55 protein-coding genes, 2 tRNA genes and 1 pseudogene (1 of these 58 cut by a window edge) are annotated in these 54,718 nt (G+C 67.9%); 22 read left to right on the top strand and 36 right to left on the bottom strand.

The window, feature by feature from the left end; genetic code table 11:
- Positions 1-91: 91 nt before the first annotated feature.
- Positions 92-1,378: a D-amino acid dehydrogenase gene (locus tag ACV229_RS19695; protein ID WP_448084782.1), complete on the bottom strand. Its 1,287-nt coding sequence runs from the start codon at positions 1,376-1,378 to the stop codon at positions 92-94.
- A 144-nt stretch (positions 1,379-1,522) separates the two neighbouring features.
- Here ACV229_RS19695 and ACV229_RS19700 point away from each other — a divergent pair, with 144 nt between their 5' ends.
- Both ACV229_RS19700 and ACV229_RS19705 read left to right on the top strand, forming a co-directional pair.
- Complete coding sequence (locus tag ACV229_RS19700) at positions 1,523-2,011, top strand: Lrp/AsnC ligand binding domain-containing protein (protein ID WP_205797105.1); 489 nt, start codon at positions 1,523-1,525, stop codon at positions 2,009-2,011.
- Positions 2,012-2,091: 80 nt separating this feature from the next.
- Entirely contained in the window at positions 2,092-3,348 is a 1,257-nt protein-coding gene (locus ACV229_RS19705; RefSeq protein ID WP_448084783.1) for a PA0069 family radical SAM protein, read from the top strand.
- 139 nt (positions 3,349-3,487) lie between these two features.
- On the opposite strand, the gene ACV229_RS19710 is transcribed toward ACV229_RS19705, so the two are convergent.
- Both ACV229_RS19710 and ACV229_RS19715 read right to left on the bottom strand, forming a co-directional pair.
- On the bottom strand, positions 3,488-3,958 hold the full coding sequence (locus ACV229_RS19710) for an NINE protein (RefSeq protein WP_448084959.1): 471 nt from the start codon (positions 3,956-3,958) through the stop codon (positions 3,488-3,490).
- Positions 3,959-4,068: 110 nt separating this feature from the next.
- Positions 4,069-5,217, bottom strand: a complete 1,149-nt coding sequence (locus ACV229_RS19715; RefSeq protein ID WP_448084784.1) for a PQQ-dependent sugar dehydrogenase — start codon at positions 5,215-5,217, stop codon at positions 4,069-4,071.
- Between the two features lie 154 nt (positions 5,218-5,371).
- On the opposite strand from ACV229_RS19715, the gene rpsP reads away from it, so the two are divergent.
- The 6 genes from rpsP to ACV229_RS19745 all read left to right on the top strand — a co-directional run bounded on the left by rpsP (position 5,372) and on the right by ACV229_RS19745 (position 9,498).
- The gene (gene rpsP, locus ACV229_RS19720; RefSeq protein ID WP_010091769.1) at positions 5,372-5,626 is read left to right on the top strand and encodes a 30S ribosomal protein S16; all 255 of its coding nucleotides are present in this window, start codon (positions 5,372-5,374) and stop codon (positions 5,624-5,626) included.
- Between the two features lie 42 nt (positions 5,627-5,668).
- Entirely contained in the window at positions 5,669-6,346 is a 678-nt protein-coding gene (rimM, locus tag ACV229_RS19725) for a ribosome maturation factor RimM (RefSeq protein WP_448084785.1), read from the top strand.
- A complete protein-coding gene (gene trmD / locus ACV229_RS19730) occupies positions 6,347-7,141 on the top strand; it encodes a tRNA (guanosine(37)-N1)-methyltransferase TrmD (RefSeq protein WP_448084786.1) in 795 nt (264 codons plus the stop codon).
- A 134-nt stretch (positions 7,142-7,275) separates the two neighbouring features.
- Positions 7,276-7,665, top strand: a complete 390-nt coding sequence (rplS, locus tag ACV229_RS19735; RefSeq protein ID WP_448084787.1) for a 50S ribosomal protein L19 — start codon at positions 7,276-7,278, stop codon at positions 7,663-7,665.
- Positions 7,666-7,753: 88 nt separating this feature from the next.
- Entirely contained in the window at positions 7,754-8,440 is a 687-nt protein-coding gene (locus ACV229_RS19740; protein WP_448084788.1) for a CoA pyrophosphatase, read from the top strand.
- Between the two features lie 119 nt (positions 8,441-8,559).
- Positions 8,560-9,498 (top strand): CobD/CbiB family protein, encoded by a 939-nt coding sequence (locus ACV229_RS19745; protein WP_448084789.1) that lies wholly within the window; start codon positions 8,560-8,562, stop codon positions 9,496-9,498.
- Positions 9,499-9,564: 66 nt separating this feature from the next.
- Here ACV229_RS19745 and ACV229_RS19750 read toward each other — a convergent pair whose 3' ends face one another.
- From ACV229_RS19750 to ACV229_RS19760, 3 genes are read right to left on the bottom strand one after another with little or no spacing between them, the layout of a single operon-like run.
- Positions 9,565-9,882 carry a putative signal transducing protein gene (locus tag ACV229_RS19750; protein ID WP_448084790.1) on the bottom strand — a complete coding sequence of 106 codons (318 nt, stop codon included), beginning with the start codon at positions 9,880-9,882 and terminating at the stop codon, positions 9,565-9,567.
- A 57-nt stretch (positions 9,883-9,939) separates the two neighbouring features.
- Entirely contained in the window at positions 9,940-10,884 is a 945-nt protein-coding gene (gene rsgA / locus ACV229_RS19755; RefSeq protein ID WP_448084791.1) for a ribosome small subunit-dependent GTPase A, read from the bottom strand.
- Positions 10,881-12,140 (bottom strand): M48 family metallopeptidase, encoded by a 1,260-nt coding sequence (locus ACV229_RS19760; protein WP_448084792.1) that lies wholly within the window; start codon positions 12,138-12,140, stop codon positions 10,881-10,883. Before ACV229_RS19760 ends, rsgA begins: the two co-directional genes overlap by 4 nt.
- 114 nt (positions 12,141-12,254) lie before the next feature.
- Between ACV229_RS19760 and orn the strand changes: the two genes are divergently transcribed.
- Positions 12,255-12,875 (top strand): oligoribonuclease, encoded by a 621-nt coding sequence (gene orn / locus ACV229_RS19765; protein WP_448084793.1) that lies wholly within the window; start codon positions 12,255-12,257, stop codon positions 12,873-12,875.
- 16 nt (positions 12,876-12,891) lie between these two features.
- On the opposite strand, the gene mog is transcribed toward orn, so the two are convergent.
- On the bottom strand, positions 12,892-13,509 hold the full coding sequence (gene mog / locus ACV229_RS19770; RefSeq protein ID WP_448084794.1) for a molybdopterin adenylyltransferase: 618 nt from the start codon (positions 13,507-13,509) through the stop codon (positions 12,892-12,894).
- Positions 13,493-14,113: a ribosome biogenesis factor YjgA gene (gene yjgA / locus ACV229_RS19775; protein ID WP_448084795.1), complete on the bottom strand. Its 621-nt coding sequence runs from the start codon at positions 14,111-14,113 to the stop codon at positions 13,493-13,495. The genes mog and yjgA overlap by 17 nt, the downstream gene beginning before the upstream one ends.
- Before the next feature lie 219 nt (positions 14,114-14,332).
- Here yjgA and pmbA point away from each other — a divergent pair, with 219 nt between their 5' ends.
- Positions 14,333-15,703, top strand: coding sequence for a metalloprotease PmbA (gene pmbA / locus ACV229_RS19780; protein ID WP_448084796.1), 1,371 nt, complete (start codon positions 14,333-14,335; stop codon positions 15,701-15,703).
- Between the two features lie 89 nt (positions 15,704-15,792).
- On the opposite strand, the gene ACV229_RS19785 is transcribed toward pmbA, so the two are convergent.
- The 9 genes and pseudogenes from ACV229_RS19785 to ACV229_RS19825 all read right to left on the bottom strand — a co-directional run bounded on the left by ACV229_RS19785 (position 15,793) and on the right by ACV229_RS19825 (position 23,975).
- On the bottom strand, positions 15,793-16,293 hold the full coding sequence (locus ACV229_RS19785) for a dihydrofolate reductase (RefSeq protein ID WP_448084797.1): 501 nt from the start codon (positions 16,291-16,293) through the stop codon (positions 15,793-15,795).
- A gap of 99 nt (positions 16,294-16,392) precedes the next feature.
- A pseudogene (locus tag ACV229_RS19790) lies at positions 16,393-17,868 on the bottom strand (sigma 54-interacting transcriptional regulator); the annotation flags it as partial.
- Between the two features lie 25 nt (positions 17,869-17,893).
- A complete protein-coding gene (locus ACV229_RS19795; RefSeq protein WP_448084798.1) occupies positions 17,894-19,267 on the bottom strand; it encodes a hypothetical protein in 1,374 nt (457 codons plus the stop codon).
- 116 nt (positions 19,268-19,383) lie between these two features.
- Positions 19,384-20,208, bottom strand: coding sequence for a peptidase C39 (locus ACV229_RS19800; RefSeq protein ID WP_448084799.1), 825 nt, complete (start codon positions 20,206-20,208; stop codon positions 19,384-19,386).
- Between the two features lie 6 nt (positions 20,209-20,214).
- A complete protein-coding gene (locus ACV229_RS19805) occupies positions 20,215-20,925 on the bottom strand; it encodes a C39 family peptidase (RefSeq protein WP_448084800.1) in 711 nt (236 codons plus the stop codon).
- A 70-nt stretch (positions 20,926-20,995) separates the two neighbouring features.
- Complete coding sequence (locus ACV229_RS19810; protein ID WP_448084801.1) at positions 20,996-22,441, bottom strand: cell wall anchor protein; 1,446 nt, start codon at positions 22,439-22,441, stop codon at positions 20,996-20,998.
- A 24-nt stretch (positions 22,442-22,465) separates the two neighbouring features.
- Positions 22,466-23,080 (bottom strand): hypothetical protein, encoded by a 615-nt coding sequence (locus ACV229_RS19815; protein WP_448084802.1) that lies wholly within the window; start codon positions 23,078-23,080, stop codon positions 22,466-22,468.
- Positions 23,077-23,559 carry a hypothetical protein gene (locus ACV229_RS19820; RefSeq protein ID WP_448084803.1) on the bottom strand — a complete coding sequence of 161 codons (483 nt, stop codon included), beginning with the start codon at positions 23,557-23,559 and terminating at the stop codon, positions 23,077-23,079. Before ACV229_RS19820 ends, ACV229_RS19815 begins: the two co-directional genes overlap by 4 nt.
- Before the next feature lie 56 nt (positions 23,560-23,615).
- Positions 23,616-23,975 carry a hypothetical protein gene (locus ACV229_RS19825; protein ID WP_448084804.1) on the bottom strand — a complete coding sequence of 120 codons (360 nt, stop codon included), beginning with the start codon at positions 23,973-23,975 and terminating at the stop codon, positions 23,616-23,618.
- Positions 23,976-24,012: 37 nt separating this feature from the next.
- Between ACV229_RS19825 and ACV229_RS19830 the strand changes: the two genes are divergently transcribed.
- The 3 genes from ACV229_RS19830 to ACV229_RS19840 all read left to right on the top strand — a co-directional run bounded on the left by ACV229_RS19830 (position 24,013) and on the right by ACV229_RS19840 (position 26,924).
- Positions 24,013-24,294, top strand: a complete 282-nt coding sequence (locus ACV229_RS19830; RefSeq protein ID WP_448084805.1) for a hypothetical protein — start codon at positions 24,013-24,015, stop codon at positions 24,292-24,294.
- A gap of 219 nt (positions 24,295-24,513) precedes the next feature.
- Entirely contained in the window at positions 24,514-25,911 is a 1,398-nt protein-coding gene (locus ACV229_RS19835) for a sigma 54-interacting transcriptional regulator (protein WP_448084806.1), read from the top strand.
- A gap of 41 nt (positions 25,912-25,952) precedes the next feature.
- Positions 25,953-26,924, top strand: a complete 972-nt coding sequence (locus ACV229_RS19840) for a thymidylate synthase (RefSeq protein ID WP_448084807.1) — start codon at positions 25,953-25,955, stop codon at positions 26,922-26,924.
- A 103-nt stretch (positions 26,925-27,027) separates the two neighbouring features.
- Here the strand turns inward: ACV229_RS19840 and ACV229_RS19845 are convergent, their stop codons facing one another.
- On the bottom strand, positions 27,028-29,658 hold the full coding sequence (locus ACV229_RS19845) for a DUF6600 domain-containing protein (RefSeq protein ID WP_448084808.1): 2,631 nt from the start codon (positions 29,656-29,658) through the stop codon (positions 27,028-27,030).
- A 173-nt stretch (positions 29,659-29,831) separates the two neighbouring features.
- Positions 29,832-30,539, bottom strand: coding sequence for an ArsR/SmtB family transcription factor (locus tag ACV229_RS19850; RefSeq protein WP_448084809.1), 708 nt, complete (start codon positions 30,537-30,539; stop codon positions 29,832-29,834).
- A gap of 186 nt (positions 30,540-30,725) precedes the next feature.
- Here ACV229_RS19850 and ACV229_RS19855 point away from each other — a divergent pair, with 186 nt between their 5' ends.
- Both ACV229_RS19855 and ACV229_RS19860 read left to right on the top strand, forming a co-directional pair.
- A complete protein-coding gene (locus ACV229_RS19855) occupies positions 30,726-30,869 on the top strand; it encodes a hypothetical protein (RefSeq protein WP_448075203.1) in 144 nt (47 codons plus the stop codon).
- Between the two features lie 154 nt (positions 30,870-31,023).
- Positions 31,024-31,536, top strand: coding sequence for an acyl-CoA thioesterase (locus tag ACV229_RS19860; protein ID WP_448084810.1), 513 nt, complete (start codon positions 31,024-31,026; stop codon positions 31,534-31,536).
- Between the two features lie 37 nt (positions 31,537-31,573).
- On the opposite strand, the gene fumC is transcribed toward ACV229_RS19860, so the two are convergent.
- From fumC to ACV229_RS19875, 3 genes are all read right to left on the bottom strand, one after another.
- Positions 31,574-32,968: a class II fumarate hydratase gene (gene fumC, locus ACV229_RS19865; protein WP_448084811.1), complete on the bottom strand. Its 1,395-nt coding sequence runs from the start codon at positions 32,966-32,968 to the stop codon at positions 31,574-31,576.
- Positions 32,969-33,103: 135 nt separating this feature from the next.
- Complete coding sequence (gene norM, locus ACV229_RS19870) at positions 33,104-34,492, bottom strand: multidrug efflux MATE transporter NorM (RefSeq protein ID WP_448084812.1); 1,389 nt, start codon at positions 34,490-34,492, stop codon at positions 33,104-33,106.
- A 184-nt stretch (positions 34,493-34,676) separates the two neighbouring features.
- Positions 34,677-34,895, bottom strand: a complete 219-nt coding sequence (locus ACV229_RS19875; RefSeq protein ID WP_059564720.1) for an RNA-binding S4 domain-containing protein — start codon at positions 34,893-34,895, stop codon at positions 34,677-34,679.
- Positions 34,896-35,235: 340 nt separating this feature from the next.
- Between ACV229_RS19875 and ACV229_RS19880 the strand changes: the two genes are divergently transcribed.
- A complete protein-coding gene (locus ACV229_RS19880; protein ID WP_448084813.1) occupies positions 35,236-35,667 on the top strand; it encodes a hypothetical protein in 432 nt (143 codons plus the stop codon).
- Between the two features lie 118 nt (positions 35,668-35,785).
- Here the strand turns inward: ACV229_RS19880 and ACV229_RS19885 are convergent, their stop codons facing one another.
- From ACV229_RS19885 to fdxA, 8 genes are all read right to left on the bottom strand, one after another.
- Positions 35,786-36,562: a DUF4088 family protein gene (locus ACV229_RS19885; protein ID WP_448084814.1), complete on the bottom strand. Its 777-nt coding sequence runs from the start codon at positions 36,560-36,562 to the stop codon at positions 35,786-35,788.
- A 239-nt stretch (positions 36,563-36,801) separates the two neighbouring features.
- Positions 36,802-37,143 (bottom strand): AzlD domain-containing protein, encoded by a 342-nt coding sequence (locus ACV229_RS19890; protein WP_448084815.1) that lies wholly within the window; start codon positions 37,141-37,143, stop codon positions 36,802-36,804.
- The gene (locus ACV229_RS19895; RefSeq protein WP_448084816.1) at positions 37,140-37,892 is read right to left on the bottom strand and encodes an AzlC family ABC transporter permease; all 753 of its coding nucleotides are present in this window, start codon (positions 37,890-37,892) and stop codon (positions 37,140-37,142) included. The genes ACV229_RS19890 and ACV229_RS19895 overlap by 4 nt, the downstream gene beginning before the upstream one ends.
- A gap of 239 nt (positions 37,893-38,131) precedes the next feature.
- Positions 38,132-39,034 (bottom strand): AraC family transcriptional regulator, encoded by a 903-nt coding sequence (locus tag ACV229_RS19900; RefSeq protein ID WP_448084817.1) that lies wholly within the window; start codon positions 39,032-39,034, stop codon positions 38,132-38,134.
- 56 nt (positions 39,035-39,090) lie between these two features.
- Positions 39,091-39,576 (bottom strand): CreA family protein, encoded by a 486-nt coding sequence (locus tag ACV229_RS19905; RefSeq protein ID WP_448084818.1) that lies wholly within the window; start codon positions 39,574-39,576, stop codon positions 39,091-39,093.
- 125 nt (positions 39,577-39,701) lie between these two features.
- Positions 39,702-39,777 (bottom strand) — tRNA-Asn (locus ACV229_RS19910).
- A gap of 71 nt (positions 39,778-39,848) precedes the next feature.
- Positions 39,849-39,924, bottom strand: a tRNA-Asn gene (locus ACV229_RS19915).
- A gap of 99 nt (positions 39,925-40,023) precedes the next feature.
- Positions 40,024-40,347 (bottom strand): ferredoxin FdxA, encoded by a 324-nt coding sequence (gene fdxA / locus ACV229_RS19920; protein WP_042583454.1) that lies wholly within the window; start codon positions 40,345-40,347, stop codon positions 40,024-40,026.
- A 294-nt stretch (positions 40,348-40,641) separates the two neighbouring features.
- Here fdxA and pncB point away from each other — a divergent pair, with 294 nt between their 5' ends.
- The 5 genes from pncB to rmuC all read left to right on the top strand — a co-directional run bounded on the left by pncB (position 40,642) and on the right by rmuC (position 46,621).
- Positions 40,642-41,841 carry a nicotinate phosphoribosyltransferase gene (gene pncB, locus ACV229_RS19925; protein WP_448084819.1) on the top strand — a complete coding sequence of 400 codons (1,200 nt, stop codon included), beginning with the start codon at positions 40,642-40,644 and terminating at the stop codon, positions 41,839-41,841.
- An 88-nt stretch (positions 41,842-41,929) separates the two neighbouring features.
- Positions 41,930-42,592, top strand: a complete 663-nt coding sequence (locus tag ACV229_RS19930) for a LutC/YkgG family protein (RefSeq protein ID WP_448084820.1) — start codon at positions 41,930-41,932, stop codon at positions 42,590-42,592.
- Between the two features lie 45 nt (positions 42,593-42,637).
- Entirely contained in the window at positions 42,638-44,068 is a 1,431-nt protein-coding gene (locus tag ACV229_RS19935; RefSeq protein ID WP_448084821.1) for a sodium:proton antiporter, read from the top strand.
- Between the two features lie 79 nt (positions 44,069-44,147).
- Positions 44,148-45,137 carry a 2-hydroxyacid dehydrogenase gene (locus ACV229_RS19940; RefSeq protein WP_448084822.1) on the top strand — a complete coding sequence of 330 codons (990 nt, stop codon included), beginning with the start codon at positions 44,148-44,150 and terminating at the stop codon, positions 45,135-45,137.
- On the top strand, positions 45,134-46,621 hold the full coding sequence (gene rmuC / locus ACV229_RS19945; RefSeq protein ID WP_448084823.1) for a DNA recombination protein RmuC: 1,488 nt from the start codon (positions 45,134-45,136) through the stop codon (positions 46,619-46,621). Before ACV229_RS19940 ends, rmuC begins: the two co-directional genes overlap by 4 nt.
- A 90-nt stretch (positions 46,622-46,711) precedes the next feature.
- Here rmuC and ACV229_RS19950 read toward each other — a convergent pair whose 3' ends face one another.
- From ACV229_RS19950 to ACV229_RS19975, 6 genes are all read right to left on the bottom strand, one after another.
- Entirely contained in the window at positions 46,712-47,203 is a 492-nt protein-coding gene (locus tag ACV229_RS19950) for an N-acetyltransferase family protein (RefSeq protein ID WP_448084824.1), read from the bottom strand.
- Positions 47,200-47,475 carry a hypothetical protein gene (locus ACV229_RS19955; protein ID WP_006476519.1) on the bottom strand — a complete coding sequence of 92 codons (276 nt, stop codon included), beginning with the start codon at positions 47,473-47,475 and terminating at the stop codon, positions 47,200-47,202. Before ACV229_RS19955 ends, ACV229_RS19950 begins: the two co-directional genes overlap by 4 nt.
- A 39-nt stretch (positions 47,476-47,514) precedes the next feature.
- Positions 47,515-48,813 carry a molybdopterin molybdotransferase MoeA gene (gene moeA / locus ACV229_RS19960; protein WP_448084825.1) on the bottom strand — a complete coding sequence of 433 codons (1,299 nt, stop codon included), beginning with the start codon at positions 48,811-48,813 and terminating at the stop codon, positions 47,515-47,517.
- A 124-nt stretch (positions 48,814-48,937) separates the two neighbouring features.
- Positions 48,938-49,555: a molybdenum cofactor guanylyltransferase MobA gene (mobA, locus tag ACV229_RS19965; protein WP_448084826.1), complete on the bottom strand. Its 618-nt coding sequence runs from the start codon at positions 49,553-49,555 to the stop codon at positions 48,938-48,940.
- A 12-nt stretch (positions 49,556-49,567) separates the two neighbouring features.
- Entirely contained in the window at positions 49,568-50,680 is a 1,113-nt protein-coding gene (moaA, locus tag ACV229_RS19970) for a GTP 3',8-cyclase MoaA (protein WP_448084827.1), read from the bottom strand.
- A 126-nt stretch (positions 50,681-50,806) separates the two neighbouring features.
- Positions 50,807-53,995 (bottom strand): Rne/Rng family ribonuclease, encoded by a 3,189-nt coding sequence (locus ACV229_RS19975; RefSeq protein ID WP_448084828.1) that lies wholly within the window; start codon positions 53,993-53,995, stop codon positions 50,807-50,809.
- A 722-nt stretch (positions 53,996-54,717) separates the two neighbouring features.
- Between ACV229_RS19975 and ACV229_RS19980 the strand changes: the two genes are divergently transcribed.
- Position 54,718, top strand: a 1-nt sliver of a protein-coding gene (locus ACV229_RS19980; RefSeq protein ID WP_448084829.1) for an RluA family pseudouridine synthase. 1,004 nt of this gene lie beyond the right edge of the window; just 1 of its 1,005 coding nucleotides falls inside the window; only part of the start codon is in view: it crosses the right edge, with 1 base visible at position 54,718; its stop codon lies off the right edge, out of view.

Consider the following 54,718-nt stretch of genomic DNA (forward strand, 5'->3'; position numbering starts at 1 on the left):
GACGCGTGCCTGCGATGCAATGCAAAAAGGCGCCATCTGGCGCCTTTTTGCTTGACCGCGACCGGCCCGCGTTGCGGCGGGCCGCATCGGCTTACGCGTAAGCGGGGCGCGGCTGGCCTGCCACGTCCTTCAGGTAGCGGTGCACCGACAGGTCGTCTGCCTGGATCGCCGGCTTCTTGCCCGAGATCAGGTCTGCGAGCAGCTGGCCGGAACCGCACGACATCGTCCAGCCGAGCGTGCCGTGGCCGGTGTTCAGGAACAGGTTCGACATCGGCGTGCGGCCGACGATCGGCGTGCCGTCCGGCGTCATCGGGCGCAGGCCCGTCCAGAACGTCGCCTTCGACGTGTCGCCGCCGCCCGGGAACAGGTCGTTCACGCACATTTCGAGCGTTTCGCGGCGCGCGTCGAGCAGGCGCTTGTCGAAGCCGACGATCTCCGCCATGCCGCCGACACGGATGCGCTGGTCGAAGCGCGTGATCGCGATCTTGTAGGTCTCGTCGAGCACCGTCGACACGGGCGCTGCCGCTTCGTTGACGATCGGCGCGGTGATCGAGTAGCCCTTGAGCGGATAGACGGGAATCTTCATCAGGTTCGCGATGAAGCGGGTCGAGTACGAGCCGAGCGCGACCACGTAGGCATCCGCGCGCACCGTCTCGCTGCCGCATTGCACGCCGGCAATCTTGCCGCCGGCGACCGCGAGCGCGTCGATCGGCGTGTTGTAGCGGAACTTCACGCCGAGCCCTTCCGCGAGTGCGGCGAGGCGCGTCGTGAACAGCTGGCAGTCGCCGGTTTCGTCGCCCGGCAGGCGCAGGCCGCCCGTCAGCTTGTGCGACACCGTGGCAAGCGCCGGTTCGGCGTTCTTCAGTTCGGCCGGCGACAGCAGTTCGAACGGCACGTTGGCTTCCTTCAGCACCGCGATATCCTTCGCCGCGCCGTCGAGCTGCTGCTGTGTACGGAACAGCTGCAGCGTGCCGCCCGTGCGGCCTTCGTACGCGATGCCGGTGTCGGCGCGCAATGCCTGGATGCAGTCGCGGCTGTATTCGGCGAGGCGGACCATGCGGCCCTTGTTGACCGCATAGCGCTCGGACGTGCAGTTGCGCAGCATCTGCCACATCCACTGGAGCTGGAAGCGGGTGCCGTCGAGGCGGATGGCGAGCGGCGCGTGCTTCTCGAACATCCACTTGACGGCCTTCAGCGGCACGCCGGGCGCGGCCCACGGCGCCGCGTAGCCGGGCGAGATCTGGCCTGCGTTCGCGAAGCTCGTCTCGAGCGCCGGGCCGGCCTCCCGGTCGATCACCGTAACTTCATGACCGGCACGTGCAAGGTAATACGCGCTCGCCACGCCCACTACACCGCTGCCCAAAACGACGACTCGCATAGCTGCTCCAGATTGAAGGACCAGATCGAGGCCGGTAGCACCCGCGGCTCCGTGTAACCTCTAGCTGATCTAGTTTTTTGCGCTATGGTATTGTCGAAGGTGTAGGTTTTGTTATCGTATTTTTCTGTTTTTCAGCAAAAAGCCATGAGAACTCAACGCCAGCCGGTACGCACGCTCGACAAGCTCGACCGGCGCATCCTGAAACTGCTCCAGCACGACGGCCGGATGGCGATGAAGGACCTCGCGGAACAGGTCGGCCTGACCGTGACGCCGTGCATCGAACGCGTACGGCGCATGGAGCGCGACGGGGTGATCACCGGCTATCACGCGCGGGTCGATCCGGCCCAACTCGGCGCCGCGTTGCTCGTGTTCGTCGAGATCACGCTCGGTCACAAGGGCGGCAACATGTTCGAGCAGTTCCGCCGCGAAGTGATGAAGATCGACGAGGTGCTCGAGTGCCACCTCGTGTCCGGTGATTTCGACTATCTGATCAAGGCACGCATCGGCGAAATGGCCGACTACCGCAAGCTGCTCGGCGACATCCTGCTGCAGTTGCCGGGCGCGGTGCAGTCGAAGAGCTATGTCGTGATGGAGGAAATCAAGGAGACGCTGACGATTTCGGTCGACGAATAGACCGCCGATTTCACCCTTGGCACGCTGCGCCCGATACTGTATAAATATCCAGTATTGGGCGCAGGTGACTGGGTGGCGAAATGGGTGATCGATCCGACAACGAATTTCCGGTTGCGCCGCCAATGCCCCGCAAGGGGCGCGGGGCGGTCGACAACCTGCAGGGGCGGTACGAGACGGCGCTGCGCGAGGCCGTCGACGACGGCTGGACGCACGAGGCGGACGATGCCGATCTGCCCGCGCCACTGCGTACGCAGGTGTTCGAGGAGCGCGCGAAGAGCATTCTGACGCGCAACCAGTCCCCCGACATTCCATTCAGCGTATCGCTCAATCCGTATCGCGGCTGCGAGCACGGCTGCATCTATTGCTTCGCGCGGCCGACGCACAGCTATCTCGGCCTGTCGCCCGGGCTCGATTTCGAGAGCCGCATCTATGCGAAGGTCAACGCAGCCGAACTGCTCGAGCGCGAGATCTCCAGAAAAAGCTACGTGCCCGAGCCGATCGCGCTCGGTGTCAACACCGATGCGTACCAGCCGGTCGAACGGGATCTGCGCATTACGCGCAGCGTGATTCAGGTGATGCACGATCGCGGACTGCCGTTTGCCGCGATCACGAAGTCGTCGCTGATCGAGCGCGATCTCGACCTGCTCGCGCCGATGGCCGCGCGGGGGCAGGTGATGGCGGCGGTCACGATCACGACGCTCGACGCGGATCTCGCGCGCACGCTGGAGCCGCGCGCGGCGACGCCGGCTCGCAGGCTGCGCACGATCCGCGCATTGCGTGAAGCCGGGGTGCCGGTCGGCGTAAGCATCGCGCCGGTGATTCCGTTCGTCACCGAGCCCGACATGGAGCGGGTGCTCGAAGCGTGTGCGGAGGCGGGGGCGACGCACGCGAGTTACATCATCCTGCGGCTTCCGTGGGAAGTTGCGCCGTTGTTCCGGAACTGGTTGACCGCGCATTTCCCGGATCGCGCGGAGCGCGTGATGAACCGCGTGCGCGACATGCGGGGCGGCAAGGACTACGACTCGGATTTCGGCAAGCGGATGAAGGGCGAGGGGATCTGGGCGGATCTGCTGAAGCAGCGTTTTCGTCAGGCGGTCAAGCGGCTCGGGCTGAACGAGCGCGCAAACGGCATCCTCGATCTGTCGCAGTTTCGGGGGGCAGGCCATCCTGGGGCCGGCCATCCGCGGGCAGGCGATCTGGACGGCGGCGCTCCGCGACAGACCGTTCGCGGAGCGACCGTCCGCGGGTCGGACGCCGAAAAGGCTGCCCTCAGGCGTTCGAACGCGCGGGCAGCCGGTTCGATGCCGCGCGACGACACGCAGTTGAGTCTCTTCTAGTTCGGGGGTGCTGCCGGGCGGGGCAACGTGGCCGGTTGCCCGAGCGCGGCCGGCCGGTGATTGCCGTGGCCCCGAATGTGTTCAGCGGCGTGCGGCCGGTGTCGCGGGCATCCCGTGAGTCGCCCTTGCGTCGAGCTGGTTATTGCGAGATTTGCTTGGCCGCTTCGACCTGCGATTCGAAATACGTCTGGAACGAGATGGCGAGCGCGGTCATCAGCAGGAACGCGCCGATCAGCAGCGAGAAGATCACGACGAAGATCACCGTCCAGCCGGAGCGGCTGTGCTTGCCAGTGCTGGCGTTGAATTGCGCATCCCATTTTTCGTCGGGGCGCAGGCCGTAGACGATCGCCGCGAGGAACGCTGCGAGCAGCGAGATCGCACCGGGCACGGCCAGCCACCAGCCGAGGCCTGCGGTGCGCTGGGTTGCGGCGAGCAGCAGGAAGCCGGGGATGCCGACGATCGTCGCGAGCAGGTGCGCCCAGCCATATACATCCCGGAAGCCATACAGATAGAAACGATGGGCGCCGATCGAGCCGAACAGGAAGGCGAGGGCGGCGGTCAGCGTCTTGGAGCGGAAACGGCGGATCGGGGTGGCGGTGCTGCTGGACATGGATCGCGGGCGTAATGTCGATGGAATAGGCCGCCAGAGACGCGGCGCGGGCGCGAAGCCCGGCACGCATTCTACGATGTCGGGGTGAAGGCGGTCACCTCCGGTCTGCGTCAAGGTGCCGCATAGGTGATGCGATAGATCGCGCCCGCGTAGTCGTCGCTGACGAGCAGCGAGCCGTCGGGCAGCGGCAGCACGTCGGCGGGGCGACCCCATACGGTGCCGTCGGGTCGCAGCCAGCCGGTCACGAATGGCGTTTGCCGCGCGTGGCTGCCGTCGGCGGATGCGACGACGCGCATCACGCGATAGCCGACCTTGGTGCTGCGGTTCCACGAGCCGTGTTCGGCGATGAAGATGTTGTTGCGAAAGGCGGCCGGAAACATCGCACCGGTATAGAAGCGCATGCCGAGCGACGCGACGTGCGCGCCGAGCTTCAGCACCGGGCCCGTATAGTGGCGGCAGACATCCTTGCTGCCGTATTCGGGATCGGGCGTGTCGCCGCCGTGGCAGTAGGGGAAACCGAAATCGAGGCCCGCGCGCGGCGCGCGGTTGAGCTTGTCGTCCGGCACGTCGTCACCCATCCAGTCGCGGCCGTTGTCGGTGAACCACAGCTCGCCCGTATCGGGATGCCACGCGAATCCGACCGTATTGCGCACGCCGCGTGCAACCACCTCCCGGTGACTGCCGTCCGCGTTCATCCGCGCGATGAGCGCGTAGCGGTTTCGGTCGGCGAGGCAGATGTTGCACGGCGCGCCGGTCGGCACGTACAGCTTGCCGTCCGGACCGAACGCGATGAATTTCCAGCCGTGATGATGCTCGGTCGGCAGCGCGTCGGTGACGACGACGGGCTTCGGCGGTGCGGCGAGCTGGTCGTCGATGCGGTCGAGGCGCACAATACGCGACACGGCCGACACGTACAATGCGCCGTCCCGATAAGCGACGCCGACCGGCATGTCGAGCCCGGATGCGATCACGTGGTGCTCGCTGATCTGCCCCTCTCGCATCACGAGTGCGTGCACACGGCCTTCGCGGCTGCCGACATACAGGATGCCACGTGGCGACCACGCCATTTCCCGTGCGGTCGGCACCGCGTCGGTCAGCACCGACACGTGAAAACCGGGCGGCACGGCGAGTTCGTCCACCGGCAGCCCGCCGGCGGCGTACGTCGTTGCGCAGGCAAGACAGAAGAGACAGGCGACACCGGCAAGCAGCCCCGCAACGCGGCGCCGTGCACGGCGCGCCGCGGCGCGAAGGGGCAGCATGGCGGCGGCGGGCGGTCCTGGACAGTACGATTGTATGCCTCGCGAACTGCGCATCCGCGGATTTTTTGCGCGTAAGTGTTTGTTGTGCCTCTGGTTTCCAGCTATAATCGCACGTTTCAGTAGTTTCGAACCCGGTTTTCCCGAAGGATTTCATATGGTTATCATCCGTCTGGCTCGCGGCGGCTCGAAGAAGCGCCCGTTCTACAACATCGTCGCTACCGATTCGCGCAACCGTCGTGACGGCCGCTTCATCGAGCGCGTCGGCTTCTACAACCCGGTTGCGACGAAGGGCGAATCGCTGCGTATCGCTCAGGACCGCCTGACGTACTGGCAAGGCGTTGGCGCGCAACTGTCGCCGACCGTCGAGCGTCTCGTGAAGCAAGCGCAGAAGGCGCAGCCGGCTGCCTAACATGGCGCGGTGTGCCGGTCGTGCCGGCTGTGAGGTGCATTGATGTCGGATCACGATACCGGTAATGCAAGGCGCGGGCGTGCGTCGTTTGGCGCATTCGTCCGCAAGCCGGTCGAACGCGGGTCTACCGCGGACGCCGGTGCGGCTGCCGGGCACGGCGGCCTCGAAGTGGTGCAAGCCTTGCCCGACGATGCTGTCGAGGTCGGGGCGGTAGTCGATGCCTACGGCCTCAAGGGCTGGGTCAAGGTGGCGGCGCATGCGGATGCCGGCCGCGGTGGCGATGCGCTGCTCAGCGCGCGCCAGTGGTGGCTGGAGCGGGGCGCCGAACGTCGTTCCGCTCGCATCACGCAGGCGAAGACGCATGGCGACACGGTTGTCGCCCAGCCTGCCGGTTGCGGCGATCGCGATACCGCGCTGGACTTGCGCGGCTTTCGCGTGTTCGTGCGTCGCGACGATTTTCCGGCGCTCGCGTCGGACGAATTTTATTGGGTCGACCTGATCGGCCTCGAGGTCGTCAACGAGCAATCGGTGGCGCTCGGGAAGGTGGTCGGGATGATCGACAACGGCGTGCATTCGATCATGCGCATCGAATGCCCGGCGACCGGGAAAGACGGTCGGCCGGCGGCTGCCGAACGGTTGATCCCGTTCGTCGGCGTGTACGTCAAAACGGTGGATCAGGCGGCGCGTCGCATCGTCGTCGACTGGGAAGCCGATTACTAAATGGACCAGGTCACGGAGAGCGCGGTGCAGTTCGATGTCGTCACGCTCTTTCCCGAGATGTTCCGTGCGCTGACCGACTGGGGGATTACCAGCCGGGCGGTCAAGCAGGGGCGGTTCGGGCTGCGCGCCTGGAATCCACGCGATTTCACGACGGACAACTACCGCACGGTCGACGATCGCCCGTACGGCGGCGGTCCGGGCATGGTGATGCTGGCGAAGCCGCTCGAAGCCGCGATCGGCGCCGCGAAGGCGGCGCAGGCGGAGCAGGGTATCGCGAGCACGCGCGTCGTGATGATGTCGCCGCAGGGCGCGCCCCTCACGCACGAACGTGTCGTGCGGATGGCGCAGGAGCCGGGCGTCATCGTGCTGTGCGGGCGCTATGAGGCGATCGACCAGCGTCTGCTGGACCGCTGCGTCGACGAAGAGATCAGCCTCGGCGATTTCGTGCTGTCCGGCGGCGAACTGCCTGCGATGGCGATGATGGATGCCGTCGTGCGTCTGCTGCCCGGCGTGCTGAACGATGCGCAGTCGGCCGTGCAGGACAGTTTCGTCGGCGGCCTGCTCGATTGTCCGCATTACACGCGCCCTGAAGAATACGACGGGATGCGCGTGCCGGACGTGCTGCTCGGCGGGCACCATGCCGAGATCGAGCGCTGGCGGCGCCAGCAGGCATTGAAGAATACGTGGTTGAAGCGTCCGGACCTGATCGTCCGGGCGCGTCGCGACAAGTTGCTGAGCCGTGCCGACGAGGCCTGGCTCGCGAACCTCGCACGCGAAGCGAAGGACGCCTCCTGAGGCGGTGCTTGCGGGCGGGAATTGGCGGTGCCGTACATGCGTGTATGGCGCCTGATGTGAATCCATCCTCTATCGGGGCCGAGCCTGGGAACGGGCGGGCGCAAACGCCGACAAGATGGTTTTAGGAGTCAGTGATGAATCTGATTGCAAAGCTTGAGCAGGAAGAAATCGAGCGCGCGCTCGCAGGCAAGACGATCCCCGAATTCGCCCCGGGCGACACGGTGATCGTGAACGTGAACGTGGTTGAAGGTAACCGCAAGCGCGTTCAGGCTTACGAAGGCGTCGTGATCGCGAAGCGCAACCGTGGCCTCAACTCGTCGTTCATCGTCCGCAAGATTTCGTCGGGCGAAGGCGTCGAGCGTACGTTCCAGACCTACTCGCCGCTGCTGGCGAGCATCGTCGTGAAGCGTCGCGGCGACGTGCGTCGCGCAAAGCTGTACTACCTGCGCGAGCGTTCGGGCAAGTCGGCTCGAATCAAGGAAAAGCTGGTGTCGAAGGATCGCGCCGCAGCTACCCAAGCGTAAGAGCTGTAAGGAAAAAGCACCCACCCGGGTGCTTTTTTCATTCTGGCGCGACAATACGCTCATATCGACTCGAATCAAGAGTGCCCCATTGACCCGCCGCCTCATCATCGATCCCGAAGTGATGCCTGTCGAAGGCACCGGCGCCGGCCTGCCGGCCATCGATCGCGAACGCATGACGCCGCGCGGCATGCGCGACCGCTTCGCGCGTTCGCTCGAATGGACCGCAGAACCGTTCGAGGCTCGCCTCCAGGAAGGTGTCGATCCACGCAGTGCCGCCGTGCTCGTGCCGCTCGTCGTCCGTGAAGCCGGTCTGACCGTGCTGCTGACGCAGCGCGCCGACCATCTGAACGATCACGCCGGCCAGATCAGCTTTCCCGGCGGCCGGCGCGAGCCGTTCGACCTCGATGCGACCGCGACCGCATTGCGCGAGTCGAACGAGGAGATCGGGCTCGACAGCGAGCGGGTCGAGATCCTCGGTGCATTGCCGGACTACCTGACGGGCACCGGCTTTTGCGTGACGCCCGTCGTCGGCCTTGTCCAGCCGCCGTTCACCGTGCAGGCGGATACGTTCGAAGTCGCCGAGATCTTCGAGGTGCCGCTCGCGTTCCTGATGAATCCGGCGAACCACGAAGTCCGCGTATTCCGCTGGGATGGCGGGGAGCGTCGTTTTTTTGCGATGCCTTATCCGCGAGGCGACGGGGGCGGGCATTACTTCATCTGGGGCGCAACTGCCGGCATGTTGCGCAATCTGTACCGCTTCTTGGCCGCCCGATGATCCGGTGCGCGGCCGCGCGCGCCCGGCCGGCCGCCGACGGTCGGCGCCGGCAGCCCGGCGTGGCTTACGCTGTGCTATCGTTATGCAAAAAATGACATAACCCGAAGACGGCGCCACGCATGACTTTCTTTTCGGTTCTCCTTGCCCTGATCATCGAACAGGTCCGCGCGTTGTCGCCGAGCAATCCGGTCTTCGCGATGTTCCAGTTTCATGCGGAAACCGTCGCGCATGGCCTCGACGCCGGCAAGCAAAAACACGGGATCCTCGCGTGGCTCGCGGTCGTGCTGCCGTGGGTGCTGGTCGTCGCGCTGATCTATTTCCTGCTGTACAAGGTGAGCTTCGTGCTCGCATTCCTGTGGAACGTCGTCGTCGTGTATTTCACGCTCGGCTTCCGCCAGTTCTCCCATTACTTCACCGACATCCACCTCGCGCTCAACAACGACGACGTGCCGCGCGCACGCGAAATCCTGCGCGAGTGGACGGGCATCGATACGGTCGACATGCCGGTCGGCGAGATCGTCCGCCACACGCTGATCCACGCGGTCGTCGCGTCGCATCGCCACGTGTTCGGCGTGTTCTTCTGGTATGTGCTGCCGATCGGGCCGGCCGGCGCGGTGCTGTATCGCATTTCCGAATATCTAGCGCGCAGCTGGTCGACACCGGCGGATGATCGTACCGCCGCGTTCTCGACGTTCGCCCAGCGCGCGTTCTTCGTGATCGACTGGGTGCCGGCACGCCTGACGGCGCTCGGCTTCGCGATCGTCGGCAACTTCGAGGATGCGATCTACGCATGGCGCAACCATACGCGCCAGTGGCCCGATCCGAACGACGGCGTGCTGCTGGCAGCGGGCAGCGGGGCGCTCGGTGCGCGCCTCGCCGGGCCACTCGCGGAGCCGTCGAGCCTCGACGCACTGGCGGTCGGCGACAGCGGTCCGTTGACGGTCGGCGACGATTGCACGCCGCGCACGCTGCAGTCGGCGGTCGGCCTCGTGTGGCGCGCGGTGATTCTGTGGATGATCCTGCTGCTGATGCTGACGCTTGCGGTCTGGGTGTCGTGACGCGGGCGCCGTGTCGCTCGGCGAACGAAACAACAAGGCCGGCTCGATGCCGGCCTTTTTGCTGGATCAGTCGTCGCGCGGGTCGCGTACCGCGCCGCAATGCCAGCACGCGGTGAACTGCGCTTCGAGCTCCTCGCCGCAGTGCCGGCACCGCCAAGGCGCCGCGCCGTCCGCCGGGCCGTGCGATGCAGCGTCGAGCAGGCGGCGCGCAAGCGTGTCGTCGCGCTCGTCGTCGAGCCAGACCTCGGGCGCACATGCATCGGCGGGAATGCCGCCGAGCGCGCCCGTCGCATAGCGATTGTGCAGTTCGCAGCCGATCCCGGCCGCTTCGAGGACGTTGGCCCAATGCTGCGCGGTCGCGAGATCGGGTGCCTTGAAACGCATCGCGGTTCCTGTCGGTGGTGGCCGGGGCGACCCGACCGCCGCGGCCGGATCAGCTCATCAACGCACGATCTGGCTCGCCTCGTGTACCAGTTGCGCGTACAACGCATGCCGCGACGGCGCAACGCGGCCGTCGGCGACAGCTTCCAGGATCGCGCAGCCCGGCTCGTGCAGATGATGACAATTATAGAAACGGCAATCCGCGAGCAACGGGCGGAACTCCGGGAACGCGCGCTCGAGCCGGCCTTCCGTCAGATGATAGAGACCGAATTCCTGGAAGCCCGGTGAATCGATCAGCGCGCCGTCGCTGCCTGGCAGCGGATAGAGGCGCGTGAACGTCGTCGTGTGCCGGCCGCTGTTGAGTGCGGCCGAGATTTCGCGGGTCGCGGCTTCCGCGTCGGGCACGAGCAGGTTCACGAGCGTGGATTTGCCCATCCCGGACTGGCCGAGCAGGATCGTCGAGTGTCCGTCGAGATGCGGCATCAATTGCGCCCGCGCGTCGTCGGGCGCGCCCTTCACGGACAGTTCGAGCACGTCGTAGCCGAGCGCGCGGTACGGCGCGAGCCGCTCGCGGGCGACCGGCAGTGCGGCCTCGACGTCGATCTTGTTCAGCACGACGAGCGGCTTCAGGTCGTTGGCCTCGGCGGCGATCAATGCGCGCCCGAGCAAGTCCTCGCTGAAATAGGGCTCGGTCGCAAGCACGATCAGCAACTGGTCGAGATTGGCCGCGAACAGCTTCGACTTGAACTGGTCGGAACGGTACAGCAGGTTGCGCCGCTCGCCGATCTCGACGACTACGCCCTGGTCGGCGGACGAGCGCTCGTACGTGACGCGGTCGCCGACCGCGATGTCGCTCTTCTTGCCGCGCGGGAAGCACTGCAGCATCGCGCCGCCGTCGTCGGGCGCGACGATGTAGTGGCGCCCGTGCGCCGCGATCACGCGGCCTTCGGCACGTTCCGCGCCCGACGCGCGCGGGGCCGGCTTGCGGGAGGTCGGCCGGCTCATGCTTGCTGCAGCAACCGGTCGATCCGCTGCGACGCGGGCGGGTGCGAGTAGTAGAACGCGGTATAGACGGGGTCGGGTGTCAGCGTCGATGCATTGTCCTCGTACAGCTTTACGAGCGCGCTGACGAGATCCTGCGCGTGCGTCTGGCTGGCGGCGAACGCGTCGGCCTCGAATTCGTGCTTGCGCGACGTCAGGCTGCCGACCGGCGTCGCGAAGAACAGGAATACGGGGATCGCGAGGAAGAACAGCACGAGCGCGGCGCCGGCGTTGCTGGAATCGAGCGACGGCGTGACGCCGAGCCCCGTGTAGAACCATGCGCGCTGCGCGAGCCAGCCGAGCAGCGCAAGCAGCACGAGGCTCAGCACGAACGACACGAGCATGCGCTTCATCACGTGGCGGCGCTTGAAATGGCCGAGCTCGTGCGCGAGCACGGCCTCGATTTCCTCGCCGGACAGGCGCGCGAGCAGCGTGTCGAAGAACACGATCCGCTTCGACGCGCCGAAGCCCGTGAAGTACGCGTTGCCGTGCGCGGACCGGCGGCTGCCGTCCATCACGAACAGGCCCTTCGCCGCGAAGCCACAGCGCTTCATCAGCGATTCGATGCGCGCACGCAGTGCGTCATCCTTGAGCGGCTCGAACTTGTTGAAGAGCGGGGCGATGAAGGTCGGGTAGATCAGCAGCACGAGCATCTGGAACGCGACCCAGACGATCCACGTCCACAGCCACCACAGGTTGCCCGCCTGGTTCATCAGCCACAGCACGACGAACAGCAGCGGCAGGCCGAGCGCGGCGCCGAGCAGTGCGTTCTTCAGCATGTCGGTGAAGAACAGGCGCTTCGGCATCCGGTTGAAGCCGAAGCGCTCCTCGATCCCGAACTGGCGGTAGTACTCGAACGGCACGTCGATCACGCTCATGATCGCGAACACCACGGCGACGAGCCCGACCTGCTGCCCGTAGCCGCGGCCCAGCCAGCCGGTCAGGAGCGCGTCGAGCGCGCCGACGCCGCCGAGCAGCGTGAGTCCGACGAGCACACCCGCGCTGACGACGATCTCGAGCATCGTCAGACGGGTGCGCTCGACCGTGTAGTCGGCCGCGCGCTGGTGCGCGGACAGCGGAATGGTTGCGCTGAACTGGGCAGGGACGCGATTGCGGTGCGCGGCGACGAAGCGGATCTGCCGTGACGCGAGCCACAGCTTGGTGACGACCATCGCGAGCACGGCGAGCGCGAACAGCAGGGTGAACGAAAAAGGTGACATCGAAGGCGCCAAAGGGTTCTATGCGAGAATTATATGTTCTTGCGGACCGGGCCCGCTGACGCGACGCCGGCCGCCGCGGCGCAGCACGCCGTCCGCCATTTTCCAGGATGACTCATGACCGATACCCCCGCTTCCTCCAGCCAGCCCGAACTCGTGCGCAACGAGCTGAATCTCGTCTGGCTCGACATGGAAATGACGGGCCTCGACCCGGATAACGACCGCATCATCGAAGTCGCGGTCGTCGTGACCAACTCGACGCTCGAGATCGCAGTCGAAGGGCCGGTGTTCGCGATCCACCAGAGCGACGCGACGCTCGCCAAGATGGACGACTGGAACAAGTCGACGCACGGCCGCTCGGGGCTGATCGACCGCGTGCGCGCATCGACGGTCACCGAAGCGGATGCCGCCGCGCAGCTCCAGGCGTTCCTTGGCCAGTACGTGCCGCCCGGCAAATCGCCGATGTGCGGCAATTCGATCTGCCAGGACCGCCGCTTCATGGCGCGCTGGATGCCGGATCTCGAGCGTTTCTTCCACTACCGCAACCTCGACGTCAGCACGCTGAAGGAGCTGTGCCGCCGCTGGCAGCCCGCGATCTACAAGGGTTTCCAGAAGCGCGCGATGCATACGGCGCTCGCCGACATCCACGAGTCGATCGACGAGCTGAAGTACTACCGCCAGCATTTCCTGATCCCCGCCACGCCGGCGCCGACCGGCGAATCCGCGCCGGCTGCCTGAGCGGGCCGGCGCTTGATCAGCGGGGCGCGCGCTGCGCGCTCTTCGGCCTGAACGCCGCGACCACCGCGGCGTTCGTCTCGATGTACGGCCCGCCGATCAGGTCGATGCAATAGGGCACCGCGGCGAAGATGCCGGGCACGGTGGTCTTGCCGTCCGCGCCGCGCAGTCCTTCGAGCGTTTCCTTGATCGATTTCGGCTGGCCCGGCAGGTTGATGATCAGCGCGGCATGATCGGCCGTCTCGCGGATCACCGCGACCTGCCGCGACAGGATCGCGGTCGGCACGAAATTCAGGCTGATCTGCCGCATCTGCTCGCCGAATCCCGGCATTTCCTTCGTCGCGACCGCGAGCGTCGCCTCGGGCGTCACGTCGCGGCGCGCGGGGCCGGTGCCGCCCGTCGTCAGCACGAGGTCGCAGCCGGCCGTGTCGACCAGCTCGACGAGCGTCGCGGAAATCGTCGCCGCGTCGTCCTGGATCAGCCGCGTCTCGGCGCGCCACGGCGAGCTCAGCGCGGCGGCGAGCCACTCCTGCAGGGCGGGAATGCCCTTGTCCTCGTAGACGCCGGTGCTCGCGCGATCGCTGATCGACACGAGGCCGACCACCAGCTCGTCCGGATGGTTACGCGTCGTCGTCATGATCGTCTCCCGCGGACTCGTCGTCCGCTTCGTCCGCTTCGTCCGCGTCATCCACGCCGGGCGCGCCGCTTGCCGTCTTGATCCACTGGAACAGCTCGCGGTAGTAGCGCGGCGGCTTGCCTTGCTGCGTCTCCCTGCGCGCGTTGCGGATCAGCGTGCGGCCTTCCTGCACGTCGGCGTCCGGGTGCTGGTGGATGAATTCGGTCAGCGCGGCGTCGTCCGCGAGCAGCTGTTCGCGGGTGCGCTCGATCCAGTGCAGGCGGGCCGTCGCGGCCTTGTTCACGCCGCGCTGCGCGTCGAGCGCGGTGCGCAGCGCGGCCGTCTCGTCGTCGGTCAGCGAGCGCATCACGCGGCCGACGTACTGGAGCTGGCGGCGCTTGCCCTCGTGATCGGTGATGCGGCGCGCTTCGCGCACTGCGTCCGCGAGGTCTTCGGGCATCGGCATGCGCTTGAGCGCGTCCTTCGGCAGGTCGACGAGCGCCTGGCCGAGTTCCTGCAGCGCGTGCATCTCGCGCTTCAACTGGGATTTGCTGGGGCGATCGTAGCCGTGGCCGGCGTCGTCGTCGGCGTGCTCGATCGGCTGAATACGGGTTTTGCGTGTCATGGGCGGCATTGTATCGCGCCGCGGCCGCCCCAAGCTTCTCCGCTCCGATCTCCCGGACCTGAAATGACACGGTCCCCGCGCTCGCTGCGTTCGCTGCCCCCCCCGAGGGGGGCGATCAGTGCGCTTGGGGCGGCCCGGCGCACACTGCACACTGATATGATCGCGGGATACGACATTTTGAACACGCGGGCCGCAAGCCTGCCACCGGATAAAACGAAGATGGCTGCCAATCTCGACACGCAAGCGCGCTATTTCCCGCATACGCAGGATCAGCTGAAAGAAATCGCCTCGGACATCCTCCGGCACGCGAAGGCGCTCGGTGCGTCGGATGCCGCGACCGAAATCTCCGAAGGCGACGGCCTGTCGGTGTCGGTGCGCCGCGGCGAAGTCGAGACGATCGAGCACAACCGCGACAAGATGGTCGGCGTGACCGTGTTCATCGGCAAGAAGCGCGGCAACGCGAGCACGTCGGACTTCTCGCCGGCCGCGATCAAGGACACCGTCGCCGCCGCCTACAACATCGCGCGCTTCACCGCCGAGGACGACGCGGCCGGGCTCGCCGAAGCCGAGCTGCTCGAAACCGATCCGCGCAACCTCGACCTCTATCACCCGTGGGACCTGTCCGCCGACGACGCGGTCGAGCTCGCCCGCCGTGCGGAAGACGCCGCGTTCGCGGTCAGCCCGCAGATCCGCAATTCGGAAGGCGCAAGCGTGTCCGCGCAGCATTCGCAGTTCGTGCTCGCGACGTCGCGCGGCTTCCTCGCCGGCTATCCGTACTCGCGCCACTACATCGCGTGCGCGCCGATCGCAGGCAGCGGCCGCCACATGCAGCGCGACGACTGGTATTCGTCGAAGCGCAGCGCGGCCGATCTCGCGGCGCCGGAAGCGGTCGGGCGCTATGCGGCCGAACGCGCGCTCGCGCGGATGGGCGCACGCCGCCTCGATACCCGCAAGGTGCCGGTGCTGTTCGAGGCGCCGCTCGCGGCAGGCCTGCTCGGCGCGTTCGTGCAGGCGGTGAGCGGTGGCGCGCTGTACCGCAAGACGTCGTTCCTCGTCGACAGCCTCGGCAAGCCGGTGTTCGCACCGCACGTCCAGGTCGTCGAGGATCCGCACGTGCCGCGCGCGATGGGCAGCGCGCCGTTCGACGAGGAAGGCGTGCGCACGCGCGCGCGCAGCGTCGTCAAGGATGGCGTCGTCGAGGGCTATTTCCTGTCGACCTACTCGGCACGCAAGCTCGGCACGCAGACGACCGGCAACGCGGGCGGCTCGCACAACCTCGCGCTGCGCAGCAGCAACACGCAGCCGGGCGACGATTTCGACGCGATGCTGAAGAAGCTCGGCACGGGTCTCCTGCTGACCGAACTGATGGGGCAGGGCGTGAACTACGTGACGGGCGACTATTCGCGCGGCGCGGCGGGCTTCTGGGTCGAGAACGGCGTGATCCAGTATCCGGTCGAGGAGATCACCGTCGCGAGCACGCTGCAGGAGATGTTCCGGCACATCGTCGCGATCGGCGCGGATTCGATCGTGCGCGGCACGAAGGAAACCGGCTCGGTGCTGATCGAGCAGATGACGATCGCCGGGCAGTAAGCGCCCGGCGCGCCGGCCTGGCCGGCGGCATTCATGAAGGAAGCCCGACCGGCCTGTCGCCGGTCGGGCTTTTTGTCATCGAGCGGGCGTCAGACGCGCTTGCGTGCGTAGACGACGAACGCGTAGCCGAACGTGTTCGGCGCGGCCGCTTGGTGCGCATCGCGCGACACTTCCTGCCAGTGCGCGGGATCCGGCGCCGGGAACGACGCGTCGCCGTCGAAGTCGGCGTCGATCTCGGTGACGACCAGCTTGTCGGCGAGCGCGAGGCCTTCCGCATAGAGCTGCGCGCCGCCGATCAGGAACGCTTCGGCCGCACCGTCCTGCGCGGCGAGCGCGAGCGCGTCGGCGAGCGACGTGACGGTATCGCAGCCGTCGAAGCGGCGCGACGCGTCGCGCGTAACGACGATGTTGCGGCGGCCCGGCAGCGGGCGGCCGATCGATTCGTGGGTCTTGCGGCCCATCACGATCGGCGCGCCCATCGTCGTGCGCTTGAAGAAGGCGAGATCCTCGGGAAGTTTCCAGGGCAACTGGTTGTCGCGGCCGATAATGCCATTGCGGGCGCGCGCGACGATCAGGGTCAGCGTCGTCATGAAGGTCGGAAAGAGGGAAAACCGGAATGGCGCCGATTCTACCGGAATGCCGGCGCGCGCCGGCACCATGCGCGGCGGCGCGCCGCCGCGCGTACGCGTTCACCTGCCGTGCTCGTCGTCGCCAGCCGCCGCGCGCTGCTCGGTGTCCGACAGGTCGCGCAACCCGTGCGCGCCCATCAGCCGGTACAGCGTGACGCGCGAGATGCCGAGTTCCGCAGCCGCTTCCGCAAGACGATGCCGGTGACGCAGCAGCGCGGCCTCGATCGCCCGCTTTTCCGCGCGCTCGCGCGCCTCGGCCAGCGTCGTCGACTGCTGCACCGTGTACTGCCCGAGATCGAGATCGGCCGCCGAGATCAGCCGGCTGTCCGCCATCACGATCGCGCGGCGGATCCGGTTGATCAGTTCGCGCACGTTGCCGGGCCACGGGTAGCTGTACAACGCCTCGATCGCGCACGGCGTGAAGCCGCGGATCTTGCGCGCGCCATCGCTGCGGAATTTCAGCAGCACGTGGTGCGCGAGCAGTTCGATGTCCTTGCCTCGCGCACGCAGCGGCGGCTCGTCGATACGCAGCACGCACAGCCGGTGGAACAGGTCCGTGCGAAAGCGTCCGTCGCGCATCGCCGCCTCGAGATCGACGTGCGTCGCCGAGATGATCCGCACGTCGACCACAATCGATTCGTGGCCGCCGAGCCGCTCGATCTTGCCCTCCTGCAGGAAGCGCAGCATGCTTGCCTGGCTTTCGAGCGGCATGTCGCCGATCTCGTCGAGGAACAGCGTGCCGCCGTGCGCGGCCTCGACGCGGCCGATCTTGCGCTGGTTCGCGCCGGTGAACGCACCGCGCTCGTAGCCGAACAGTTCGGACTGCAGCAGGTGATGTGGAATCGCGCCGCAGTTGATCGCGACGAACGGCGCCTTGCGGCGCGTGGAGCGCTCGTGGATCGCGAGCGCGGTCAGCTCCTTGCCGGTGCCCGATTCGCCGGAGATGAACACCGTGGCATCGGTGTTCGCGACCTTGCGGATCGTGCGGAACAGCTGCTGCATCGCTTCGCAGGTGCCAACCATTTCGTCGTCGCCGGTCGCCGCGACGTCGGTCGCGAGCTCGAGATCGCACAGCGTCACCATCCCGTACGCGTGGCCGACGAGGTAGTCGATCGTCGTATGCGTCGGCGGGCCCTTCACGTAATCGAAGCAGCACTGGCGGATCAGCTTGCGGATGTCGGGCTCGGCGAGGCGCACGGCGTCGGCGAGTGCGATCCAGCCGATCTGCTGATGGCGCAGGACGGGCTCGAGCGCGGGCAGGTCGCGCGCCGCGAAACCGTCGAGATCGACGATGCCCGCGTGCGCGACTTCCGGTTTCACGAGCCGCTGCACGTCGTGCGCGGACTTCGCGCTCAGCACGTCCCAGTGACGCTCTCGCAGGTGTGCGACGAGCGCCGCGTCGGGACGGCGCGACAGATACACGAGTGGCCGGACTGCAAGCAGGTGGCCGGTCCCGGCCCCGTCCGAGTGCGCGATCGTCAGTCGCGGCACGAAACCTGGAGGGGCGGCTGGTGAGACGGGGCGGGAGTCGTGCACGGTATCCTCGCTGCGGTGTTGCGCTTCAGAACGTATACGGGAAGCGCAGGCCGACGACGTAGTTCGGCGCATCGGGCGTGAGCCCGATCGCGACCGACGCATTCATCGTCAGGTGCTTGTTGAACACATGGTTGAGGCCGAAGCCCAGTGTCGACGCGGTCGTCTGGCTGCCCGGCACGCGCTGCCATTCGCCGCCGGGTGCCTGGGTGCGGGTCGACGGTTCGATCGCCAACGTGTAGGAGATGCTTGCCGAGTCGCGCTCGGAGAACGCGAGCGCGACGCCGCCGCCCAGCTGGACGATGTCGCCGAGCTTCACTTTCGCGGGCTGCGTCTGGCCGACCACCGACGAGATGTCCGCGAACGAGCGGGCCACGTTGTACGTATAGGACAAGCTGCCGAACAGCACGATCGGGTCGTAGGTCTTCAGCGCGGACAGCCCGGCCGTGATGCTCCAGAAGCCGGTGCCGGTCGGCAACTTGCTCGGCGCGACGAGGTTCGTGTTGTTCGCATCGGCCTGCAGCAGCTTGATGCCGAACGGCGACGTGCCTGTCGGTGACTTCACGCGCAGGCTGCCGACGATGTCCGGCACGCTGCCATGTTCCTTGATGAACTGGTAGTAGATGCCGAAGTTCACGTCGCCGAGCGCGTGCGAATTCACCGAGGTATCGGACAGCGTGTTCGCCGCGCCGCCTGCGCCGCCGTTGATGAAGGTCGACGTGCGGTACATGTACGGCACGTCGACGTCGACGCTGATGCGCTCGGTGAGGCCATAGCGGACGTCCGCGTCGGACATCAGCTGGTGCGACTTCGTCTGGCCGAGATTCAGGTTGCCGAGGAAGATCGCGTCGAGCGCGAGAAAGCCGGACAGCTGCAGTTGCCGCCGGTCGTAATAGGTATCGCTGATCCCCCAGTCGATCGTCAGCTTGCGGTCGAAGAGTGGCGCGTGCTCGCGCTGCACGACCGCGTCCTCGGCCGCGGTGCGGGTGGGCTCGGCCGCTTTCTGCGTGGTGCCGATGGCGCCCGGCGTACCGGTTTCGGCGCTGCCGGCGGGCGGCGGCGGATTCACCGGCACGCCGGTCGCGGTACCGGTGCCTTCCCCCGGAGCGGGCGTGACGGGCGTGTACTGCGATACCAGCGCGGCCGGTTCGGTGGCGCCGGGCGCGCCCGGTTCGCCGCGGCCACGGCGAGCCATCTCGAGATCCACGACCTGGCGCTCGAGCGCGTCGATCTTGCGCTGCTGCGCGTCGACGACCTTCATCAACGTATTGAGCCGCTCCTCGACCGACTGGTCGGCGAGCGCCTGCGCGTGTGCGCTTTGCATAAGCGTGAAGCAGAGAACCGCGGCCGGAATGGCGGCAAACCCAACGCGCGGCTGATTTGTTGACGACTTGTGAGACATGTCCTTCCCCCCGGATGGAGCGGTCGCGAAGGGAGCCAAGAGGTCCGGTCCGCGCCCGCCTGATGCGGCACACGTAAGCGGTTGCGTGTGCGATGCCGCGGCTCGCGCGCCGCCTGTCATCTCCTCAGGAGGGCGCTGTTTTGCAGCGCCTGCAGGACGCCCATCTGACGGAGCGTCGCCGATGACATCTGCTGCGTCTGCAGCAGGAGGTGCAGCTGGTTCGAGACGATCTGGCGATTGCCTGCGACCTGCAGCAGTTGTGCGATCGAGCCGGCCTGCTGGGCGGATGCCGGCGTGATCGACTGGGTGGCCAGCCCGGCGGGTGTCTGCAGCACGACGGAGACCCCATTGCCGGTGAACGAGACGCCGGCCTTCACCGTGCCGGCCGCATTGGTCGCGGATGCGCTGGTGTTCGACGTCGAGCCGGGCAGCGGGGCGGGCGCCGGGTTTTGCGCATTGAAATCGATGACGGCGGCGTTGGTGCCGGCGTTGTTGTTGCCCGCGACTTGCGTGATCTGCGAGATGCCGTTGACCGACACCGATTGCCCGCCGGTGGCGATCGCGTTCGGGTTGGCGCCGCTCGGCGCGTCGTTGCCGTCGACGACCTTCGCGAGCGTCGTGACGTTTGCGTTGAGCTGGTTCGCGGCATTCGTGGCAGCCGACAGCGTGCCTTGCGCAATCGCGAGGGCGCCGTTCGGCAACTGCCACTGGGACACCAGGTTCAGCACGAACCCGGAAATCATCGTTGCGTCGGCGTATTTGCCGGTCTGATGGGCGAGGACGTCATCGTCGACGAGCTGCACGGCCGGTGCCGGCACCTGATTGTCGAACGGACGCAAATTGAGCGCGCCGGGCGCGTTATCGGCTGCAACGGCGCCGCTCGCGTAGCCCGCCAAGGCAGCACACCATGCGAGGCAAAGCGGCGAGAGGGAGCGTTTCATGACGGGTCAGAACAGGTCTGCCTTGATCAAGCCGAATTCGACGAAAGGAATCGCGGCGGAGCCCGTGTTGAGCGCCTGGTCGCGCAGTTTGAGCGCCAGCGATTCGTTGTTCTGCAAAAGGGGAGAGTCCTCCTTGAACGGTTTGCCCAGCACGGCGAAAACGAGGCCGTTCCAGGTCTTGACGAAGTCCTGCTCGAGCACGATGCGATTGCCGAGCGCGGGGTCGGCGAGGAAGATCCGGCCGTTTTCCGCATGCTTGACGATCACGAAGTGCTCGTATCCGTCGAGGTTCATCAGCACGAGCACGGGAATCTGCAGGTGGTACAGCGCGTCGATGCCGACCCGGAAGCCGCGACCGCGCAGGCCGAGCGTCTCGACGAACTTCTTCATGTCGAGCATCGAGAAGCCGTTCTTGACCACGACGTCGGGCGTCGAGAACGCCATCATCCGCCGGATCATTTCGGTTTCCGGAATATCGATGTCGTAGCCGTACTTGAGCAGCGTCGCGAGCGCGGCCGAGCCGCAACTGAAATCGAATTGCTGGTTGACGATGTCGCGATAGCGCAGGTCGCGCATCGATTGCAGATGCTTCGTGAGCGGCACGCCTGCGAATGTGGACGTGTCGATGCTCGATTGCGCGGCGACTGCCGCGCATCCGGTGCCGCATGCGATGGCGATGGCGACGCGCAGCGGCCACAGGCGATGTTCCCCGGACATGCTGATCTCCTGCTACGCGCGCCGCGCTGCAAGCTGTGCGGCACGGCGCGCGTTCCCCCGGTTGTAACGGTCAATGACCGTTGTTGAGCGCGGCAATTGCGAGACCGTTGTGCTGAAGGTTGCCGACACCGCCAGCAATGTTCACGCCGATGTTGCCGGTCGAGCCGTGCAGCGTGTTCGCGCCGAGCGTCGCATTGCCTTCGAAGCGTCCGCTGACCCCCGCCGCCGCGGTTTGCGTGTTGTCGTCGGTCGCGACCATCGCGACCGTCTGGGCTTGCGTCGCATTGACGGTCGTCACGGCGCCGGCCAGGCTGTTGTTCTGCACGTTGCCGATGCCCGACGCGACGTTCACGCCGACGTTGCCTGACACGTTCGACAGCGAGCCGTCGCCGACCGTCGCGTTCAGCTTGAAGTTGTTGACACTGGCGTAGCCCGCCGACGACTGCTTGCTGAAGATCTGCGCGTTGCCGAACACGTTGCCGATGTCGACCGACGCAAGCGACACGTCGTTGCTTTGCGCGTTGTCGATGCCTTCCGCGACGTTCACGCCGAGGTTGCCGGTCACGCCCGATGCGGCGTTGCTGCCGGTGCCTGCGTTCAGCACGCCGGCGTGGCGGGTGTCGACGTAGTGCGTGACGCTGCCCGTCGTGGTCACGTCAGTCTTGTCGAGGTCGAGGTTGTAGCTCCACGACTTGCTCTTCGAGAACGTCTCGGACGCGCTCTTCTCGGACGACTTGCTCGACGATTCGGTCGATGCCGACTGGTCGTGATGCACGCGCGCCTTGTAGCCGTCTTCACTTTCCGACGAGCTTGAGCTCTTCGAAGAACTCGACATGTCGTTGTGCGTCGTGCTCTTCGACGACGCACCGTCCCATGCGACACCGGCCGCGCCTGCCACATAGAGGCTGCCGTCGAAGTTCTTGCTCTCGCTGCTGCCGCCGTTGCGACGATTGCCGGTGTGGGTATGCGTTTCGCTTGCGTTCGCAGACGCGGCGACCGTGACCGTCAGGACGCCCGCGACGGCCTGGTGACCGCTGCTGGCGCTCGTGTCCGTCGACGAGGACGAGTGCTGTGAGTTTCTGCTCGACTGCGACGTTTCGTTTTCGGCCGACGCCCATGCCGTCACGCTGCTCGAATCGTGCGACGACGCGTGCGTTTTGCTCGACTTCGACGACGACATCTTCATGAACGATTCGCTCGACGAGAACGACGAGCTGCCGTTCACCGAGACGTTCTTGTCTTCGTTGTTGAAGGTCGTCGTGACCGCACCCAGCGTGTAGCTGTGATAGTTCGGGTCGAGCGACGTCCCTTCGGGGAGCATCACGGTCTGGTTGTTGTTGATGACAGCGCCCGCGGTGCTCGTCACGGTCACGCATCCGAAGATCCGGACCCAGCCGCGAATGCCGACCGTTTCGGTTACGCCGGTCGTATTGAACAGATATACCTTCGGCGGCGCGGCATAGACGGAACCTGCCGCTGTCAAGAGGACCGCCGCTGCAATGAGTGTGCGCTTCATAGTACGCTCCGTTACGGTGATGGCTTAATTAAAAAGAGTGCCCGCCGGGGGACGGAGCACAAAACTGTTCGCCGTTGCATTACCGGCGCCGGAGGTCTGGTTGACTTGTACGATGCCGCTGATATGCTTGAAAGCGTCGCCGCTAATCGACGCCTCGGGCATAACCCGCCCGCCCACCGGGAGTCCCGGTCCTCCGTGTCCCGGGGCTGTCTCGGATAGTTCGGTATCCGAGACAGCCCTTGCTTCCGCGCCCAGCGTGCCGAGCACGGTGCTGTTGCGCTGAAGATTTCCCGCCCCTGCGCTCTGGTTCACCAGCAGTGCGCCCGAGACATTCGAAAATGCCGAGCCCTCGATGCGCGTCGTCGTGTCGCCCACGTGTGCGTGCGCGATCGCCGACTGCGTGACGCCGACGTATCCGCCGCCTGGGGTACCCATTCCCAACGCGAGCTGATTGCTCTGCGCGTTGTCGAGGCCGGCCGTTTCGTTGACCGCGATTGCGCCGGTTACACCGCTGCCTGCGTCGGTCGCAATCGTTGCGTTACCGCTGACGACCGGTTCGCTCTGTGCGAACACGCCCGGTGCAGCGAACGCGGCAACGAGTGCGATCGCGAGCGGCGCGCGAAGCGTGCGCGTGTTCACTTGATGGCTCCCAGTGCACTCGTGAGCGGGGCGATCGCACCCGTCACCGAGTTCGCGATCGTGCCGCCGATGCCGCCCGTCGTGGGTGCACCGCCGATCGCGCCGCGCACGATCGCGCTGCTGCCCGCGTCACCGGCGAGGACGCGCGTGACGGCCTGCATGCCGCTGCCGCCGAGGATCCCGCCGGGCGCGACGCCATTCGAGCCGTGCGCGTTGGTCAGGTCCGTGTCGGAGACCATCGTGGCCATCATCGGATCGAAGCTGTTCGCCGGAAACGTCGTCGCGCGCACGAGCACGGGGTCCTGGGCTTTCGGCACAGTGTCGTACGCGACGCGCGGCGTGATGTCGCGCGCGACGATGACGTCGCCGGGGTTCGCGGGCTGTTCCTGCGCGAATGCCGTGCCGCAGACGATGCCGGCGAGCGTCGCGCACAGCGCGGCGAGAGCCGGGCGGCGAAGCGAAGACAGCGGAACGTTCATGTCGGGCCTCTCGGACGGCGCATCGATCGACGAGCGCCGGTGCGGTTCGGTGTCGGTTACTTGCGCGTGTAGCTCGCGTTGTTGCCTTGCATCGCGCGTTGCGCGTCGACCGGTATCGGCAGCGGCGCGGGCGGCGCGATCTCGTCCCACAACGTGACGGACGCGCTGCCGCCCGTCATCGCCGGCGTCGTGGAGACTGTCACGATGCCCGGCGCGCGGCCGCGTTGCTGGGCTAGCGTGTTCTCGTCGAGCGGCGTATAACGCTTCATCCACGTAGCGTCCGCGAGCGGCGACGCAAACGTTGCGACGGGCGCGTCCGGCTGTACGGCTTCCTGGGCGGCTGCCGCGATCGGCAGCGATGCGGCTGCGAGCGCGATGGCCGCCGAGGCGAGGGAAAGGCGAAGGACGTGTCGCATGGCGTGTCTCCCGTGTGCGCTGTAATCAGCGAAATGCATGCCATCGACGTCAAACCGTTGCGGTGAGCGCGATCCGCATTTCGGCGTGGCGAATTGGCCGGCGAAACGCAAAAAAAATGTTTCAGGCCTGAAACGAGGGGACTTGGGAGTACTGCGGATTCAAGCAATCCGCTTCAAGGATGAAAATCAACGCTACGTGTCGATACGAAACAAGCGGCTACCGGTGCGCCTGTGCATATATGCAGAGGAATGGCCGACAACCGGTTTTGTCGGGCCGTCATTCGATCGCGCGCACGGCGTTGAAATCGGTTTGTCTTAATGGGCGCCTATAACTAAGCTGTTTTGACCAAGCAAAAAACTACACGCGAAGAGACCTGCGGCCGTAATCCGCGATTTCATGAGCGCCATCAAGCGAGGCGTGGTGCTGCCTCGCATTGCATGGTGAATCGAGCCAGCCTGGGCATGACCCGATTCGATTTTTGCGTGCGATTTGGCATGCGTCGGTAATCGTTAGACGGTTGATGACCGGGGTGAGCTTATGGAAGCCGAAGCACGGCATGTGATCTATTTCTCGAGGGAACCGAGCGATGCGTTGCGCGGCCATTTCGATGCGCGCGGCTGGCGCGTCGATCTCGCCGAAACCGTGCGCGACGTGCGACGCGTCGTGCAGCACGGCATCGCAACAGCCGGGCTGCTCGATTTCTCGTCGGGTTTCAAACCGGCCGACCTGCACGAACTCGAACCCTGCCTGACGATTCCGCACATCGGCTGGATCGCGGCGACGCAGCGCGGCCAGCTGCAGGACGCCGCGCTGCGGCACCTGATTCGCGACTACTGCTTCGATTACGTGACGATGCCGTACGAGACCTCGCGCATCGTCGAGACGATCGGCCATGCGCACGGGATGGTCGCGCTGACCGATCCGGTCCCGCTGCCGGCGGGGGCCGGGCGCGGGGAAGGCGAGATGGTCGGCACCTGCGAAGCGATGCTGGCGCTCTTCAAGATGATTCGCCGGGTGGCGACAACCGATGCGCCCGTGTTCATTTCCGGCGAATCGGGCACCGGCAAGGAACTGACGGCCGTCGCGATCCATGAGCGGTCGTCGCGCGCACAGGCGCCGTTCATCGCGATCAACTGCGGTGCGATTCCGTCGACGCTGCTGCAGGCTGAGCTGTTCGGCTACGAGCGCGGTGCATTCACCGGCGCGAACCAGCGCAAGGTCGGTCGCGTCGAGGCCGCGCACGGCGGTACGCTGTTCCTCGACGAGATCGGCGACCTGCCGCTCGAGAGCCAGGCGAGCCTGTTGCGCTTCCTGCAGGAGGGCAAGATCGAGCGGCTCGGCGCGCACGTGTCCGTGCAGGTCGACGTGCGCGTGATCTGCGCGACACATGTCGATATGGAAGCGGCGCTGCGCGAAGGGCGTTTTCGCGAGGATCTGTACCACCGGCTCTGCGTGCTGAAGGTCGAGGAGCCGCCGCTGCGCGCCCGCGGCAAGGACATCGAAGTGCTGGCGCGGCACATGCTCGAACGCTTCAAGGGCGACTCGCATCGCCGCCTGCGGGGGTTCTCGCCCGACGCGATCGCCGCGCTGTACGGCTATCCGTGGCCGGGCAACGTGCGCGAGCTGATCAACCGCGTGCGCCGCGCGATCGTGATGTCGGAAGGCCGGACGATCACCGCCGAGGATCTGGAGCTGAGCGACTTTGCGGTGCTGGCGCCCGTGTCGCTCGTCGAGGCGCGTGAGGCGGCCGAGCGGCAGGCGATCGAGCATGCGTTGCTGCGTCACCGCGGCCGTTTCGCCGACGCGGCGCGCGAGCTCGGCGTGTCGCGCGTCACGCTGTACCGGCTGATGTGCGCGCACGGCATGCGCGATCGCGGCGATGCGCTGGCCGGGTTTCCGGCGTCGTTGCCGGAGCTTCCGCGGCACGCTTGCTAGAATTGGCGGGTGCGGCCGCCCTCGCGGCCGAAGGAACCCGCATGAAACAGTATCTCGATCTCGTTCGCACCATCCTCGACACCGGTACCTGGCAGGAGAATCGCACGGGCATTCGCACCATCAGCATGCCCGGCGCGATGCTGCGCTTCGACCTCCAGCAAGGCTTTCCGGCCGTGACGACGAAGCGGCTCGCGTTCAAGTCGGCGATCGGCGAGCTGGTCGGCTTCCTGCGCGCGTCGCGCAGTGCGGCCGATTTCCGCGCGCTCGGCTGCAAGGTGTGGGACGCCAATGCGAACGAGAACGCGCAATGGCTCGCGAATCCGTATCGGCAGGGCGTCGACGATCTCGGCGACGTGTATGGCGTCCAGTGGCGCCGGTGGCCCGGCTACAAGGTGCTCGACGCGGGTGCCGACGCACAGATCGCCGATGCGACGCGCCGCGGCTTTCGCATCGTCACGCGCTTCGACGAGGACGGCGTGCCGAAGGTGTTGCTGTACAAGGCGATCGACCAGTTGCGCCAGTGCCTGGACACGATCATGCAGAACCCGTCCGACCGCCGCATCCTGTTCCACGCGTGGAATCCGGCGGTGCTCGACGAGATCGCGCTGCCGGCCTGCCATCTGCTGTACCAGTTCCTGCCGAACGCCGCGAAGCGCGAGATCTCGCTGTGCCTGTATATCCGCAGCAACGACGTCGGGCTCGGCACGCCGTTCAACCTGACCGAAGGGGCGGCGCTGCTGTCGCTGGTCGGCCGCCTGACCGGCTATACGCCGCGCTGGTTCACCTATTTCATTGGCGACGCGCACATCTACGAGAACCAGCTCGACATGCTGCAGCAGCAGCTCGCGCGCGAACCGTACGAAAGCCCGCGGCTCGTGATCGCCGACCGCGTGCCCGACTATGCGCAGACCGGCGTGTACGCGCCGGAGTGGCTCGAGAAGGTCGAGCCGTCCGATTTCTCGCTCGCCGGCTACCGGCACCATGAACCCCTGACGGCGCCGATGGCCGTCTGAGCGCGCGCGTCGGGCGCTGCGCCCGACGGTACGTCGCCGACAAATCAACGCCCCGACCGGCTTGCGCCGGTCGGGGCGTTTTGTTGTCCGCGCGTGCGCTCGCTTATTCGTGACGCCGATTGTCGTGCTGCGCTTGCGGCGGCGGGTTGCTTTGCGCGTGCTGTTGCGGCGGCGGGGCCGGGCGCGGCTCCATGCGCGGGGCCGGTGCCTGCTGCCGAGGCTCCATCCGCGGTGCGGGCATCTGCATCGCCGGCTGCGGGCGCGGCGCTTCGTGAACCGGGGCCGGCGGACGATATTCGTTCACGTGCGGCGGCGCGTAGTTCGGACGGGGCGCGGGCGCGGCGTAGTCCGGGTGCGGCCGCGGTGCCGGCGCCGCGTAATCCGGCCGCGGTTGCGCGTGCTGCGCGGGTGCCGCGAAATCGGGGCGCGGTCGCGGCTGCGGGATTTGCGTGCCGAGGTCGGCGCGCGGCTGCGGCAGCGCACGCGGCGCAGGCGCCGTTTCGCCCGGCCGTGCGGCTTGCGTGCCGCCCTGTGGCGCGGCTTCCGGGCGCGGCGTTTGCGTGCCGCCCTGCGGTGCGGCTTCCGGATGCGGCGTCTGCGTGCCGCGCATCGGCAGCAGTGCGTTCTGCCCCGCCGGGTGCGTCGCCGACAGCGGCGCGCCGGACGGCCCGGGCGCGGCGCGTTGCCGGTCGATCGGCGGATGCGGCTGCATCCACGCAGGCGACGGCGCAGCGGCGGCCTGCGCGAACCGCGCATCGCCGTGCTGGGCGGGCGTGTTGCCGAGCGACGGCGGATGCGGGACGCTCGGTTCCGGCGCGACGGCGGCATGCTGGGCTGCGGCCACGTTCGGCGCGGCGCCGTTCATCAGGTGCGGTGCGTTCGCGGCATTGCTATCCATCGGGTGGCCACCGTGTGCGGCACCCATGAGCGCTGCGGCACCCAGACCGGCGGCCGCTGCGCCGATGCCGGCCGCCGCGAGGCCGGACGGGCCCGCATGCGCTGCGGCGCCGGGGTGGTCTTCGCCCTGCACATGCGCAGGCTGCACGACCGGCCCATGCGCATTGACGAGCTGCACGTTACGCATCGCCCAGCCTTGTTGCGGGTTGCCGGGGACGCGGATCGGACGCGGCGTGTAGTCGGGCGGCGCGGCCGTCTTCACGACGGGGGCGCCCGCGCCGGGCACGCGTCCACCTTGCATTGCGAGGTGCGCGGCCGCCTGGTCGCGATACGCGGGCGGCACCGCCGGGTTGCGCGTCGCGATGACCGGGTGCTGCGCGACCGCGACCGGCGGGTGATAGGCGGCATTGCGCAGCCCGCCGGTGAAGCTCTGGCGCACCGGCGCGATGCCGGGCGTGCCGGGGATCACGTGCGCGTTGTGCCACTGCTGCGGATCGACGTGCTGCGCGAAATGCGCGACCGGCTGGCCGTGCACGAACGCGGTCGCGGGCACGGCCGTGATCGCATGCGGCGCGCGATAGTTGATGTACGTGTTGTTGATGTTGGTGATGTTGTTGATGTTCGTCACGTTCACGGTCTTGTTCACGTTGACGTTGTTCACCACGATGTTCCGGTTGACGCGGTCGTAGTAGTGGGGGCTCCAGCCGCCCCAGCCCGGATGCCAGCGCTCGCCGGGGCCGAGCGGGAACCACGCGCAGCCCGCCGCCGCGATGCCGCCGACCGCGAGGCCGACGCTCCAGTCGAAGCCGCCGCCGCCACCGCCGACGAACGCGACGAGCGCCGGCGCATAGACGGGCGGCTCGCTGACGACGACCGGGCCCGGCACCCACGCCCAGCTATCGTCGACATACGCCCAGCGGCCATAGTGATACGGCGCGAAGCCCCACGGCTGGTCGTCGACCCAGGTCCAGCCCCACGGCGCTTGCCAGATCCAGTGGCCGTCGTGATACGGCGCCCAGTCGGACGGCACGTCGTTCGGCACCCACACGGAGCCGTAGCTCGGGTCCTGGCGCCACGTGCCATTCTCATCGAGATCCTGATAGCCGGGGATGTCGCGCGACACGTAGCGGGCCGACACCGAGCGGTCCTCGGCCCCGTCGCGGCCGGCCGCCCACTGGTCGAGCGGATCGCGCCCGGGGGCGGGGGCTTCCTGCGCGACCTGCAGGTTGGTGCCGGTGAACACGACCTGCTGGCCGGCGGACAGCGGGTACTGGCCGTTGTCGCCGTAGACGGTCGCACTGCCGCGCCGCACGGTGACGGTCGTGCTCGCGCCGTCCGGCGCGACGTCGACGCGGTAGTCGCCGGGGCCGGTCAGGCCGAGCGCGAGGTTCGGCGTGTCGATTTCATACGATGTACCGGGCGGCAGCGACCGCACGTGCGTCGACACGGAGCCGAGGCCGACCTTCAGCTGCGTCGTCGTGTCGTCGAGGTTCAGCACCGACAGGCTTGTCGATTGGCCGAGCCGCACCGCGGTCGAGCCGATATGCAGTTCCGAGCGGGCGCCGGCGTCGTTCCAGAGCTGGTCCCCGGTCGTCAGCGGCCGGTTCACGGCGGCGTAAGACCACGTATCGGTGCCGGCCGGCTCGGTCGTGACCGCGCCGGACAGGTAATTGAGCCGTGCGACCCGGCCGGGCGGGTCGCCGCCCGGTTGCTGGGCGGCGGCCGCATACGGCGGCGCGTCGGTCGATTGCGCGAACGCGGGCGGCAGCGCGGCGAGCGCCGCGACGGCGAGCAACGTGAAGCGTACGGTGCGCTTGAGCGTGAACAGGGGAGCCATGGTGAGCGTCTTCGTCGTTATCCCGGCGCGTCGATTCGTGCCGTTGATTTCACAATATCCGCTCTGCCTGTTTCAATGCGCGGTGTTTTGTAAGGCCAAATGCCCGTCCTGTAACAAAACTTGTCCGTCCGGCGCGGTTGTCGTGCGGCTGTAGTGCGACTGCAATCGTCGCGTCATGCGGTCGTAAGCCACGCGTCGATCGCCTGCTGTCCGGAAACCGTGACGCGCAGCACGCGCGGCCGCGCGGTGCGCTCGATCCAGCCGTGTGCGCAGAAGCTGTCGAGCAGCGCCGCGCCAAGCGCGCCACCCAGATGCGCGCGGCGTTCGCTCCAGTCGAGGCAACCGCACGCGAAGCGGCGCCGGCGCGCGCGCTGCTGCGCGACGTCGATGCCCCAGCGCGCGAGCGCCTGCGTGCCGAGCTCGGTCGTGTCGACCGCATCGCCTTGCGCGTGCAGCCAGCCGCGCGCGGTGAGCCCGTCGAAGATGCGCACCGCGAGTTCGCCGGCCATGTGGTCGTAGCAGGTGCGCGCGTAGCGGAGTTCGGCCGGCACGCTGCGCGCGGTCGGCGGAACCGGCCGGTTCGGCGCCGCCGCGCGGGCGACGTTCGCGAGCGCCTCGAGCGACGCGGCGATATCGGCGGACGCGAGCCGGTAATAGCGGTGGCGGCCGCGCACGTCGAGCGCGAGCAGCCCGCCTTCCGTCAGCCGCGACAGGTGGGCGCTCGCCGCGGACGGCGACAGCCCGGCGATCAGCGTCAGCTCGCCGGCGGGGCGGGCGCTGCCGTCCATCAGCACCCACAGCATCGCGGCCCGTCCGGGATCGGCGATCAGCGCGCCGATGCGGCTCAGGCCCGGAAAATGATGGTCGTCGGTATCGGTCATCGCGGTGTTCCGGCAGAGGAGAGGGGGCATGTCTCGCAGTGTAGGCGCTTGCGGCATTCGATGTTTCGCGTCGGGATGAAATGTCGAATGCGGAGCCGATCGGCAGCGCGAGCGCCGCCGCGCGTAGAATGACCGGACGCGGCGGCAGCGGGCCGCCGCATGCAACACGTGCAATACGATGCGACGATGAAGACGATTTTCGGCATGTTGGCGGTCGCGCTGGTCTGCGCGGCCTGTGCGCAGGGCGGCGGCGCGAGTTCCGCCGGCGAGCGCGGCGGCAGTATCGAGATGTACGGCGTGATCGACCAGGGCATCACGGTGCGCCGCTGAGCGGGCGGTGATCCGCGTCCGGGGCGCGCAGCGGCCCGTGCATGCCCGGTTGCGCCGCTTGCGCCGCGCGGGCCGGCGCGTCGCGACGCGTTGTCGCAGCGCCACGTATAATGGCCCCGATTGCAGCGCCCCCCCGCCGCCTGGAGCCCACAAGATGTCCACCTCGAACCCTGCCCCCGCGACCCTCGATCGCTCCGAAACCGTGTTCCGCTTTCTCGCCGAGCCGTCGTCCGTGAACTTCGGCGGCAAGGTGCACGGCGGCGCGCTGATGAAATGGATCGACGAGGTCGCGTACGCATGCGCGGCAGTCTGGTCGAGCCGCTACTGCGTGACGGTCAGCGTCGGCAACATCCGCTTCCAGCGCCCGATCATGGTCGGCAACCTCGTCGAGCTGAAGGCGCGCGTTGTCGCGACGGGGCGCACCAGCATGCACATCCACGTGTCCGTGCACGCCGGCGATCCGAAGGGCGGCGTGCTGCGCCAGACGACCGACTGCCTCGTCGTGTTCGTCGCGGTCGACGAGAACGGCAACCCGTTGCCGGTGCCGCCGTTCGTGCCCGAGACCGACGAGCAGAAGCGTCTCGCGAAATACGCGATGGACGTGCGCGCCGCGCTCGACAAGATCGTCGAGATGAAGCCCGAAGAGGTCGCGAAGGGCACGGTCTGACGGCCGCGCCCCGCGAACCCGGCGAGCGCCGCGCGCGTCAGCGCGACCCGATCATCTGTTCCGGCCGCACCCATGCATCGAATTCCGCCTCGGTCAGATAGCCGAGCGAGAGCGCGGCGGCCTTCAGCGTCGTGCCTTCCTTGTGCGCCTTCTTCGCGATCTGCGCGGCCTTGTCATAGCCGATGTGCGGATTGAGCGCCGTCACGAGCATCAGCGATTCGTTCAGCAGCAGGTCGATGCGCGCGCGGTTCGGCTCGATGCCCACCGCGCAATGGTCGTTGAAGCTCTGCGCGCCGTCGGCGAGCAGCCGCACCGACTGCAGCACGTTGTGCGCGATCATCGGCCGGAACACGTTCAGCTCGAAATTGCCGCTCGCGCCGCCGACGTTCACCGCGACGTCGTTGCCGAACACCTGGCAGCACAGCATCGTCACGGCCTCCGACTGCGTCGGATTCACCTTGCCCGGCATGATCGAGCTGCCCGGCTCGTTCTCGGGAATCGACAGCTCGCCCAGCCCGCAGCGCGGCCCGCTCGCGAGCCAGCGGACGTCGTTCGCGATCTTCATCAGGCTCGCCGCGACGGTCTTCAGCGCGCCGTGCGCGAACACGAGCGCGTCGGCGGCCGCCATCACCTCGAACTTGCTCGGTGCGGTGACGAACGGCAGCTTCGTCAGGCGGCCGATCTCGTCGGCGACGCGCACCGCGAATTCAGGATGCGCGTTCAGCCCCGTGCCGACCGCGGTGCCGCCGAGCGCGAGTTCGTACAGGTGCGGCAGCGCCGATTCGACGTGCCGGACGCCCTGGTCGAGCTGCGCGACGTAGCCTGAGAATTCCTGGCCGAGCGTGAGTGGCGTCGCGTCCTGCAGGTGGGTGCGGCCGATCTTCACGATGTCGGCGAACGCCTTCGATTTCGCGTCGAGCGTCGCGCGCAGCGTACGCAGCGCGGGCAGCAGATGGTTGGCGATCGCATACGCGGCGGCGACGTGCATCGCGGTCGGGAACACGTCGTTCGACGATTGCCCGCGGTTCACGTCGTCGTTCGGATGGACCTTGCGCGCTTCGCCGCGCTCGCCGCCCATCAGCTCGCTCGCCCGGTTGGCGATCACCTCGTTGAGGTTCATGTTCGTCTGCGTGCCGGAACCGGTCTGCCAGACCGCGAGCGGGAATTCGCGCGGGTGCTGGCCCGCGATGATCTCGTCGGCCGCCGCGATGATCGCGTGCGCCTTGTCGTCGGTCAGCACGCCGAGCGCCTGGTTCACGGTGGCCGCCGCGCGCTTGACGATCGCGAGCGCGTGGATCAGCTCCGGCGACTGCTTCTCGGTCGAGATCCTGAAGTTCTGCAGCGAGCGCTCGGTCTGCGCACCCCATAGCCGGGCGGCCGGCACGGCGATCTCGCCGAACGTGTCGCGTTCCATCCGAACTGCTTCGTTCATGGTGCACTCCTCTTCGAAAGGGGAAGGGCCGCGCGGCGCGCGGCATCGGGCGTATCGTGAGGCAGTCGCGCCGCTCGAGCGGCGTCTTCAACGGAAGAAGGATAGCGCCGACGGCGGGTTTGCGTCGTCAGGCGCTCATGCGCGCGGCTTCGCGAGCGATGCGCTCTTCAGGTGGAAGCGCCACGCCATCAGCGCGGCGACGCTTGCGAGTCCTGCCGCGAGGCCCCACCACAGGCCGCGTGCGCCGAGGCCCGCATGGAACGCGAGCCAGTAGCCGGTCGGAAAGCCGATCCCCCAGTAGCCGAAGGTGGCGGCCAGCATCGGGATGCGCGTGTCCTTCAGGCCGCGCAGCGCGCCGGACGCGACCGTCTGCATGCCGTCGACGATCTGGAACACCGCGGCGATCCCGAGCAGCGACGCGGCGAGCGACACGGTGCCCGCGTTGGCGGGGTCGTCGAGGCGCAGGTAGAGGCCGACGATCGTGTGCGGCGCGACGATCATCACGAGCCCCGACAGCGACATGAACGCGACGCCGAGCCCGAGCGCGACGAAACCCGCGTGCCGCGCGGCGACGGGCGCGCCCGCGCCGACCCAGTAGCCGACGCGGACGTTGGCTGCCTGGCCGATCGCGAGCGGCACCATGAACGACACCGACGCAACGTTCAGCGCGATCTGGTGCGCAGCAAGCGACGTCGCGCCGAGCACGCCGACCGTGAGGCCGGTCGCGAGGAACAGCGTCGATTCGACCCCGTACGTGATCGCGACCGGCCAGCCGATGCCGATCAGCTCGCCCATCACGGGCAGCTTCGGACGCGACACGGTCACGAAATGCTTGAAGCGCCGGCGGCCGTGCAGCAGCCAGACGAGCGCGAGCGCAGAGAGCCAGATCGTGATCGTCGTCGCGACCGCGGAACCGAGAAAGCCGAGCCGCGGCAGCCCGAACGCGCCGTGGATCAGCCCGTAGTTCAGCACGGCGTTCACGCCGACGCCGCCGAGCGACACCCACAAGAGCCGCCGCGCAGCGCCGATCGCCGGCAGGAACGAGCGCATCAGGCCGACGCCGATCAGGCTGCCGAGCGCGGCGAAGCGCAGGATGCCCGTGTATTCGCCGACGTTGCGCGCAAGCGCCGGTGGCTCGTGGAACATCAGCAGGATCGGCTCGGACAGCGACAGCGCGACGATCGCGGGAATCGCGAGCAGCACCGACAGCGCGAAGCCCGTCCAGTAGATGTGCGGCACCCGATGGTCGGCTTTCGCGCCGCGCGCATGCGCGACGCTGACGCTGACCGACGACAGCACGCCTTGCAGCACCGTGACGATCACGAAGAAGAAGTTCGCGCCGAGCCCGCCCGCCGCGAGCGAGTCGGGGCCGAGCGAGCCGAGCAGCACCGTGTCGGTGACGCTCATCGCCATCTGCGACAGCTGGGCGATCGCGAGCGGGGCGGCGAGGCGTGCGGTGTCGGCGGCGTGGCTGGACAGGGACGGCGGCGCGGCGGCCGTCCGCGAGAGACCGGAATGCGACATGGAATGAACGCTTGCACGGGTGCGGGCCCGCGCTGTGCTTATTTTGAGAGAGGGCTAGCTTACGGGTTTATTCACACCCTGTCGAACAGGTTGCCGATGGCCCTGCCGTGGGCAGGGTCGGCGGCGGCGCGGCGCCGTTGTTGCAGGCGGGCGGGGCGGCCGAGATGCGGCGCGCTCGCCTTCGCTACGCGCCATGCACCGCGATGCGCGTGTCGCCGAGCAGCACGACCTGGCCTGCGCGGATCTTGCAGGTCTTGCGGAGTTCGACGGCGCCGTCGACTTTCACCGCGCCGGACGCGACGATCACTTTGGCGGAGCCGCCGCTGTCGGCGAGGCCGGTGATCTTCAGGAGGTTGTGCAACTCGACGAATTCGCCGGTCAGCGTGAAATCCAGATTGGGCATGACGAAGAAAGCGCGCACGGCGCGGGAGGAATCGCCCCGCATCATACGGCACGCGGGGCCGTGGCGCGAGCGCGGCGGCGCGGTCTCGCGCGGTCGCGTCAGCGGGCGAGATCAGGCGAGCGCGGACACATCACGTCCCAGTCAACAATGTGCCAGCGCGAGATGTTAAGGAGTGTGAGCCATTCGTCAGCAAATGAAACGGTGGGTAACAGTCTGCGAGATCGGCGAACCCACGCCGCAAGGGCCGGGTCTCTAGCCGTACCTGCCGCGTGTTGCGGCGGGGTACGCGACGGACCGCACCGATGCGGCCCGCGCCAACAACTTCTTGAGGAGGATTGCCATGTCCAAGATTCGTATGATGCTGATCGGTGCCGCAGTGACGGCGTTCGCGACCTCGGCTGCATTCGCGCAGACGGGTGCAGGCGCGCAGGGTGCGGCAGGTGCCGGCGTACAGGTGCAGACGCCGGCTGCCGGCATCGGCGCAGGTGCGCAGGGCGCGGCCGGCGCGAATGCGTCGGGCAGCGGCCTCGGCAATGCGGTCGACGGTGCAGCCGGCGCGGTCGGCTCGGCGGCCGATGACGCAAAGGACACCGCATCGTCGGCTGTCCATTCGGCGAAGAAGCACGTGAAGCACGCCGCGAAGTCGACGAAGAGCCATGTCGGCGCCGCAAAGGCGAAGGCCGGCGAAGCGGCCGAAGGCGGCGAGGCTGCCCAGGGCGGCGCGTCGGTTGGCGTGCAGGGCGGTGCTTCGGCCCAGGGCGCTGCGCAGTAAGCGGCGTTCGTTCGCCGGCACGACGGTCGCCCCGGAAGGCGCGTCGTGACGGCGGCCATCCGGCGGCCCGGTTCGCTTCGCGCGGACCGGGCCGTCTTTCATTGCGGCCGGCGTGCGATCACGGCCGGCGCTGCTCCGATGCGTTGCCTTGTGCGGTCCGAGGCTGGGCGGGCGCAAACACGCTGCGCAGCCACGCGGCAAGGCGCGCGAACACGTCGTACGGTTCTTCGACGAAGATCTCCGGCTTCAGCAGCCGCAGGTATTCCATGATCTGTTGCGCTTCCTGCTTCTGGAACGAGCCGTGCGCGAGCCCGAGCCGCAACAGCCCGCGCAACTCGCCGAGCTTGTCGCGCGCGGTGCTGCCGATGCTCATCTCGCACGCGAGCTTCGCTTCGTAGATCCGTTGCCGCAGCGATTCCGCGAGCCGCCACGCGGGCGTCTGCATCTGTTCCTCGAGCACCTGGATGTCGAGGACCGCGCTCTTGATCTGCGCGGCGAGCGGGTCGACGAGACTGGCCTCGCCCTGCGCTTCGGTGACGATCGCCTTCGACCAGTCGCGGCATGCCTTCACGAGTTCGTCGGGCGTCCATTCCGAGCGCGACGCGAAGCCGAAGCCGAATTCGCCGGCCTGCCGCATCAGGATCGCGACGACGTCCGGGAATTCCTTGTCGAGCGTGCGCTTCGCCCATGCATACTGGCCGCCCTCCAGCATCCGCTGCACCGCGTGCTCGGTCAGCGGCACCATGTTGTCGAGCAGTTTTGCGCGCAGGAAGTCCTCGAACGACGGCGTCGCGAACTGCGGGTCGAGTTTCAGCGACACGCGCACGAAGGCGTCGTAGTCCTTGCGCAGGGACGCGAGCGTGTCGTCCTTGAGGGAAAGGGTGATCTGGCCCATGAATCGTCTCGATGGCGGCCCGCGGGTGCCGGAGCCGACTGCGTGCGCCGGTACGGGCGCAGCGTCGACGAACCGATCTGCGCCGGGGCTGATGGCGGGTCTTCAACCGTTTATCGGCGCACGGGCGGGAAACTTGAGCGGGACGCGCCGAAGCGCGCGCCGCGCGGTCAGTGGGTGACACAGGCAAGGCGGCATCCGGACGAGGCGGCCGCGGATGCACGTGCCGGCGGGCGCGCCGTTCAGCCCGGCAGCCAGCCGTGCGGCAGCACGACGCCCTGCCAGACGAAGAACACCGCGAGCCCGGCGGCGATCGTCACGAGCGGCCGGCGCGTCGTTGCCGACACCAGCACGGCGGCGAGCGCGCCGACGAGCTGCGGATTGCGCCATGTGAGCTCCGCCGTCCCGCCGTGCGGCGACACGGTCATCGGCACGATGATCGCGGTCAGCACGGTGACGGGCACGAAGCCGAGGGCGGTACGCACGAGCGGCGGGAAGGTCAGCCGTTCGCCGAACAGGAACAGCGTCGAGCGGATCGCATACGTGATGACGGCCATTCCGAGGATCAGCAGCGCGTAGTTCACGATGCGGCCTCCGTACGCGAGCCGGCGCGCGCGCGGTCGTGCAGCAGCGTGAGCGCGACGCCGACGACGACCCCGGCTGCCACCGCGCCGAGCAGGCCGAGCTTGTACGGCCAGCCCTGCCAGTAATAGGCGAGCGTGCCGGCGGTCGCGGCTGCCGCGAAGAAGCGCAGCGTGCCGAGCTGCGGCACCACGATCGCGATGAAGGTCGCCGCCATCGCGAAATCGAGGCCGAGCGACTGGAGCCCCGGGAACGCGGCGCCGAACCACAGGCCGGCGATCGTCCAGATCTGCCAGTTCACGTACATCGCGATTCCCGAGCCGAGGAAGTAGTGCGGGCCGATCGCGCCCGGCGGGAAGTGCCGGTAGTGCGCATACGCGACCGCGAATACTTCGTCGGTCATCAGCGCGCCGAGCGTCGCGCGCCAGCGCAGCGGCAGGTGCGCGACGTAGGGCGCGAGCGTCGCGCTGTACAGCAGGTGGCGCAGGTTGACGATCAGCGTCGTCGCGAGCACGACCGCGAAGCCCGCGCCGCCCGCGATGAGCCCGAGCGCGATGAACTGCGCGGACCCTGCGAACACGGTCAGCGACATCAGTGCGCCGTGCCAGCCGGCGAGCGGGCCGCCGCTGACGAGCGTGCCGTAGATCACGCCGAACGGCGCCGCGCCGACCATCATCGGGATCGTGTCGCGTGCGCCGTCGAGCCACTCGTTTAGCGGACGGCGGGGGGGTGATGTTGGGGAGTGGTTCAAGATTGCGCCTCCATCCTGTGGAGGATAGCGGGGCGGCACGCTGCCGACTTGTACGTTCTTGCGCTGCCGCGTGCTGCCGTGTGCGGCGCTGCGTGGTGCGCGACCCCCGATTCGCGATGCGGGCGATGGGCTTTCCGGCCGCCTTTTTGTCTCTTCTTGCGCCTTCCCGCCTGCCATGCCCGGACTTCGGGCCGATGCGCGCGTGCCGGGCGACCGCGGCGGCGGCGCGCGCCGGTGCGTCAGCGCGTTTGCCAGCGTCCCGGCGGCACGCCGAACATCCGTTTGAAATGCCGGGTGAAATGGCTCTGGTCGACGAAGCCGCTGTCCGCCGCGACGTCGGCGACGGCGACACCCGCGCGCAGCGGCGCGAGCGCGCGCTGCAGACGCAACTGGTTGCGCCACGCATGCGGCGGCATGCCGATCGTGCGCGTGAAGAGGCGTGCGGCGTGGAAGGGCGACAGGCCGGCCGCGCGCGCGACCTCGTCGAGCGTCATCGCGCGCGTCAGGTCGGCGGCGAGCTGCTCGCGCATCGCCTCGACGCGCGGTTCGTCGGCCGCGAGCGGCGCCGGCCGCGGATGCGTGTCGGCGTGGCGCACGATCAATGTCGAGAGCGCGTCGAGCATCGCGGTTTCGGCCGCGAGCGGATCGTAGATGCGTAGCGCACCGGGCGTCGGATCGTCGCTGGCCTGCTGTCGGTGCTCGTTCGCGCTCGCCGCGCTCACGCTGCCGGCCTCCATCATCCGGTGCGCGAGCGCGAGCCGGGCCGCGAGGTCGGGATCGCGAATCACGTCGGGCGGAAACCACGGCGCATCCTGCGGCCTGCCTGCGATCGCACTGGCGAGCGTCCGGATGAAGTCCACCGGCACGTAGCCGACGCGATAGCACCAGCCTTCGTCCGCCGCGCGAGAGCCGGTATGCACTTCACCGGGATTGATCACGGGCACGCTGCCTGTTTCTGCGACAAAGCCGTTGCCGCGATACGTGAAGCGCTCCGCGCCCTCCAGGATCACGGGAATCGTGTACGTGTCGTGCCAGTGCGGCGCGAACGCGTGGTCGCGATAGGTGGCCGTGACGAGATCCGCGCCCGGCAGCAGCGGCGTGCGCCAGTAGCGGGCGGAATCCGGAAGGCGGGTGGCGGACATGATCGGGCGCGGGAGCGGGCGAACCGATAGTGTAGTGCCGCGCGAGTCCGGCGCGCTTACTTGACGGGGATCGGCGTGGCGGCGGGGACGGGCACCGCGGTCACGCTGTTCTTCGGGCTGCCGCTGACGACCCGGTCGCTGTAGGTCAGGTAGACGAGCGTGTTGCGCTTCTTGTCGACGACCCGCACGACGTGCAGCGTCTTGAAGATGAACGACATTCGCTCGCTGAACACGTCGGTCTGCTGCTTGAGCGGCCCCGTGAAGCTGATCGGGGCGACCTGCCGGCACGCGATCGACGCTTCGCTCGGATCTTCGGCGATGCCGAGCGAGCCCTTGATCCCGCCGGTGCGCGCGCGCGACACATAGCAGGTCACGCCCTGGACGAGCGGATCGTCATACGCCTCGACGACCACGCGGTCGGAGCCCGTCACGCGGAAATTGGTGTTGACGCTGCCGACTTCCTCTGCGTGCGCGAGCGGCGCGGCGGCGAACGTTGCGACGAGGAGGGCGGACGACACGACGGCGGAAAGGCGGGTCTTCATCGGCGGAATCTGAAGCGATTGCGGGACAGAGACTCTAGCACGCGCGCGGGACGCGCCATCGGCAATGGATGCCGTGCAACGCCGGAAAAACAAAAGGCCCGTCGAATGACGGGCCTTTCGCTATTTGGCTCCCCGACCTGGGCTCGAACCAGGGACCTACGGATTAACAGTCCGGCGCTCTACCGACTGAGCTATCGGGGAATAAATCGGTACATCTGCGTTTGTCTACCAACAAAAAACCCGTCCACCTTCAACGGGCCTTTGCATTTTTTTGGCTCCCCGACCTGGGCTCGAACCAGGGACCTACGGATTAACAGTCCGGCGCTCTACCGACTGAGCTATCGGGGAACAAACAGCAGAGAAATGAGATTTTATGGGGTGTCGGTTAGTCTGTCAACACCTTTGACGTACACCGCTGAAAATTTTTTCCGGGCGGGCGCCGTGCGATCAGCGCTCGAGCAGGTGCAGTTTCTCCTGCACGTCCTTCCACTCGTCCGCGTCGGCCGGCGCCGGCTTCGTCTTCGTGATCGACGGCCAGTTCTTCGCCAGCTCCGCGTTCAGCGCGGTGAATTGCTGCTGGTCGCCCGGAACGTCTTCTTCCGCGTAGATCGCGTTGGTCGGGCACTCTGCGACGCACACTGCGCAGTCGATGCACTCGTCCGGATCGATCGCGAGAAAGTTGGGACCTTCACGGAAGCAATCCACAGGGCACACATCCACGCAATCCGTGTATTTGCACTTGATGCAGCCTTCGGTCACAACGTGAGTCATTAAAACGCTCCTGCTTGGCGGTCGGTATATATGGGGTGGCGTTTGCGCCAAAAGCGGCATTGTAACTGATGCGCAAAACCCGCATCGCGTGGTCGGCTTTCCGGCTTATACCGTTTCGTGATTAGTTTATGGCGGGCCGCGCAGGCGGGCCCGCCTGGGGCGGCGAGCCCAAGGCGGCCAATACACCGCGGCGCGGTTTCGCGATGGTCCGGCACGCATTCGGGTAACATGGCCGGCACGCCGGGCGGCGCGCGGTGCGCCGGAGCCGGTCCCGATATTGGCGGTGCCGTCATCATGATCATCACTTCGCTGCTCGACACGGATCTCTACAAGTTCACGATGATGCAGGTCGTCCTGCATCACTTTCCGGCCGCAAGCGTCGAGTACCGCTTCAAGTGCCGCACGCCCGGCGTCGATCTCGTGCCCTACATCGACGAGATCCGCGACGAGGTGCGCGGCCTGTGCGCGCTGCGCTTCACCGACGACGAACTCGACTACCTGCGGCGGATGCGCTTCATCAAGAGCGACTTCGTCGATTTCCTCGCACTCTTCCATCTTAACGAAAAGTACATCTCGATCAAGCCGTCGCCGAAGGGCAACGGCGAGATCGACATCGAGATCCAGGGGCCGTGGCTGCACACGATCCTGTTCGAGATCCCGGTGCTCGCGATCGTCAACGAGGTCTATTTCCGCAACACGCAGCGCGAGCCCGACTACCGCGAGGGCCGCGGGCGGCTGCGCGAGAAGATCAAGCTGCTCGGCGGGAAGCCCGAGTTCGCCGACTGCAAGATCGCCGACTACGGCACGCGCCGGCGCTTCTCGAAGGTCTGGCACGAGGAAGTCGCGCTCACGCTGCGCGACGGCCTCGGCCCGCAGTTCGCGGGCACGAGCAACGTGCTCTACGCGATGAAGCACGGCATCACGCCGCTCGGCACGATGGCGCACGAATACCTGCAGGCGTGCCAGGCGCTCGGCCCGCGGCTGCGCGACTCGCAGACCTACGGTTTCGAGATGTGGGCGAAGGAATACCGCGGCGACCTCGGCATCGCGCTGTCGGACGTCTACGGGATGGACGCGTTCCTGCGCGACTTCGACATGTACTTCTGCAAGCTGTTCGACGGCGCGCGCCACGACTCGGGCGATCCGTTCGAGTGGGGCGAACGGATGATCCGGCATTACGAGGCCAACCGTTGCGATCCGCGCACCAAGGTGCTCGTGTTCTCCGACGCGCTCGACATCCCGAAGGTCATGCAACTGTACGAACGGTTCCGCGGACGCTGCAAGCTCGCGTTCGGCGTCGGCACCAACCTGACCAACGACCTCGGCTACGTGCCGCTGCAGATCGTCATCAAGATGGTCCGCTGCAACGGGCAGCCGGTCGCGAAGCTGTCGGATTCGCCGGGCAAGAGCATGTGCGACGACAAGGCGTATCTCGCTTACCTGCGCCAGGTGTTCGGCATCGCGCAGCCGGTCGACGAAGACGCGTCGAAGTAGCCATCGGCCGTTCGGCCGAAACTGCGTCGGGGCGAGGGCGGCCGGTATAATCCGACGGTATCGCACGCCAACGTCACGAGGACCGTTCATGGACACTTCCGCTGCCCGTCGCCAGATCCTCGCGCGCATCCGGGCCGCGCAGGGGCGCTCGGCCGAGCCGGACGCGGTGGAGCGCGAAGGTGTCGCCGACTACCTCGCCCGTCATCCGCAAGGCCCGCGCCCGCCGGCGCCGGCCGATCTCGTCGCCGCATTCGTCGACGAAGCCACGAAGCTTGCGACGACCGTCGAAGAAGTCGACGCACTCGCCGACGCGCCGGCCGCCGCTGCCCGCTACCTGTCCGCGCACGGTCTGCCGATGCAGGCCATCGCCTGGCGCACGCTCGCCGATCTCGACTGGGCTGGCGCAGGTCTTGCCGTCGAATGCCGCAAGCCGGTTGACGGCGATCTCGTCGGCCTGACCGGCTGCTTCTGCGCGACGGCGGAAACCGGCTCGCTGGTCCTGCTGTCGGGGCCCGATACGTATGCGTCGGCCGGCCTGCTGCCGGAGACGCATATCGCGATCGTGCCCGCGTCGCGGATCGTCGCCGGCCACGAAGACGCGTTCGCGCTGATCCGTGCGGAGCGCGGCGAATTGCCGCGTGCGGTCAACTTCGTGTCCGGTCCGTCGCGCACGGGCGACATCGAGCAAACCATCGTGCTGGGCGCACACGGCCCGTACCGCGTCCACGTGATCGTCGTACGGGGCGCATGACGCGCCCGCCGCATTCACCGCAACTCACATACAAGGAAGTACCGCATGAAACGACATGCCGCCTGGGCGGGCATGGCGTCGGGGGCTACGCTTGGCGCCGTTCCCGCGCTCGCATCGGCCGCGACGCTTGACGGCGCCACGTTGTCCGCGCTCTGGGGCATCCCGTTTGCCGGGGTCCTGCTGTCCATCGCGCTGTTCCCGCTCGCAGCGCCAGTGTTCTGGCATCACCATTTCGGCAAGATCGCGGCCGCATGGGGGATCGCGTTCCTGGTCCCGTTCGCCGCGGTGTTCGGCGCCGGCACCGCGTTCGGCACGCTCGTGCACGCGCTGCTCGAGGAATACATCCCGTTCATCGTGCTGCTCACCGCGCTTTACACGGTCGCGGGCGGCATCTGCGTGAACGGCAACCTGCACGGCACGCCGAAGCTCAACACCGCGATCCTCGCGCTCGGCACGCTGCTCGCGAGCGTAATGGGCACGACCGGCGCGGCGATGCTGCTGATCCGGCCGCTTCTGCGCGCGAACGACAACCGCAAGCACGTCGTGCACGTCGTGATCTTCTTCATCTTCCTCGTCGCGAACGCGGGCGGCTCGCTGTCGCCGCTCGGCGATCCGCCGCTGTTCCTCGGCTTCCTGAACGGCGTGAGCTTCTTCTGGACGACGACGCATCTCGCGCTGCCGATGCTGTTCATCTGTGGGGTGCTGCTGGCCGTGTTTTTCGTACTCGATACGTATTTCTACCGGAAGGGGGGCGAAGAGCGGCCGGCCGTCCTCGATCCGACGCCCGACAGCGATGCGCTGTCGATCGACGGCAAGATCAACTTCGTGCTGCTCGCGGTGGTGGTCGGCCTCGTGCTGATGAGCGGGATCTGGAAGCCGGGCATCACGTTCGACGTGTGGGGCACGCACGTCGCGCTGCAGAACCTCGCGCGCGACGTCGCGCTCGTCGGCGTGACGCTCGCCTCGCTCGCGCTGACGCCGCGTTCCGCACGCGAAGGCAACGCGTTCAACTGGGCGCCGATCGAGGAGGTCGCGAAGCTGTTCGCGGGCATCTTCGTGACGATCGCGCCGGTGATCGTGATCCTGCGCGCAGGCGCGGACGGCGCGTTCGCGCACATCGTCCATCTCGTCACCGGGCCGGACGGCAAGCCGATCGACGCGATGTACTTCTGGGCGACGGGCCTGCTGTCGTCGTTCCTCGACAACGCGCCGACCTATCTCGTGTTCTTCAACCTCGCGGGCGGCGATGCGCAATCGCTGATGACGACAGGCGCGACGACGCTCGCCGCGATTTCCGCGGGCGCCGTGTTCATGGGCGCGAACAGCTACATCGGCAATGCGCCGAACTTCATGGTGAAGGCGATCGCCGAATCGCGCGGCGTGAAGATGCCGAGCTTCTTCGCGTATCTCGGCTGGGCGATCGTCGTGCTGGTGCCCGTATTCCTGCTCGCGACGCGGATCTTCTTCACGGCGTAAGCTGACGGTTTTCAACAATCAGCGGGCGCCTCGCCGCGCGATGCGCGCGATGGGCCGCCGGCGACATGCGGAGATGGCGATGCAGAAGATCCTGGTCGCGCGTCCGATCTTTCCGGACGTGATCGAACGGCTCGAGCAGTATTTCGAAGTCGATTGGAACAACGGCGACGCGCTTGCCCCCGACGCGCTCGCCGCGCGCCTTGCCGACAAGGACGGCGCGCTGACGGCCGGCGACCCGGTCGGCGCGGACATGCTCGCGGCGGCGCCGCGCCTGCGCGTCGTGTCGAACATGGCGGTCGGCTACAACAATTTCGACATGGCGGCGTTCAATGCGGCGAACGTGCTCGGCACCAACACGCCTGACGTGCTGAACGAGTCCACCGCCGATTTCGGCTGGGCGCTGATGATGGCGGCCGCACGGCGCATCGCCGAGTCCGAGCACTGGCTGCGCGCCGGCCACTGGCAGAAGTGGGCGTACGACGGCTTCCTGGGCACCGACATCCACGGCTCGACGCTCGGCGTGATCGGGATGGGCCGCATCGGCCAGGCGCTCGCGCGCCGCGCGAAGGGCTTCGGCATGCAGGTGATCTATCACAACCGCTCGCGGGTCGCGCCGGAGATCGAGGCCGAGCTGAATGCCGAGTACGTATCGAAGGACGCGCTGCTGTCGCGTGCCGACCACGTCGTGCTCGTGCTGCCGTATACGAAGGAAAACCACCACACGATCGGCGCGGCCGAGCTCGCGCTGATGAAGCCCACCGCGACGCTGACCAACATCGCGCGCGGCGGGATCGTCGACGACGCGGCGCTGGCCGCCGCATTGCGAGACAGGAAAATCGCGGCGGCGGGTCTCGACGTGTTCGAGGGCGAGCCGAGCGTGCATCCGGCGCTGCTCGAGGTGCCGAACGTCGTGCTGACGCCGCATATCGCGAGCGCGACGGAGAAGACCCGCCGCGCGATGGCGAACCTCGCGGCCGACAACCTGATTGCTGCGCTGGGCGTTGGGCCGCGCGCGGGGCGGCCGCCGAATCCGATCAACCCGGACGTGATCGGGAAGACGCGCGCATGACGATGACGTTGTTGCTTGCGGCGGTCGTCGTGCTGGCCGTCGCGCTGGCGGTGGCGATCGTCACGATCGTGCGGGGCGGCGGCCGTCACGACGATACGGCACTGCTCGGCGATCAGATCGAAGACGCCGCGCAGGCGCAGGCGCGCGCGCTCGAGCGGCTCGAGCGCGAGTTGCGCGGCGAGATCGTCGAGGGTTCGCGCGGCTCGCGCACCGAATTGGCGGGCAGTTTCGCGCGGCTGCAGCAGACGCTCGCCGCGCAGATGACGAGCGTCGCGACCGTACAGAACAGCCAGATCGACGGTTTCGCGCAGCAGCTCGCGAAGCTCGTTGCCGGCAACACGCAGCAGTTCGATGCGATGCGCGACAGCCTGCAGCGCCAGGCGCAGCAGGCGCGCGAAGAGCAGACCGCGGCGCTTCGGCAGTTCGGCGACACGCTGAACCGGCAGCTCACGCAACTCACCGAGGCGAACGACCGGCGGATCGGCGAGGTGCGCGCGACGCTCGAACAGCGCCTGAAGGAAATCGAGACGAACAACGCGGCGAAGCTCGAGGAGATGCGGCGGACCGTCGACGAGAAGCTGCACGCGACGCTCGAGCAGCGGCTCGGCGAGTCGTTCAAGCTGGTGTCCGACCGGCTCGAACAGGTGCATCGCGGGCTCGGCGAGATGCAGACGCTCGCGGCCGGGGTCGGCGACCTGAAGAAGGTGCTGACCAACGTGAAGACGCGCGGCACGTGGGGCGAAGTCCAGCTCGAAGCACTGCTCGAACAGATGCTGACGCCCGACCAGTACGCGAAGAACGTCGCGACGGTGCCGAAGAGCAGCGAGCGGGTCGAATTCGCAATCCGCCTGCCGGGGCGTGACGCCGGCACACGCGACGCGCCGCCGGTCTGGCTGCCGATCGATGCGAAGTTCCCTCGCGAGGACTACGAGCGGCTGATCGATGCGCAGGAGCGCGCCGATGCGGCCGCGGTCGAAGAGGCCGCGCGCGCGCTCGAAATGCGCGTGCGGGCGGAAGCGCGCACGATCGCCGAGAAATACGTGGCGCCGCCGCACACGACCGATTTCGCGCTGCTGTTCCTGCCGACCGAAGGGCTGTATGCGGAGATCCTGCGCCGCCCGGGGCTGACCGACCTGCTGCAGCGCGACTACCGCGTGACGGTCGCGGGCCCGACGACGCTCACCGCATTGCTGAACAGCCTGCAGATGGGATTCCGCACGCTGGCGATCGAGAAGCGTTCGAGCGAGGTCTGGCAGGTGCTCGGCGCGGTGAAGACGGAATTCGGCAAGTTCGGCGACGTGCTCGCGCGCACGAAGTCGCAACTGGAGACGGTCACGCGGTCGATCGAGGCGGCCGAACAGCGCACCCGCGTGATGAACCGCAAGCTCAAGCAGGTCGAGGCGCTGCCGGGCGACACGGCCGCCGGGCTGCTCGGTGCGGACGGAGTCGACGGGGCGGAAGGCGCGGATACCGACGAGGCCTGACCGGCATTCGCCGTGCGGGGCGGGCAGCAACGAAAACGGGCGCCGTCGGCGCCCGTTTTCGTTTTGCGGCGACGCCGCGCGCAGCCACGACTACTGAACGGCCGACGCGAGCGCGTCCAGCGCGTCGCCCGTCACGCGCACGATGCGCCATTCCGGCAGCACGGTCGCACCCATCTTTTCGTAGAAATCGATCGCGGGCTGGTTCCAGTCGAGCACCGACCATTCGAAGCGTGCGCAACGGCGCTCGACGGCGAGTGCCGCGAGCCGGCGGAGCATCGCGGTGCCGAGGCCCGTGCCGCGCTGCGACGGCTGCACGTAGAGATCCTCGAGATAGAGGCCGCGACGGCCGAGAAACGTCGAATAGTTGTGGAAGAACAGCGCATAGCCGACGAGCGCGCCGTCGCGCTCCGCGACGAGCGCCTCTGCGGCCGGATGCGGGCCGAACAGCGCATCGGCGAGGTCGTCGTCGGTCGCGACGAACAGGTGCGTGAGCTTCTCGAATTCGGCCAGCTCGCGCATCAGCGCGAGGATCGCGTCGACGTCGCGGGCTTCGGCCGCGCGGATCAGCGGTTGGCTGCTCATGCTTCCTCCGGCGGGTCGGACAGCACGATCTCGATGCCGCCGAAGCGCGACGCGACCCAGTTGTACGCGTGGCAGGCGATCCACAGCAGCACGAAGCCGAGGATTGCGTTCAGCAGCAGCGCGCTCAGGATCGTGCTCAGCTCGACCATCCCGTAGCGGATGTACGCGACGAGGATGCCGAGCAGCACGATCGGCACGCTGAACGTCAGGTAGACGAGGATCAGCGCCTTGGCGGTCTGTCCCGCGGCGATCGACGAAATTTGTTTCTTCATGTGTGGATTGCCCCCGTAGAGATATACCGATAGTGGAATTCAGATCTGGCCGTCGAACGGCAGGATGTCGACCGGCGCGCCGGCGTCGACCGCACCCGCGTCATGGCCGAGAACGATGAAGCAGTTGGCGGCGGCGAGGCCGCTCAGCGACGCGGAACTCTGCGAGCCGGCCGGCGCGACGTGCCAGTTGCCGTCGGCGGCGCGCGTGGCGACGCCGCGCAGGTATTCGGTGCGGCCAGGGCGCTTCTTCAGCGGTTGCGTGCTGAACGCGCGATACAGCGCGGGCGGCGGCACCTGCGCGCCGGCCATCGCGAGCAGCGCGGGACGCACGATTGCGTGGAAGGTCACCGCGGACGCCACAGGATTGCCGGGCAGGCCGAAGAACAGCGCTCCGCGCGCGCCGGCGGACGGCGGGGCCAGCATGCCGCAGGCGAGCGGCCGTCCGGGCCGCAGCGCGAGGCTCGCGAACGTGATGTCGCCGAGCCGCGCCATCACGTCGCGCGTGAAATCCGCTTCGCCGACCGACACGCCGCCCGACGTGATCACCGCATCGACCTGCGCGGCGACCGCGTCGCGCAGCGCCGCCTCGAGCGCGGCGGGATCGTCGCGGACGATGCCGAGATCGACCGGTTCGACATTCAGGCGTTCGAGCATCGCGACCAGCATCCAGCGATTGCTGTCGTACAGCATGCCGCGGTCGAGCGGCGCACCGGGCGGACGCAATTCGTCGCCGGTCGAGAACACGGCGACGCGCAGGCGGCGGCGGACGGTGACGTCGGCGATGCCGAACGACGCAAGCAGCCCGAGGTCAGCCGGGCGCAGGATCCGGCCCGCGGCGAGCGCGCACGCGCTGCGCGCGAGATCCTCGCCGGCCTTGCGGCAGTTCGCGCCGCGCGACACGTCGCGCGCGGCGAAACGGATCGTGCCGTCCTGCACGGCCACGCGCTCCTGCGGGATCACCGTGTCGCACCCGGCGGGCAGCGGGGCGCCCGTCATGATGCGGATGCAGCCCTGCGCGGGCAAGACGCCGTCGAACGGACGGCCGGCGAAGGCCGTGCCCGCGATCGCGAGCGTCACGTCGCCGCCGGGCGGCGCGTGCGCGCAGTCGTCGCCATTGAACGCATAGCCGTCCATCGCCGAGTTGTCGTACGCCGGGATGTCGAACGGCGCCGTCACGTCGGCCGCGAGCACGCGGTCGAGCGCGTCGCGCAGCGACACCGTGTCGCATGCGTCGACCGGCGCCGCGCAATGGCACGCAAGCGCTTGTGCGTCGGCGAGCGACAGCGGCGCGTGATCGTCTGGGGCGGGTCGGGAGGCAGGCGAGGGTTGCGTGGTCATGAGTCGGACTGCGCCGCGAGGCTTATCGGGTTGGTGGCCGGGGTTCGTGGCCGGCAGGGCGAGAGCGGCGGTGAGCGCGGTGTCGCGTGCGGCAGGGCGGCGCGCGGGAACGGGGCCGGTGCCGTCAGCGACGGGCGAGCACGGCGAGTTCCTGCCAAGAGTTGGCATTGTAAAACGCACGCTCGTCGTGAAACTCGACTTCGACCGTCTTGTGGCGTGCGTACCACGCACGAACCTTGCGGTCGCCGGCGTCGAGCCGTGCCGCGAGATCGCCGGCGAGCGACGTGCGCAGCAGCGCGAAGGTCGGCTGGGGCGAGCGTTCCTGACGCGCGTCGACAGTGACGGCCATCGCGATGTCCGCTTGCCGTTCGACGAGCGCCGCATGCAGCCGGGCGACGAGATCGTCGGGCAGGAACGGCGAATCGCAGGGGGCGCACGCGACGAGCGGCGCGTGCGCGGCGCGCATGCCGGCAAGCAGCCCGGCGAGCGGGCCGGGAAAGTCGTGCGTCGCGTCTGCCACCACGCGCGCACCGAACGGCGCACCCAGTTCGGCGTAGCGGTCGAGGTGGCGGTTCGCGCTGATCAGCGTCTCGCCGACCTGTGGCGCGAGACGGCGCAGCACGTGGAGCGCGAGCGGCGTGCCGTCCAGCAGCTGCAGGCCCTTGTCGGCGCCGTCCATGCGCGTCGCGCGTCCGCCTGCAAGCAGCAGGCCGGCGATCGTCGGGGGAGCGGAAGCGGGCATCGCGCGTCGGGGTCAGCCGCCGATGTACGACATCTCGACGCGTTTGGCGGCACCTTCGGGGGCCGTATCGGGCGTCGCGCTGCCGCGCAGTTGCGAATAGCGGTCGGTGCGGGCCTGCCAGATGCGTGCGATCGCGGTCGCGATCTCGGCGTCGCTCGCACCGCCGCGCACCAATGCGCGCAGGTCGTGACCGGCCGACGCGAACAGGCACAGGTACAGCTTGCCTTCGGTCGACAGGCGCGCCCGCGTGCACTCGCCGCAGAACGCCTGCGTGACGCTGGAGATCACGCCGATCTCGCCGCTGCCGTCAGCATAGCCCCAGCGCTGCGCGGTCTCGGCCGCCGTGTGGGCGTCGAGCGGGACGAGCGGGAAATGCTCGGCGATGCGCGTGACGACGGCGGCGGACGGCAGCACTTCGGTCATGTTCCAGCCGTTCGACGTGCCGACGTCCATGTACTCGATGAAGCGCAGAATCACGCCCGTGCCGCGGAAGCGCATCGCCATCGGCAGGATTTCGCTGTCGTTCGTGCCCCGCTTCACGACCATGTTGACCTTGACGGGCTCGAGGCCGGCGGCCTGCGCGGCGAAGATCCCGTCGAGCACGTCGGCGCTTGCGAAATCGGCGTCGTTCATGCGCTTGAACAGCGCATCGTCGAGCGCATCGAGGCTGACCGTCACGCGCGTGAGCCCGGCGTCCTTCAGCGCGCGCGCCTTGCGGGCGAGCAGCGATCCGTTGGTCGTCAGCGTCAGGTCGAGCGGGCGGCCGTCGTGCGTCGTCAGGCGCGCGAGGCGCTCGATCAGGAATTCGAGATTCTTGCGCAGCAGCGGCTCGCCGCCCGTGATCCGGATCTTCTCGACGCCGTGTGCGACGAACAGCCGCGCGATCCGCTCGATTTCCTCGAGCGTGAGCAGCGCGCTGTGCGGCAGGAACTGATAATCCTTGTCGAAGACCGCGCGCGGCATGCAATACACGCAGCGGAAATTGCAGCGATCCGTCACCGAGATGCGCAGGTCGCGCAGCGGCCGCGCGAGCGTGTCGCGCAACAGGCCGTCGGGGGTGTGCGCGGCGCCGGAGACGTCAGGCATGCCGCTGACGTCGGCGAGGGGAATGATGCGTCGGGACATGTTGAAAGTTGTGCGAGCCAGACCTCTATTCTAGCTGCAAGCGCCCGGCCGGACCCGGGGCGGAAACCCGCAGCGCGGACGTGAAAAAGCCCGCCGAAGCGGGCTTTTTCGTCGTGGCGAACGCGATCAGTGATGCGTCGTTTCCACCTGCTGCATCGGCGTTGAGTCGACGGGCGGCAGCGCCTTGCGTTCGCGCGGCACGCGGGCAGTGCGCGGGAGCTGCGCGGCGGCGTCCTGGGCGGCGCGGAGCTTGCCGGCGTCCGTGTTCACCCACACGAGGCCGGCCTGCATCAGCACCGTCTCGAGGCTGGCCGCAGCGGGCGCCGCGGCGGCCGGTTGCACGGGCTCGACCACCGCTGCCGGTGCCGCTTCGGCGGCCGCGACCGGTGCCGGTTCGACATGAGCCGGTTCGACATGAGCCGGTTCGACGTGAGCCGGTTCGGCAACCGGTGCCGGGGCAGCTTCAGCTGCGACGGCCGGTGCGACCTCCGCGACCGGTGCCGGTTGCGGGGCAACGACTGCCGCAGCAGCCTCGGGCACCTCGAACGCGTCGGTCGGCGACACGGCGACCGGGGCAGGGCCGGCTTCGGCTTCGGCCGCGGGCGCAGCGGCGACCGCTTCGGCGGGTTGCGCTGCAATGGCGGGCGCTGCCGGGGCTTCGTCGACGCGGGCCGGGGCCGGCTGCGTGTCGACTGCGGCCGGCTGGGCCGGCTCGGCGTGCGCTGCTGCGGCTTCCGCAACGACCGCGCCTGCTGCCGCGACGGCGGCTACGGCTGCCGGTGCGGCGGTGTGCGCCGGCTCGATCGTCGCGACCGGTGCCGCGTGCGTTACCGGCTCGTCTGCCGACTCGGCTGCCGGCATGGCGACGGCTTCGCCGTCCGCGCCTTCCTCTGCGTGGGCGACGATCGCGCCGTCTTCGTCGCGTTCGCGACGACCGCCACGGCGGCCGCGGCGGCGGCGGCGACGCTCCTCGCCGTCTCGTGCGCCGGCTTCGGCGTCAGCCATCACGTCGGCGCCGGGCAGTTCGGCTGCGGCAACCTTGTCTTCGACCGGTTCCGCATGGCTTTCGCCGCGGGTCACGGTCTCGAGCGTAGCCGCGTGCTGGGTCGGCTTGCGGCGTTCACCGCGCTCGCGACGCTCGCCGCGTTCCTGGCGCTCGCCACGGCCGGCTGCTTCGACGGTTTCCGGCTGCTCGACGCGCTCAACGCGCTCGCGCGGCTCGCGTTGTTCACGCGGTTCGCGCGGCTCGCGCGGCTCGCGTTGTTCACGCGGTTCGCGTGCCTCGCGACCCTCACGGGCTTCGCGTTGCTCTCGTTGGCCACGGCCTTCGCGACCCTCGCGGCCTTCACGCGGTTCGCGGGCTTCCTTGCCTTCGCGCTCCGGGCGCTGCGGCTGGCCACGGCCGGCGGCAGCCTGGTCGCGGCCGCCCTGCGGCTGCTGGGCGCCACCGCGGCGGTTGCGAGTGCGGTCGCCGCCGCGCTCGCCACGTTGCTCGGTCTTTTCGGTGCGCTCGCGAACCGGACGGCCCGCGGCCTGTTCCTGCACAGGCGCCGGGGCCGGAGCCGGTGCTGCCGGCTGCATGCCGAACAGGCCCTTCAGCCAGCTGATGAAACCGCCGCTTGCCGGGGCGACAGGCGCCGGTGCCGGTGCGGGCGCCGGTTCTGCCGCGCGCTGCGGCGCCGGGCTCGGTGCCGGACGCTCGGGCGTAATGCCCTTGACCGCGGCTTCCTGCTTCGGCTTCACGTCGGCGGTGCGCTTGCTGTAGCCGGTTTCCGACTCCATTTCGCGGGCCGCTTCCTCGGCCATCTTCCACGACGCGCGCGGGTCGTCGAGGCGCGCGTCGTCGTGGCGCAGGCGCTCGAGCTTGTAGTGCGGCGTATCGAGGTGCTTGTTCGGGATCAGCACGATGCCGACCTTGAAGCGCGACTCGATCTTGTTGATTTCCTGGCGCTTTTCGTTGAGCAGGAAGGCGGTCACCTCGACCGGCACCTGGCAGTGGATCGCCGCGGTGTTTTCCTTCATCGCCTCTTCCTGAATGATCCGCAGGACCTGCAGCGCGGACGATTCGGTGTCGCGGATATGGCCGGTGCCGTTGCAGCGCGGGCAGGTCACGTGGCTGCCTTCGGACAGCGCCGGACGCAGCCGCTGGCGCGACAGCTCCATCAGGCCGAAGCGCGAGATCTTGCCCATCTGCACGCGGGCACGGTCATGCTTCAACGCATCCTTCAGGCGCTGCTCGACTTCGCGCTGGCTCTTCGCCGATTCCATGTCGATGAAATCGATCACGATCAGGCCGCCGAGGTCGCGCAGACGCAGCTGGCGGGCAACTTCGTCGGCCGCTTCGAGGTTCGTGCGGGTTGCCGTTTCCTCGATGTCCGCGCCCTTGGTCGCGCGCGCCGAGTTCACGTCGATCGCGACGAGCGCCTCGGTGTGGTCGATCACGATCGCGCCGCCCGACGGCAGCGGCACCGTGCGCGAGTAGGCCGTTTCGATCTGGTGCTCGATCTGGAAGCGGGAGAAGAGGGGCACGTCGTCGTGGTAGCGCTTCACCTTCGCGACGTTGTCCGGCATCACGATGTCCATGAACGCACGGGCCTGATCGTAGATCTCGGTCGTGTCGATCAGGATCTCGCCGATATCCGGCTGGAAATAGTCCCGGATCGCGCGGATCACGAGGCTCGATTCCAGGTAGATCAGCATCGGCTGGCCGGGGTTGCCGCTTTGCGACGCCGCTTCGATCGCGCGCCACAGCTGCAGCAGGTAGTTCAGGTCCCACTGCAGTTCCTCGGCGCTGCGGCCGATGCCCGCGGTGCGGGCGATCATGCTCATGCCGTCCGGAATCTGCAGCTGCGCCATCGTTTCGCGCAGTTCCTGGCGCTCGTCGCCCTCGATGCGGCGCGACACGCCGCCGCCGCGCGGGTTGTTCGGCATCAGCACGAGGTAGCGGCCGGCGAGCGAGATGAAGGTGGTGAGGGCCGCGCCCTTGTTGCCGCGCTCTTCCTTCTCGACCTGGACGATCAGCTCCTGGCCTTCGCGCAGCGCGTCCTGGATGCGCGCGGAGCGCATGTCGACGCCTTCCTTGAAGTACTGGCGGGCGACTTCCTTGAACGGCAGGAAGCCGTGGCGGTCTTCGCCGTAGTTGACGAAGCACGCTTCGAGCGACGGCTCGATGCGGGTGACGACACCCTTGTAGATATTGCCTTTGCGCTGTTCGCGTCCGGCGGTTTCGATGTCGATGTCGATGAGTTTTTGCCCATCGACGATGGCGACGCGCAGCTCCTCCTGCTGCGTCGCATTGAACAGCATGCGTTTCATGAACGACTCCAGGCGGCTCTGCTGCCGGCGCCTCACGGTTGTCAGCCGGGAGAGCGGGGACGACGGCAGGCCGCGCCTTGTTGTGTTGTCACAAGCACGCTGGAGCGGGAACGATGGCGGGGAGAATTGCCTGAATAGGCGCTTGGGTCCCGAACGACGGGGCCGGCGGCCAAAGGGCACCTGCGAATACGGCTTCAAAGCATGGCGTTCACACACCGCACGCTGCGAAAGCGCGCTAAGCCTGAGACCGGCATTGCCACGGGCGCGCGCAGTGAGTCGCGCGCGCCGACGGGCGGCAGATGCTGCGGCTTCGGCCGCAGCGGGGAGTATCGAATCCAGCCCGACTTTCCCGCCTGGGGTGTACTTCCCTGGTTTGACGTCGCCAGTCCCCGCACGCTTCGCGGGGCCAAATCGGGCGCAACGCCGTAATTTTCGCAACCGGCAGCCGGTACGGGCGCGCATCGCGCCGCCCGGCTGCCAATTAAATTCTTTTCAACCAACTTTCCGTTACCGCGGCGCCTTGCCGACCGAATCCGCCTGTGGGCGCGATCCTTGCCGGCGGCCGGCGCCGTGCGTGCAACTTGCTGCTTCTCTTGGTTCGGGGCGAGCAGCCAGCCCCCGGCGCAAGTAAAATGACGGTTTGCGCTTGCGCCTCACCCAAGCCGTCCAGGCCGGCCGGTCAGGCCACCCGCTACGTCAGGCTGGGCAAAATTATATTCAGTA

It is taken from the genome of Burkholderia sp. MR1-5-21 (assembly GCF_053427715.1).

Excerpts from the sequence above, each read along its gene's own strand:
- fumC (WP_448084811.1), bottom strand. The coding sequence starts at position 32,968 with ATGAACGAAGCAGTTCGGATGGAACGCGACACGTTCGGCGAGATCGCC.
- ACV229_RS19845 (WP_448084808.1), bottom strand. The coding sequence starts at position 29,658 with ATGGCTCCCCTGTTCACGCTCAAGCGCACCGTACGCTTCACGTTGCTC.
- ACV229_RS19885 (WP_448084814.1), bottom strand. The coding sequence starts at position 36,562 with ATGGGCCAGATCACCCTTTCCCTCAAGGACGACACGCTCGCGTCCCTG.
- ACV229_RS19760 (WP_448084792.1), bottom strand. The coding sequence starts at position 12,140 with ATGTCACCTTTTTCGTTCACCCTGCTGTTCGCGCTCGCCGTGCTCGCG.
- orn (WP_448084793.1), top strand. The coding sequence starts at position 12,255 with ATGACCGATACCCCCGCTTCCTCCAGCCAGCCCGAACTCGTGCGCAAC.
- trmD (WP_448084786.1), top strand. The coding sequence starts at position 6,347 with ATGGACCAGGTCACGGAGAGCGCGGTGCAGTTCGATGTCGTCACGCTC.
- ACV229_RS19805 (WP_448084800.1), bottom strand. The coding sequence starts at position 20,925 with ATGTCCGGGGAACATCGCCTGTGGCCGCTGCGCGTCGCCATCGCCATC.
- ACV229_RS19710 (WP_448084959.1), bottom strand. The coding sequence starts at position 3,958 with ATGTCCAGCAGCACCGCCACCCCGATCCGCCGTTTCCGCTCCAAGACG.
- ACV229_RS19825 (WP_448084804.1), bottom strand. The coding sequence starts at position 23,975 with ATGCGACACGTCCTTCGCCTTTCCCTCGCCTCGGCGGCCATCGCGCTC.
- ACV229_RS19950 (WP_448084824.1), bottom strand. The coding sequence starts at position 47,203 with ATGAGCAGCCAACCGCTGATCCGCGCGGCCGAAGCCCGCGACGTCGAC.
- rplS (WP_448084787.1), top strand. The coding sequence starts at position 7,276 with ATGAATCTGATTGCAAAGCTTGAGCAGGAAGAAATCGAGCGCGCGCTC.
- norM (WP_448084812.1), bottom strand. The coding sequence starts at position 34,492 with ATGTCGCATTCCGGTCTCTCGCGGACGGCCGCCGCGCCGCCGTCCCTG.
- ACV229_RS19840 (WP_448084807.1), top strand. The coding sequence starts at position 25,953 with ATGAAACAGTATCTCGATCTCGTTCGCACCATCCTCGACACCGGTACC.
- mog (WP_448084794.1), bottom strand. The coding sequence starts at position 13,509 with ATGACGACGACGCGTAACCATCCGGACGAGCTGGTGGTCGGCCTCGTG.
- ACV229_RS19745 (WP_448084789.1), top strand. The coding sequence starts at position 8,560 with ATGACTTTCTTTTCGGTTCTCCTTGCCCTGATCATCGAACAGGTCCGC.
- ACV229_RS19715 (WP_448084784.1), bottom strand. The coding sequence starts at position 5,217 with ATGCTGCCCCTTCGCGCCGCGGCGCGCCGTGCACGGCGCCGCGTTGCG.
- rsgA (WP_448084791.1), bottom strand. The coding sequence starts at position 10,884 with ATGAGCCGGCCGACCTCCCGCAAGCCGGCCCCGCGCGCGTCGGGCGCG.
- ACV229_RS19700 (WP_205797105.1), top strand. The coding sequence starts at position 1,523 with ATGAGAACTCAACGCCAGCCGGTACGCACGCTCGACAAGCTCGACCGG.
- ACV229_RS19875 (WP_059564720.1), bottom strand. The coding sequence starts at position 34,895 with ATGCCCAATCTGGATTTCACGCTGACCGGCGAATTCGTCGAGTTGCAC.
- ACV229_RS19940 (WP_448084822.1), top strand. The coding sequence starts at position 44,148 with ATGCAGAAGATCCTGGTCGCGCGTCCGATCTTTCCGGACGTGATCGAA.
- ACV229_RS19855 (WP_448075203.1), top strand. The coding sequence starts at position 30,726 with ATGAAGACGATTTTCGGCATGTTGGCGGTCGCGCTGGTCTGCGCGGCC.
- ACV229_RS19935 (WP_448084821.1), top strand. The coding sequence starts at position 42,638 with ATGAAACGACATGCCGCCTGGGCGGGCATGGCGTCGGGGGCTACGCTT.
- yjgA (WP_448084795.1), bottom strand. The coding sequence starts at position 14,113 with ATGACACGCAAAACCCGTATTCAGCCGATCGAGCACGCCGACGACGAC.
- ACV229_RS19705 (WP_448084783.1), top strand. The coding sequence starts at position 2,092 with ATGGGTGATCGATCCGACAACGAATTTCCGGTTGCGCCGCCAATGCCC.
- moaA (WP_448084827.1), bottom strand. The coding sequence starts at position 50,680 with ATGTCCCGACGCATCATTCCCCTCGCCGACGTCAGCGGCATGCCTGAC.
- ACV229_RS19820 (WP_448084803.1), bottom strand. The coding sequence starts at position 23,559 with ATGAACGTTCCGCTGTCTTCGCTTCGCCGCCCGGCTCTCGCCGCGCTG.
- ACV229_RS19850 (WP_448084809.1), bottom strand. The coding sequence starts at position 30,539 with ATGACCGATACCGACGACCATCATTTTCCGGGCCTGAGCCGCATCGGC.
- ACV229_RS19795 (WP_448084798.1), bottom strand. The coding sequence starts at position 19,267 with ATGTCTCACAAGTCGTCAACAAATCAGCCGCGCGTTGGGTTTGCCGCC.
- ACV229_RS19975 (WP_448084828.1), bottom strand. The coding sequence starts at position 53,995 with ATGAAACGCATGCTGTTCAATGCGACGCAGCAGGAGGAGCTGCGCGTC.
- rmuC (WP_448084823.1), top strand. The coding sequence starts at position 45,134 with ATGACGATGACGTTGTTGCTTGCGGCGGTCGTCGTGCTGGCCGTCGCG.
- ACV229_RS19955 (WP_006476519.1), bottom strand. The coding sequence starts at position 47,475 with ATGAAGAAACAAATTTCGTCGATCGCCGCGGGACAGACCGCCAAGGCG.
- ACV229_RS19830 (WP_448084805.1), top strand. The coding sequence starts at position 24,013 with ATGCCATCGACGTCAAACCGTTGCGGTGAGCGCGATCCGCATTTCGGC.
- ACV229_RS19930 (WP_448084820.1), top strand. The coding sequence starts at position 41,930 with ATGGACACTTCCGCTGCCCGTCGCCAGATCCTCGCGCGCATCCGGGCC.
- mobA (WP_448084826.1), bottom strand. The coding sequence starts at position 49,555 with ATGCCCGCTTCCGCTCCCCCGACGATCGCCGGCCTGCTGCTTGCAGGC.
- ACV229_RS19800 (WP_448084799.1), bottom strand. The coding sequence starts at position 20,208 with ATGAAACGCTCCCTCTCGCCGCTTTGCCTCGCATGGTGTGCTGCCTTG.
- pncB (WP_448084819.1), top strand. The coding sequence starts at position 40,642 with ATGATCATCACTTCGCTGCTCGACACGGATCTCTACAAGTTCACGATG.
- ACV229_RS19785 (WP_448084797.1), bottom strand. The coding sequence starts at position 16,293 with ATGACGACGCTGACCCTGATCGTCGCGCGCGCCCGCAATGGCATTATC.
- ACV229_RS19860 (WP_448084810.1), top strand. The coding sequence starts at position 31,024 with ATGTCCACCTCGAACCCTGCCCCCGCGACCCTCGATCGCTCCGAAACC.
- moeA (WP_448084825.1), bottom strand. The coding sequence starts at position 48,813 with ATGACCACGCAACCCTCGCCTGCCTCCCGACCCGCCCCAGACGATCAC.
- rpsP (WP_010091769.1), top strand. The coding sequence starts at position 5,372 with ATGGTTATCATCCGTCTGGCTCGCGGCGGCTCGAAGAAGCGCCCGTTC.
- ACV229_RS19905 (WP_448084818.1), bottom strand. The coding sequence starts at position 39,576 with ATGAAGACCCGCCTTTCCGCCGTCGTGTCGTCCGCCCTCCTCGTCGCA.
- ACV229_RS19810 (WP_448084801.1), bottom strand. The coding sequence starts at position 22,441 with ATGAAGCGCACACTCATTGCAGCGGCGGTCCTCTTGACAGCGGCAGGT.
- ACV229_RS19835 (WP_448084806.1), top strand. The coding sequence starts at position 24,514 with ATGGAAGCCGAAGCACGGCATGTGATCTATTTCTCGAGGGAACCGAGC.
- pmbA (WP_448084796.1), top strand. The coding sequence starts at position 14,333 with ATGGCTGCCAATCTCGACACGCAAGCGCGCTATTTCCCGCATACGCAG.
- ACV229_RS19880 (WP_448084813.1), top strand. The coding sequence starts at position 35,236 with ATGTCCAAGATTCGTATGATGCTGATCGGTGCCGCAGTGACGGCGTTC.
- rimM (WP_448084785.1), top strand. The coding sequence starts at position 5,669 with ATGTCGGATCACGATACCGGTAATGCAAGGCGCGGGCGTGCGTCGTTT.
- ACV229_RS19900 (WP_448084817.1), bottom strand. The coding sequence starts at position 39,034 with ATGTCCGCCACCCGCCTTCCGGATTCCGCCCGCTACTGGCGCACGCCG.
- fdxA (WP_042583454.1), bottom strand. The coding sequence starts at position 40,347 with ATGACTCACGTTGTGACCGAAGGCTGCATCAAGTGCAAATACACGGAT.
- ACV229_RS19695 (WP_448084782.1), bottom strand. The coding sequence starts at position 1,378 with ATGCGAGTCGTCGTTTTGGGCAGCGGTGTAGTGGGCGTGGCGAGCGCG.
- ACV229_RS19750 (WP_448084790.1), bottom strand. The coding sequence starts at position 9,882 with ATGCGTTTCAAGGCACCCGATCTCGCGACCGCGCAGCATTGGGCCAAC.